Origin of the sequence: Amycolatopsis sp. VC5-11, from assembly GCF_037034185.1 — a bacterium.
Taxonomy (GTDB): Bacteria; Actinomycetota; Actinomycetes; order Mycobacteriales; family Pseudonocardiaceae; genus Amycolatopsis; species Amycolatopsis nivea.
Window position 1 is genome coordinate 1 of the sequence record NZ_JBAGKF010000026.1, and the last position, 56,537, is coordinate 56,537.

The window sequence follows — 56,537 nt, forward strand, 5'->3', positions numbered from 1 at the left end:
AGCTGAGGCCAGCGGCACCCCGGGGTCCGGCCTGGCGACAGGCCGGACCCCGTTTTTTCGCTTGACCTGGAGTGCACTGGAGGTGTGAGAGTGGAACCCATGGACGTCGACGCTTACCTCGCTCGCCTGGACCTGCCGGTGCCTCCGGCGGCTGACCTGGCCGCGCTGCGCCTGCTGCAGGAGCGGCACCTGATGCACGTCCCGTTCGAGAACCTCAGCGTGCACCTCGGGGAACCCATCGAACTCACCGAAGAAGCACTCTTCGACAAGCTCGTGCGCCACCATCGGGGCGGATTCTGCTACGAGCTGAACGGTCTTTTCGCCGCCCTGCTGCGAGAGCTGGGCTTCGCCGCGACGCTGCACGCGGCTCGCGTTTTCAACGACGCCGGGGTGCCCGGACCGCCGCTCGACCACGCCGCCATCCTCGTCCAACTCGGCGAGGAGCAGTACCTGGTGGACGTCGGCTTCGGCAAGTTCAGCCGGCAGCCGCTCGCGCTGTCCGCGGTCGAGCCGCAGAGCGATCCAGAGGGCGAATACCTCCTCCTGGACGCTCCGTACGGCGACGTGGACGTCCTGCGCGACGGCAAGCCCGAGTACCGCCTCGAGCGCCGCCCACGGCAACTGTCGGACTTCGCGCCGATGGCGTGGTGGCAGTCGACGTCGCCGCAGTCGCACTTCACGCAGACCCTCACGTGCTCGCGCCCGACCGCCCAGGGCCGCGTGACGCTGTCCGGCGACCGGCTGATCGAGACGGTCGACGGCGTGCGCCACGAGGTGCTGCTGCCGAACGACGATGCCGTGCGGGTGGCCTACCACGTGTACTTCGGCCTGCGGCTGCGCCGGCTCCCGATGCGGCCCGGCGAGCATCCGCTGGAGACCCCGACCCCGCACCCGTCCTGACGCTCACCCCGTGAACGGCCTTGCCCTCGCGGGGAAGAGCCCTGACCATGAACAGAGCCCCGCGTCCCGGGGTTCCCAGGTCGCGGGGCTCTGTCCGTTCCCGAACTGACTGCCGCTCCCACCACGAAGCGGACATGTATGAGGTTAGCCTAACCTCACCAATAGAGGCAAGCCCGTCCCTGCGGAGACCTCAGTCTCACCCTCCCGAGTGACGACTTTCGGCGGTCTCCGCTGTCTCCGGACAGCCATTTCCGCAGGTCAGACCCGTTCCCGCGACAGGATCCGCAAGCCGTTGCCGAGCCGCCGGGGCATCCGGACTCCGCCGCGCCGGATCAGCACCACCGCGCACACCACCGCCGCGATCGCCGAAATCGCGCCGCCGATGTAGAACGGCGACCGGCCGCCGAACGCGTCGGCCATCCAGCCGGTCATCGGCCCGCCGATCGGGTTGCCGCCGATCAGCACCAGCACGTAGATGCCCATCACGCGGCCGCGCATCTCCGGCGACACCGACGTCTGCACCAGCGCGTTCGCCGTGTTCAGGAAGGTGATCGTGGCGAACCCGAGCGGGATCAGCCCGATCCCGAACGCCAGGTACGTCGGCATGAACGCGGTGACGAACTCGAACACCCCGAGCAGCGCCGCCGACACCAGCATCAGCCGCACCCGGGGACGGCTCTTCACCCCGCGCCGGGCCGACGCCAGCGCGCCGGTGAAGGTGCCGACCGCGACGAGCGTCGACAACAGGCCGTACCCGTCGGCTTGGGTGTGGAAGACGTTCGCGGCGACGATCGGCAGCGACGTGAAGTAGGTGATGCCGAACGTGCTGACGAAGAACATCAGCACCATGACGGTCACCAGGTCCGGCCGTCCGCGCACGTAGCGCAGGCCCTCCACGAGCTGGCCCTTGGCGCGCGGGATCGCCGGGCCGCGGAACAGCTTCGCCGGGTTCATCAGCGCGACGCCGGTGATCACCGCGAGCGTGCTCGCCGCGTTCGCGATGAACAGCCAGCCGGTGCCGACCCAGGTGATCGCGAACCCGGCGATGGCCGGTCCGACGATGCGGGCCATGTTGAAGATCGACGAGTTGAGCGCGACCGCGTTCGCCACCTGGTCCCGGCCGACCATCTCGGCGACGAACGACTGCCGCGTCGGCACCTCGATCGCCGAGGTCGTCCCGAGCATCACGCACAGCAGGTAGACGTGCCAGAGCTGGGCGACGCCGGTCAGGTCGAGCACGCCGAGCAGCACGGCCTGCAGGCAGTTCGCCGCCTGGATGAGCATCAGCAGCTTGCGCTTGTCGACCCGGTCGGCGAGCACGCCCGCCCACAGCGACAGCAGCACGGTCGGGATGAACTGCAGCGCGACCGCGACGCCGAGCGCCACCGGGTCGTTGCCCGACAGCGTGAACACCAGCCAGTCCTGGGCGATGCGCTGCATCCAGGTACCGATGTTCGAGATGACCTGGCCGCTGAAGAAGAGCCGGTAGTTCCGCACGCGCAGCGACGAGAACATCGTGCGGCGGGTCTTGGCTTCCGGGGATTCCGCGGCGGAAGACGATTTCCCGGCCGGGACGGAAGAGGGGTCGGGTGGAGCGGAACTGGACGGCGGCGGTGCCGTGTCCCGGGTAGCAGTGGATTGGGCCGGACATCCTGTTTCGCTACCCGTGGTGGTCACCTGTGCTAGTTCCCCGCCATCCTGTCGATGATCTCCGCGGCTCGGGAGAGCACTTCGAGCTCTTCCTCGCCGAGCTCGGCCAGTTGCCGGTCCAGCCACGCCTCCCGCACCGAGATGGCCTTGCGCACGAACGTGAGCCCGTCGTCGGACAGCTCGACGATGGCCTGGCGGCCGTCAGTCGGGTGCGGCCTGCGCTCGACGAACCCCATCTCCTCGAGCGCGGCGATGACCCTCGTCATCGAGGGCGGCTGGACGCCTTCCTTCGCGGCGAGCTGACCGGGGGTCAGCGGGCCGCACTTGTGCAGGGTGGACAACGCCGCGATCTGCGTGAGCGACACGTCGTCAGCCACCCGCTGTGCCCGGAGACGGCGATTGAGCCGCACCACCGCGAGACGCAAGCGGCTCGCCAGGGAACGCTCGTGCGGGTCGCCGGACATATAGTTAGCATACCTCACGACCTGCGCCCGGTATCTACGCCGGTCAGCTGAGTGCGGCTTGGATCGGCCCGACGGCGAAGTAGGCCACGAACGCCACCGCGATCACCCACATCAGCGGATGCACCTTGCGGGCCTTGCCGGTGACCGCCTGGATCACGACGTAGCTGACGAATCCAGCGCCGATGCCGTTGGCGATCGAGTACGTGAACGGCATGACGACGATGGTCAGGAACGCGGGCAGCGCGATCTTGAAATCGGTGAAGTCGATGTCGCGGACCTGCGCCATCATCAGCGCCCCGACCACGACCAGCGCCGGAGCCGCCGCCTCGACCGGCACGACCTGGTACAGCGGGGTCAAGAACATCGCGGCGATGAACAGCAAACCGGTCACGACGTTCGCCAGACCAGTCCGCGCGCCCTCCGCGATACCGGACGCGGATTCCACGAACACCGTGTTCGAACTGGCCGAACCGAACCCGCCGGCCGCGCCCGCGAGGCCCTCGACGAACAGCGCCTTGCCGACATTCGGCAGCTGCCCGTCCTTGCCGACCAGCCCGGCTTCCTTGCCGAGGCCGGTCATCGTGCCCATGGCGTCGAAGAAGTCCGCGAGCACGAGGGTGAAGACGAGCAGCACCACGGTGATGATCGGCAGCCGAGTCCACGCGCCGAACGACACATCGCCGACCAGCGACAGGTCCGGAAGGCCGATGACCTTGCTCGGCAGCGCCGGGTAGCCGAGGTTCCAGCCCTTCGGGTCGGTGCCGTTCGACGGTCCGGCCTTCACGATCGCCTCGACCACGATCGCGAGGACCGTCGAGCCGAGCACGCCGATCAGGATCGCGCCCTTGACCTTCTTGGCGACGAGCACCGCGGTGAGCAGCAGGCCGACGACGAACACCGCGGTCGGCCACGAGGCGATGGAACCGCCGATGCCGAGCCCGACCGGCACCGTGGTGTGCGCGTCGTCCGGCAGCCTGCGCACGAACCCGGCGTCGACCAGCCCGATCAGGCAGATGAACAACCCGATGCCGACCGCGATCGCGGATTTGAGCGCGGGCGGCACCGCGCGGAACACCGCGGTGCGGAAGCCGGTGAGCACGAGCAGGACGATGATCACGCCCTCGATGACCACCAGGCCCATCGCCTCCGGCCAGCTCATCTGCGGCGCGATGGTGACCGCGAGCAGGCTGTTGATGCCGAGCCCGGTCGCGATGCCGAACGGATAGTTCGCGACGAGCCCCATCAGGATCGTCAGTACGCCCGCGACCAGCGCGGTCACCGCCGCGACCTGCGGCACCGGGAGGATGTGCCCGAGCACGTCCTTGTGCGCGGACGGGGTGTCGGCCGCGAAACTGCCGATGATCAACGGGTTGAGGACCACGATGTAGGCCATCGTCACGAACGTGACCACGCCGCCGCGGATCTCCCGCCCGGTGCTCGACCCGCGTTCGCTGATCCGGAAGAAGCGGTCCAGTGTGGACCCCGCCCGCTCGCGCTGCTCCGCCATTTCCCCGCCTGTCTCGCTGTTTCCGTCCGGGTAAACTCTGGCCCGTGGAAGAACCGACCAGCGCCCCGGACACTCCGGCCGCCCTGCGGCACACGCCGGACCTGCCGAAGCGGCTCACCGACCTGACGCCGGTGGTGATCGTAGGTACTGCGCTCTGGCTTGTCGCGCTCGTGGTGCTTTTCTTCACCAGCGAGGGCGTGTGGGTGCAGACGTGCCTCGCCGGGATCGCGCTCGGGTTCATCGGGTTCGGGATTATTTTCTGGCAACGCGCGGCGGCTCGGCGCGGGTCCAAATCGGCGCAGCGGCTTTAGGGCTCGTCAGTTCAGCATGGTGCGCGGCGCGGGATCTTCCAGCAGCGCCGTGATGCGATAACGCTCGCCCCACCGATCACTCGCCCACGCGAACGCGCGCGCCAGCCCCTCGGACGTGTCCGCCGCGTGCAGTCGACCGCCACCGTGAGCGGACCGTGCCACAGCGTCCTCCGTCCGGCGACGCGAAGCTGGTCCGCGGCGCAGCGGCTTTAGGGCTCGTCAGTTCAGCATGGTCCGCGGCGCCGGGTCTTCCAGCAGCGCCATGATGCGATAACGCTCGCCCCACCGATCACTCGCCCACGCGAACGCGCGCGCCAAACCCTCGGACGTGTCCGCCGCGTGCAGTCGGTCGTCTGACCACCACGGCACCTCCGCCGAAGCACCCTCGATCGCCACCGTGAGCGGGTCGTGCAGCAGCACCCCGCCGTCCGGCAGCGTGATGCCGAGTTGGTCCGCGGCGAGCGCGAGGGCGGGCAGGTCGGCCCACGCGACGTACTCGCCGGTGCTCTCGACCTCGGCTTTCAGGCTGCTCGCGACGGGGACGTCGAGGAGTTCCGCCAGTCGCTCCGGGTCAGTGGGCGCGACGAGGATCTTCGCCGGGTCTAGGGCAGCCGCGACCCATGGCACGTCCAGCACCACGGCTTCCTCGACGACGCTCCCGTCCGCCGCGCGGACTCGAGCGGGGGCGTCGACGTCGGAGATGTCGATCGGTGCGGCCACCAACGCCGCGTGTGCGCGGGCGACCAGTCCCGGGGTCGGCGTCCGTTGCGGGTCGCCGAGTCGTTCGAGCAGGTCGGTGACGTCCTCCGCGGTCTCCAGGTCCAGTCCGGTCCGGACGCCGACGGCGCGGAGCAGGTCGTCGCTCAACTCGAGGTCGGCGACCGGGTCGTACAGGCCCGCCAGTGCGGTCGCCGAAGCGAGCCGCCACGCGCCGGGGGCTTCGCCGGCCAGCAGGGCGTACCGCGCAAGCCACCAGCCCGCGTGGCCGTCCGGGCTGTGCAGTGCCTGCCACGTTTCCGGACGGGACGCGATCAGGCGGAGCGCGTCCGGCCAGGCGTCGTCCGCGACGAGGTCGAGGTCGCGAATGGACACGACCGTCGTCGGCGGCTGCTCGAACGAATCCCACCACTGCTCTTCGTCCGGCAGGTGGTGGTCGGGTTCGTGCGGATCCTCGTCCAGCACGACCGCGAACGAGTCGAGCACCTTCGCCGCGACGAGGGTTCCCGTCGGCCAGTCTTCGGCGAATTCCTCGTCCAGCACGGAAAGCGCGCCGCCGGGCTCGAACACCTCGGGGTCGATGACGTCCAGCAACGGCGACGTCGGCAGCACCAGTTCGTCCGCGCGCCGCCAGCCGTCCTCCGCGGGCAGTGCCAGCGCGCCGATCCACTCCGGAGCCTGATCGCCGCAATCGGTGACCAGCCGGAGCACCGCGCCCGCGAGGTTCATTCCGTCCAAACCGGACTGAACGTCGGCGACACTGTGCTCGACCGCGTACTGCAGCTGTTCCGCTTCGAGCAGCTGCCGCGCGTCCGCGTGCTTGGCTCCCAACAGTTCCAGCAACTGATGCGCCGCACCTGGATGCACGAGCCGGAGGCCGGGGACGTCCACATCGGACAGAAGTTCGCGGAGTTCGCTGCTGCCGTCGACGAGCAGCGCACCCTTGACGCCCGGCAATGTCCGCCCGTCCGACAGCGGGACCGGCAGTCCGTCGAGCTGATTCGCACTGAGCGCGTGGCTCTCGACCGCGACCGCCAGCTCCGCGTACAGCTTCTGCCACCAACCGGGTTCGCGCTCGATGCCAGTCAGCACTTCGAGGACGTCGCCGATGCCGAGGATGTGCGCGGAGACCGGCTTGAGCAGCCGGGGATTCGCTTGCACCAAGCCCGGAATGACGTCGGCCAGCAGCGGAGCCAGCCCGTCGACGTCGAGCACCCGCGCCTGCTGTCCGGAGACTTCCTGACCGTCCACTGTGGCCAGCCAGGGTTCCTGCGCAAGCGAGGTGTAAACCAGGTCTTTCAGCTGTGAGTCCACAGTGGACAGCGGGAATCCCGCGGCGGGGACCAAGGTCTGCCGATGTTCCGCTTTGACTGCCCGGACCAGTTCGACGTATTCACTCGCCGCCCTCTCCAGCGCGCGAGTGAGCTCCGCGCCGGGAAGCACCCGGCGGCGAGACGGCTCCAGCGGCACTTCGGCAATCAACCGGGCCGGGAGCGAAAGGCCTTCGTCGGTCGGCGTCGGCGCGTGCAGCACATCGTCTTCGAGCGGCTGCGGGACGCCGTCGGCGTCGACCGGAACGGCCCACACTCCGTGCTTCAACCATCGCCGTTGCCCGGTCGGCGAAGTGATCTCGACGGTCTCGTCGCCGCTTCGAGTCCACTTGCGACCGTCCACTTCGGCCTCGGCGAGCCACGGCAGGGCCAGCAGGAGGTCTTCGATCTCGTTCGCCAGACCGTCGAGCAGGCCTTGCCCGGATTCCTTCAGCGGCAACCGCACTTCGGTGGCGAACCCGGGAGGTGGCTGCTCCGTGACGGGAAACGGCAGCCGCAGCACCGGAACGTCGCCGTCCCGGCCGGATTCCTCCCGGGTGCGCTGCGCGGAAAACGCGACCCCGCCCGAGGTCGAAACGACCCGGGGCTCGTCGGTGACGGTCAGCACGGCCGCGAATCCGACCCCGAACCGGCCGACGGTCCCTTCCTTGGCCGACGCCCGCAACGACGCGAGCGATTCGACCCCTCGGGTGTCCAGCGGCGCGCCGGTGTTGGCGAACCGCAGTTCACCGTCCACAACGGACACCCGGATCCGCCCCGGTTCGCCCGCGATTTGCGCGGCGTCGGCGGCGTTCTGCGCGAGTTCGACGAACAACCGGTCGCGGTAAGCGCCGACGCGCAGGTCGCGTTCCGAGTTGGTGTCCTCGGTGAAGCGGGTGGGCGAATCGCGCCAGGCGCTCAGCGCCGCTTCCCGCAGCCGGACTGTCCCGAAAGGATCAGCCGCTCCCCCAGCGACTTCGTTCACCGGAGGACATCGCTCCCGTCGGAGTCGTCCTCGTCCGAAGTCGCATCAGAAGCGTCCGGAGCAATAGCCTCGACGACCACTTCGGCAGCAGTGCCCGCCGCCGAAGCCTCGACGACGACCGGCTCCTCCGCCGCAGACTCCTCAGCCGCGTCCGAAGCCGACTCGGCAGCCACCTCGACGGCAGCTTCCTCGACCGCCACCTCCGCGGCCGCCTCCGGCTCCACCGCCGCGACCTCAGCGGTCTCCTCGGCTGCCGCGGCCGCCGCTTCTTCCACCACCGCCGGGTCCGCGGCGACGCTCGGTTCCGGAGCCGGCTCCGGAGCGGGCGTGAAGTCGATCAGCGAATCGTCGTAAACCAGCTCCGCGACCGGGACCGAGGACGTCACCTCGACCCGCACCTCGGAGTGCGCGCCGCATCCGTAAGCCACGTCCACGACGTGCCCGTCCGCGGGCGCGATGTCGTTCGTGCACGCCCCGAAGGCACCGCGCAGCGACCCCGCCAGCGGCACGAAGAACCCACAGGTCCCGCAGGTCGCGGGCGCGCTACGGGCCATGTCCGAACGCGGGCCGAACTCGCCGCCGTGCCAGCGGGCGGCCGCGTCGAGCCTGCCGTAGCGCGAAAGCACGTGCACCCGGCCGAGGCCGACCTCGTGCGCCGCTTCCTCGACGGCCGGGTCGTCCGACTGGAGGTACGCGGGCGAGAGGCGCGGGTCGTCCTTGTCCGCGGGGAACAGGTCGCCGACGCCGAGGTCCCCGGCGCGCACCCGCTGCTCCCACGGCACCCACGCGGGCGCGACCAGGGCCTCCGGGCCCGGCTGCAGCACCAGTTCGCTCACCGTGACCGGCTCGTCCGGCCCGGCCACCGCGACGGTGACCGACCAGCGCCAGCCGCGGTATCCGGGCACCGAGGCTTCGAAGAGGTGGCTCGCGGAGACCGCGTCCTCGCGTTCCACTCCGACGTGCTCGCCGACCTGGTCAGCGGGTGCTTCCGCCAGCACGGCCTCCCGCGCGGCCTCGACAGCGTCCGCGAGCTTCCGGTGGAGAGAGCCGTCGTCCAGGGTCAACAGCAGCGTCATACCCCCAATTGTGCCGCACGCATCCGCGCCGCCCGTGCCAGGCTGTTCCTCGTGCGAACCCGGATCGTCTGGCCCCTGGTGGCCGCCGCCCTGCTCGGCGGATGCGCGGGCACCCAAGCCGCGCCCGCCCAGCCCGAACAGCTCACCGTCCAGGTGCTCGGAACGCTGCCGCACGACTCGACCGCCTTCACCGAAGGACTCGAGTACTCCGGCACGACGCTGTACGAGAGCCGCGGGCTCGAAGGCAAGTCCGCGCTCACCGCGGGACCGGCAGGCGGAACACCAGCCAAACAGGTGACGGTGCCGTCGCCGCTGTTCGCCGAGGGCATCACCGTGCTCGGACCCAAGCTGTGGCAGCTGACCTGGCGCGACGGGATCGCGATCGAACGCGACTCCCAGACGCTCGCCGAACTGCGGCGCGTGCACTACGACGGCGAGGGCTGGGGACTGTGCCACCAGCCCAGCGGGCGGCTGGTGATGAGCAACGGGTCGTCGATGCTCACCTTCCGCGACCCGCAAACGTTTGCGGTCACCGGTTCCGTCGACGTCGGCCAGGACCAGCTGAACGAACTGGAGTGCGTCGGCGACACCGTTTACGCGAACGTCTGGCAGACCGGGACCATTCTGCGCATCGACGCGAATACCGGACGGATCACCGCGAAGATCGACGCCGGCAAGCTCCGCACGCCGTCCCGGCCCGGCGAGGACGTGCTGAACGGCATCGCCGCGATCCCGGGCACGGACGAATTCCTGCTGACCGGAAAGCTGTGGCCGACGTCGTTCCGCGTGAAGTTCGTCCCGGAAAATCAGCGAACCGGCACGTGAGCGGGCGGTACGTGACCTCGATGAGGCAGGATTGAACCGTGGCCCTCTTCAGCTCGCGCTCCGGTTCCGACAGCCCCCTCGGCGGGCAGTCGGGCAAAGGCCGTGGGAAGAAGAAGCGCCGCTGGACTCCCGAGCCCGGCGCGGCGCAGGCCCGCTCGTGGCGCGACACCCCGCCGACCCGGGTCGATCAGGCCGTTGACCAGCGCGTTCGCCAGGCTCCGCCGGAGTACGCGCCGGAGCCGCCGCGGGCGCGTCCGGAGCGCATCCAGCCCGAACCTCCGCGCGCGCGTCCAGCCGAACCGCGGCCCGAGCACGTCGATCAGCGCCCTCCCCGCGGTTATCCCGGACGGCCGGAGCCGCGCAGCGCGTTCTACGACGACGCGCCGCCGTTCCCGCCGAACGCCGAGGAAGCGCCCACCGGCGCCGTCCCGATGGGACACCGTCCGCCGCCGCCCCCGCGCGGCGCCCGGCCGTACCCGCCGCGCGACCACCGCACCGAGCCCGTCCACCCGCGGCCGTACGACGACCGTCCCGGCAGCGCCGGCTACGAGCACTACGACACCGGCGGCTACGCGGGCGAGCCACGCGTCGAAGACGAGCAGGACGAGGCCTTCAACACCACCGCCGTCCCCGGCGCCGGGTCGGTCCCGAAGCTGCCGAAGAAGCTCACCGTCACGCGGGTCGCCGCGCTGCGCAGCCGTCAGCTGAGCGGTCAGGCGATCGGCGCGTTCCAGCGCGCCACCAAGGCAGACGGCGCGGACAAGTCCGGTCTCACCTCGTTGATGTACGCGGTGATGCTGAACTACGCGAGCGACGCGGCGATGGCGATCGCGCTGGCCAACACGCTGTTCTTCGCCGCGACCAGCGGCGAGAGCAAGGGCAAGGTCGCGCTGTACCTGCTGATCACGATCGCGCCGTTCGCGCTCGTCGCGCCGGTGATCGGCCCGGCGCTGGACCGGATCCAGCGCGGCCGCCGGCTCGCGATGTGCGTCTCGTCGATCGGCCAGGGCCTGATGGCCGTGGTGATGGCGCTGCACTTCGACGACTGGCTGCTGTACCCGGCGGCGCTCGGGATGATGGTGCTGTCGAAGTCGTTCACCGTGCTGAAGGCGGCGGTCACGCCGCGCGTGGTGCCGCCGGAGATCACGCTGTCGAAGACCAACGCGCGGATCACCGTCTTCGGCCTGATCGCGGGCGGCGTGTTCGGCGCGCTGGCCAGCGGGGTGAGCAGCCTCTCCAACTCCTCGGGCGCACTGTGGTTCACCGCGGTGATCTGCGTGGCCGCGGCCGTGCAGTCGATGCGGATCCCGTCGTGGGTCGAGGTGACCGAGGGCGAGGTCCCGACGTCGCTGTCCGCGCGGCCGGAGCCGAAGCAGAAGCGGCAGCGCCAGCCGATGGGACGGCACATCGTCGTTGCCTTGTGGGGCAACGGTTCCGTCCGCGTGCTGACCGGCTTCCTGATGATGTTCGCCGCCTTCGCGGTGAAGGCGCAGACCGAACACGCCGGGCACAGCCCGTTCGTCCAGTTGCTGTTGCTGGGCATCATCGGCGCGGCGGCGGGCGTCGGCGGATTCGTCGGCAACGCACTGGGTTCGCGGCTGCACTTCGGTTCGGCGGACCAGGTGATCGTTGCCTGCGTGGCGGCGTGTGTCGTGACGACGCTGATCGCGACGCTGCTGCCCGGCCTCGCCACGGCGGCGATCGTCGGCCTCATCGGCGCGACCGCCAGCGCGCTGGCGAAGATCAGCCTCGACGCGGTGATCCAGGAGGACCTGCCGGAGCAGTCGCGCGCCTCGGCGTTCGGGCGTTCCGAGACGGTGCTGCAGCTGTCGTGGTGCATGGGCGGCGCGGTCGGACTGCTGCTGCCGCCGACGTACTGGATCGGCTTCCTGGTCGTCACGCTCCTGCTGGCGGTCGGCCTGACGCAGACGTTCCTGGTGCAGCGCGGCGGTTCGCTGCTGCCCGGCCTCGGCGGAAATCGCCCATTGCGCCCGGAGCCGACCGGCAGCTTCCCCGCCCAGGGGCCCGCGCGAGGCCGCCGGTAATCTCGGGCCATGCGACGTTCCCGGGTGGTGGCCGTGCTCGCGGCCGGTGGTTTCGCGGTGGCCGGCTGTTCCGCGCCGGGCCCGGCCGAGGTGACTTTCTACGCCGACGGGCACACGATCAACGTCGCCCCGATCGGCAACTGCGACATCAAGTCCGGCGTCTGCGCGGCCAACCCCGGCGCGACCGGCAAGCTCAAGGTGCGGCCGGGCCGCTCGGTGCAGATCTCGGTGCCGAAGGAGATCGCCGAGACGCCGTGGAAGGTCACCGTGCAGTACGTGAACGGCAAGGGCGAGCCCCAGCCGCTCAAGGAGGACATCATCACCTCCCGCGACCGCTACGCCTACACCGCGACGCCGCCCGCGAAGGACGACCAGATCGTGGTGGTCGAGATCGCGCAGGCGTCGGTGATCAGCCGCACCGGCGACCCGAACGACGCGGAAGCCGTCACGACGGCGCTGTGGTCGCTGCAGGTCCAGCCTGCCTGAATCGCCTTAAAGCCGTGAAGGGCTCCGCGCGGGGAGATTCCCGCACGGAGCCCTTCACTGTTTTCAAGCGGTGGCGTGACTGATCACGGGTCGAGGTCGCGCGCGACCGCCCGCATGATCTCCGCGATCTGCTTGGTGTTCTTGCGATCCGGGTACCGGTTGCGCCGCAGGTCCGGCTGGACCTTCAGCTCCAGCAGCTTGATCATGTCCTCGACGAGGCCGTGCAGCTCCTCCGCGGGTCGGCGGCGCGCCTCGGCGACCGACGGCGGCGGGTCCAGCAACCGGACGGAGAGCGCCTGCGGTCCGCGCCTGCCGTCGGCCACGCCGAACTCGAGCCGCTGCCCGGCTTTCAGGCCCTCCACGCCGTGGGGCAGCGCGGCCTTGCGGATGTAGACGTCCGCACCGCCGTCTTGCGTGACGAAGCCGAACCCCTTCTCCGCGTCGTACCACTTGACCTTGCCGGTCGGCACTTCCCTCACCAGTCCTTCTGCTGTGCAGGTCACGACGAACGCGCCCCGAGCGATCTCGAGGCGCGCGTCCGATAAGCGTATCTCGCCACAGGCGCTGGGGAGAAGCGGATAGTCCCGTTACTCTCACCCCATGGAGAACGCAGCGAAACAGACCGGCAAACCGATCCTCATGCGGCTCGGCATCGGCCTGTTCGCCATCGGCATGCTCGCCGTGGCGACAGTGTTCGTGCTGTTCGCCGCCGGACTCGAGAACCTGCCGGTGTGGCTCAGCGCGGCCGCCGGCGTGATCACCCCGCTCGGCCTCCTGCTCGGGCTGATCGCCCTGATCCAGGAAGCCCGCGCCGGAAAGCACGGCTGACCAGCGGTTACACCGCGGTCTCCACGAACGTCCCGGCGAACCACCCGGGGAACTCGACCAGCGAGTCGAGCACCACGTCCGCGCCCTCGGCGGCCAATTCCTCGCGGCTGCACGGCCCGGTCGCCACGGCCACGGACATCGCGTTGGCCGCTCGCGCGCCCCGCACGTCGCCGAGGTGATCGCCGACGTACGCCCGTGCCTCGTGTTCCAGCAGGGCCGCCGCCTTCTGCGTGGACCACAGCTCGCCCACCAGCGCGTCGACCTTCATGCCCAGCGCGTCGAGGTGCATCTGCGCGTTGGGGCCGTACTTCCCGGTGACCACGACGGTCCGCCCGCCTGCCGCCCGGACCGCCTCCAGCGCCTCGGCCGCGCCGGGCAGCGCGACCGTGCTCGGCACGACCGTCTCCGGGTACAGGTCGCGGAACTGCCAGATCAGCTCGGGAATCCGGTCCTCGGGCGCGCCGAAATCGCGCAGCGCCTGATCGAGCGGCGGCCCGAGGTTCGAGGCGAACGCCTCCCCGTCGAACGCCAGCCCGGACTTCTTGCCCAGCGCGTTCATCGCCGCGACCATGCCCGGCCGCGGGTCGATCAATGTCATGTCGAGGTCGAACCCCACCGTGATGCCCACGTCCCACACGGTAGCTGTCCGGACCGACAGTTCCGGACAGTCCGCTGTACACGTGCACCATCCAGGTAAAGGTTCTTGACACAGATTCAGTCTGTGTCAAGCTGGCGGTGTGACCAGCTTCACCGAGCGGACCAAGGCGACGCTTCGCGAAACGCTGCTCGACGCGGCCGCGGACCTGCTCCCCGATCGCGGCCACCAGGGCCTCCGGATGGCCGACGTGGCCGCGAAAGCCGGGGTCAGCAGGCAGACGGTCTACAACGAGTTCGGCAGCAAGGCGGCGCTCACGCAGGCCGTCGCGCTGCGCGTCGCGGCGGAGTTCCTCGACGGCATCCGCTGCCGGTTCGAGGACGCCGAGAGTTTGCTCACGGGCATCCGCGGCGCGGTCGTCTACACGATCGAACACGCCAGGGAGAACCGGCTGATCGCGGCGGCGCTCGGCACCGAGGCGGGCGAGGATCTGCTCCCCCTGCTGACCTCGCGCGGCGAACCGATCCTCACCGCGTCGGCCGAACTCGCGGCGCAGCAGTACCTCGCGCTCGAACCCCGGCTCACCCAGGAAGCCGCCGCGCTGCTCGCCGAAACGGTGGTCCGGCTGTCGCTCAGCCACCTGGTGCTGCCGACGCATTCCGCGTCCGAGGCCGCCGAGTCGGTCCTCGCGGTGATCGCCCCCGCCATCGACCAATTCGTCCACAATGGAGTGAAACGAGAGGGCCAGTCATGACCGAGACGCTTCCGGAGCTGCGCAGCGGATTCTCGTCCCTGCGCAAGGGCGGGCTGAACTGGGACTCGTTCCCGTTGCGGCTGTTCGTCAAGGGCAACAAGAAGTTCTGGAACCCGGCGGACCTCGATTTCAGCAGGGAACGCGAGGGCTGGGAAAGCCTGACGCCCGAGCAGCAGCGCTCGACCACCTACCTCGTCGCGCAGTTCATCGCGGGCGAGGAGGCGGTGACCGAGGACATCCAGCCGTTCATGCGCGCGATGTCGTCGACCGGCCGGTTCGGCGACGAGATGTACCTGACGCAGTTCTGTTTCGAGGAGGCCAAGCACGTCGAGGTTTTCCGGCGCTGGATGGACGCCGTCGGGCTGGACGACGACCTGCATTCCTACGTCGCGGAAAACCCGCACTACCGCAAGCTTTTCTACGAGGAACTGCCGCAGTCGCTGCGCGCGCTGGAGGACGATCCCAGTCCGCTCAACCAGATCCGCGCGAGCGTGACGTACAACCACGTGATCGAAGGCAGCCTCGCGCTCACCGGGTACTACTCGTGGCAGCTGATCTGCACGCAGAACCAGATCCTGCCGGGAATGCAGGAACTGGTGCGCCGCATCGGCGACGACGAACGCCGCCACATGGCGTGGGGCACGTTCACCTGCCGCAGGCACGTCGCCGCGGACGACACGATGTGGGACGCCGTGCAGGAACGCATGGGCGAACTGCTGCCGCACGCGCTCGGCATGATCCAGTGGGTACAGGACCAATTCGAGGAAGTCCCGTTCGACAACGACCCCGAGGAATTGATCCAGTACGCCGCCGACCGCGCCCAGCGCCGCCTCGGCGCGATCGAATCCGCGCGGGGCACGCCGGTCGAGCAAATCGACCTCGACTACTCGCCCGAGCAGCTCGAGGACACCTTCGGCGAGGAGGACGAGAAAGCCCTCGCCGAAGCCGCCGCGGCCGCTTCCGCCTGACGCGAACCGGCGGCCGTCCACATCGGACGGCCGCCGGTTTCAGCTCACGCGTGCTTCTGCGACGCCGCCTGCTCCAAGCCCAGCAGAGTCACCGACTGCTGGCGCATTTCGACCTTGCGCACCTTCCCGGTCACCGTCATCGGGAATTCCTCGACCACGTGGATGTAGCGCGGGATCTTGTAATGCGCCAGCTTGCCCTGGCAGAACTCGCGCACCGCTTCCGTGGTCAGCGGCTGCGCGCCCTCGCGCATCCGGATCCAGGCCATCAATTCCTCGCCGTACTTGACGTCCGGCACGCCGATCACCTGCGCGTCCAGCACGTCCGGATGCGTGTAGAGGAATTCCTCGATCTCGCGCGGATAGATGTTCTCGCCGCCGCGGATCACCATGTCCTTGATCCGGCCGGTGATGTTGATGTACCCCTCGTCGTCCATGATCGCGAGGTCGCCGGTGTGCATCCAGCGCGCGGCGTCGATCGCCTCGGCGGTCTTTTCCGGTTCCTCCCAATAGCCGAGCATCACCGAATAGCCGCGGGTGCACAATTCGCCAGGCGTGCCGCGCGGCACGGTCAGCCCGGTTTCCGGATCGACCACTTTGGACTCCAGATGCGGGCCGACCCGGCCGACCGTCGACACCCGGCGCTCCACCGAATCGTCCGCGCGGGTCTGCGTGGACACCGGCGACGTCTCGGTCATGCCGTAGCAAATGGACACCTCGGTCATCCCCATCCGGTCGATGACCTGCTTCATCACCTCGACCGGGCACGGCGATCCGGCCATGATGCCGGTGCGCAGCGAGCCGAGGTCGAACGTCTCGAACTCGGGGTGGTTGAGCTCGGCGATGAACATCGTCGGCACGCCGTACAGCGACGTGCAGCGTTCGGCGGCGACCGCGGCGAGCGTGGCCTTCGGGTCGAACGCCGGGGCCGGGATGACCATGCACGAACCGTGGCTGGTGCACGCGAGGTTGCCCATCACCATGCCGAAGCAGTGGTAGAAGGGCACCGGGATGCAGACCCGGTCCTCCTCGGTGTAATTGCACAGCTCGCCGACGAAATAGCCGTTGTTGAGGATGTTGTGGTGGCTGAGGGTCGCGCCCTTGGGGAAACCGGTGGTGCCGCTCGTGTACTGGATGTTGATCGGGTCGTCCGCGGACAGTCCCGCCTGCAACTGCGCCAGCCGTTCCGCGTCGCCGCCGCGCCCGGACTCCATCAGGTCGGTCCACGACGAGGTGCCGAGCAGCACGACCGCTTCCAGTCCGGGACAGTTCGGCCGCACCTCCTCGATCATCGCCCCGTAGTCGGACGTCTTGAACTTGTCCGCGGCAACGAGCATCCGGATGCCCGCCTGGTTGAGCACGTACTGCAGTTCGTGCGAGCGGTAGGCCGGGTTGATGTTGACCAGGATCGCGCCGATCTTCGCCGTCGCGTACTGGAGGAACGTCCATTCCGCCCGGTTCGGCGACCAGATGCCGACGCGGTCGCCCTTGCCGATGCCCGACGCCAGCAGCCCGTGCGCGAGGGTGTCGACCTCGGCGGCGAGTTCGCGGTAGGTCCAGCGGGCGCCTGCCTCGCGGTCGACGAGCGCGTCCCGGTCGCCGAACGCGGCCACCGTGCGGTCGAAATTGTCCCCGATCGTGTCGCCGAGCAGGGGGACGCTGGAGGTCCCGGAGGCGTAACTCGGCAGTGCAGGCGCGTCAGGCATCGGTGCCTCCCGTGGCGGTCTTCGTCGACGAGCCCGAGTCTAAGCTCGATTTCGGACCTTTCCGCCACCCTAGTTATGGGGTGCGCTCGCACGAGCGGCTGATGGTCGTGCGCGTTCCGCTACCCTCGGTGCGGGTTGTTTCGTGCACGAGGGGACTGGGACGTTGCCAGAGGAATTCTCCCTGGGCTGGACCGAGACCGACGTGGCGGTGCGGCGCACCGGGCTGCCCGCGTCGTGGCATCCGTTCGAGATCCGCAGCGCGGGCGCGACGATGACCGAGCACAACCGGCTGGCCGAGGAGGCGTGGACCGCGCTGCGCGGCCGGGGGCTGGCCGACGCGGAGAAACTCGACCGCGATGTCGAAGCGACTCTGCGCGCGTGGACGAGGCCGGACGTGCTGATCATCGTGCGCGCGGCCGAACTGCCGTCCGGGACCGTGCTGTACCGGGCGTGCATCGGCGAGGGCCTCGGCGTGTTCTCGGAGCAGGTCGACGACGGGCTTCGCTTCCAGCAGGTCCGGCCGGAGCGGCTGGTGGATCTGGTGTTGAGCATGTTCCCGCCCTATCCGGCGCTGCCCGTCTCCCCGGTCGCGATCACCCAGGGCCCGCCGCCGAAACGCAACGCCGCGGCGCCCGCGCCGTCGCGCCAGGATCGCGACGCGCTGGCCGGGTACTCGCAGTGGCCGCTGCACCGGCACGGAACCGTGGAACTTTCGCTGCGGCCAGGACAAGGCACGCTCCGCCCGGTCTCGACCGCGACGTTCGTGGACACCGACGGCGGGCGGTACCTGACGTTCTCGGAACCGTTGCCCGACGGCGGGTTCCGGCTGCATTTCACCCCGTCGACGGGCACGCACCTGCGGACGTGGCTGCTGGAGACGATCGAAGAGGGCGTGCGCTGAGAATTCAGGGCTAATCCCCGATGCCCTGCCCCCGTGCGACAGGGCAAGATCGGCTTCATGCAATTCCACCTAGTCGACGCCTTCACCGACCAGGCGTTCGCCGGCAATCCGGCGGGCGTCGTCGTGCTCGAGCAACCCGCGGACGCCGAGTGGATGCAACAGGTCGCGGCGGAGATGAAGCACTCCGAGACCGCGTTCGTGGTCGCCGCCGGCGAGGGAGCGAAATCCCTGCGCTGGTTCACCCCGACCGACGAGGTCTCGCTCTGCGGGCACGCCACCATCGCGGTCACGCATGTCCTTGGCGGACACCAGGTTTACGACACCCTCAGCGGCAGGCTCACCTGCACCAAGGCCGACGGCTGGATCGAGATGGACTTCCCCGCCGACCCGCCCGTCGAGACCGGCGAAGACCTCTCCCACATCCTCGACCTGCCGGCTAAGTTCACCGGACGGGCGCGCGAGAACCTCTTCGCGGAGCTCGAAAGCGTCGAAGCGGTCCGCCAGGCACAGCCGGACCTCGACGCCCTGCGCGCCACCTGGACCGGACGGCTGATCATCACCGCGGCGGGCGACGACTTCGTCAGCCGGTTCTTCGGCCCCGGCGTAGGCGTCGACGAGGACCCGGTCACCGGTTCCGCGCACTGCTCGCTGGCCCCGTACTGGACGCGGAAACTGGGCAAGAACGCCCTCGTCGGTCACCAGATCTCCGCCCGCGGCGGAACCGTGCGCACCGAAGTCCGCGACGACCGCGTGCTGCTGCGCGGCCAGGCCGTCACCGTAGTGAGCGGGGAGTTGTACGTCTGATGCGACTGATCCTCAACGTGATCTGGCTCGTCCTCGCCGGTTTCTGGATGGCGCTGGGCTACCTGTTCGCCGGAGTCGTCTGCTGCGTCCTGATCGTCACGATCCCGTTCGGCATCGCGTCGTTCCGGATCGCGAACTACGCGCTGTGGCCCTTCGGCCGCACAGTCGTCGACCGCCGCGAAGCCGGAGTCGGCTCGTTCGTCGGCAACGTGATCTGGTTCCTGGTCGCCGGACTGTGGCTCAGCATCGGCCACCTGATCACCGGGGCCCTGCAGTGCCTGACGATCATCGGCATCCCGCTGGGCCTGGCGAACTTCAAGATGATCCCGATCTCGCTGATGCCGCTGGGCAAGGAGATCGTCGACTCCTGAGGTCCGTCCTCGTTTGACCTGCCGCGCGGCGAACCGGCCAGTTCGGTTCGCCTCGCGGCCTCTTCGCAGGTCATACCGAAAAATAATTTTGTCTTGACAACTCAAACCATCGGCAGCAAGCTGTGCCGCATGACAAGCGCACGCAAGCTGATCCTCGGTTTCTACGTCTCGCTCGACGGCAAGAGCGCCGACGCCGACAACGGCATCCGGGACGTCATGATGTCCATCGACGACCCCGAGCAGGAGAAATACTTCGTCGACCAGCTGTGGGAGGCCGGAGTCTTCCTGATGGGCCGCAACACTTACGAAGCCATGGCGGGCTTCTGGCCCACCTCGGACCACCCCTCGGCCAAGGCGATGAACGCGATCCCCAAGGTCGTGTTCTCGAGAACGCTCACCAGCGCGGACTGGGCCGAGACCCGGATCGCCAGCGGCGACCTCGCGGAGGAGATCGCCCAGCTCAAGGCCGAACCCGGCAAGGATCTCGTCGCCGCCGGCGGCACCGAATTCCTGCACTCGCTGATCAAGCTCGGCGTCGTGGACGAGTACCGGCTCTGGGTGCTCCCCGCCGTCACCGGCAAGGGCGCGGCGCTGTTCCCGGAACTCGGCGAAGCCCGGCGGTTGCGGCTGGTGAAGAGCACCGCCTTCCCGTCCGGAATCCTCGAACTGCGGTACGCGGCCAGCTAGTCCTCAGGCTCGAAGGGCAGCTTCACCACGAGGCACGGGCCGCCGACGAACAGGCCGCCGTCGATGCCCAGCGCTTTCCCTCCGGCGTAGAGGTACGGGCCTTCGATCTGCGTCGGGTGGATGCCGAGCTGGTCGGCGATCACGCTGTGCCCGTGCACGATCCGCGAGCCGCCCAGTGCGTTGAGCAGCCGGTCGGCGTTCTCCTCGCCGTCCGGGCCGCGGAAGGCGTACCGGGTGGTCATCCGCCGCCACACGTCCCACCAGGCCTCGATGTTGCTGCCGGAGAGGATGTCGTGCGCGGTGGCGTTGATCGAGTCGAGGTCCTCGCCCCAGTCGAGGTACTCGAGGGTGTCCGAGTGCAGCAGCAGGTGGTCCTCGTCGACCGCGACGAGCGGGCGTTCGGTGAGCCACTCGATGTGCTCGGGAGTGAGCCGGTCCTGGTCCGACAGCAGGCCGCCGTTGATCTCCCAGCTGCGCGCGAAACTGCGCGGCCCGAAGTCGGACGGCACCGGGCGGTCGCCGAAGTGGTACATCCCGAGCAGCAGGATCTCGTGGTTGCCGAGCAGCATCTGCACCGAGCCGCCCGCCTCCGCCGCCTGCTCCTGCAGCTCGCGCACGAGGTCGATCACCCCGACGCCGTCCGGGCCGCGGTCGGTGAAGTCGCCGAGGAACCACAAGCGGTCGTCGACGCCGGCCCACTTGCCGTCGCTGTCGACCAGGCCCTCGGCGCGCAGTGCGTCAACCAGGGCGTCCCGGTGCCCGTGGACGTCGCCCACCACATAGACGCTCATCGTTCGACGATATGCCCTGATCCCGGGCGGTGGGCGGTCAGCCTTCGCCGAACGGGTCGAGCGTTCGCCCGATCAGGTCGGCGACCGAGCCGATCACCTTCGTCGGCCGGTACGGGTAGTTCTCCACCGATTCCTCGTTCGAGATGCCGGTGAGCACCAGAATGGTCTGCAGTCCGGCCTCGATCCCGGAGTGCACGTCGGTGTCCATCCGGTCGCCGATCATGAGCGTCGACTCCGAATGCGCGCCCAGCCGGCGCAGCGCGGACCGCATCATCAGCGGGTTCGGCTTGCCGACGTAGTACGGCGAGCGGCCGGTGGCCCGTTCGATCAGCGCGGCGACGGACCCGGTGGCAGGCATCGAGCCCTCGACGCTCGGGCCGGTCGCGTCCGGGTTGGTCGCGATGAACTTCGCGCCGCCCTCGATCAGCCGGATCGCGCGGGTGATCGCGCTGAAGCTGTACGTGCGGGTCTCGCCGAGCACGACGTAGTCCGGGTCGCGTTCGGTCAGCACGTAGCCGACCTCGTGCAGCGCCGTGGTGAGCCCGGCCTCGCCGATCACGAACGCCGAGCCGTTCGGCCGCTGCGACGCGAGGAACTTCGCGGTCGCCAGCGCCGAGGTCCAGATCGACTCCTCGGGGATGTCCAGACCGGTGCGCAGCAGCCGCGCCCGCAAGTCGCGCGGGGTGTAGATCGAGTTATTGGTGAGCACCAAAAAGTCGATATCGTTGTTCCGCAGTTCGTCGAGGAACTCGTCCGCCCCCGGGACGAGGTGTTCCTCCCTGACCAGCACACCGTCCATGTCGGAGAGATACGTCCACCGGCCTTCGCTCATGCGCGAAAACCTATCACGCGCGCGAGACGCCTGCGGCATACGACGAAAACGGCTACAGTGGAAATTGCCGGTAACGCGAGGGGAGTCGCGGGACCGGTTACCGAGGGGGTTCGGGGGAATCTTTTCCGTAAGCTCCGGCGTATTCGCCGTGGCGCAATTCTTCCTGCCCCTTGATTTGAAGGGGGAACAACCTGATGACAGAAATTGTCGACCGGCCCGCCGCCGCGGCCCCGATCACCGGGCCGAACTGGGGGCTCACCAAGTTCCTTGACCCGCTGCCGGTTCCGCCGGTGCTGCGGCCGCCGTGGCGGGGACAGGACATGATCACCATTCCGATGGTGGCGAAGCGGCAACGGCTGCACTCGCAATTGCCGCCGAGTACATTGTGGACTTATGCCGGACATTTCCCGGGACCGACAATCGAAGTGCGCAGCGGCAAACAACTGCGGATTTCGTGGTCGAACGAAATAGAAGGCGAGTTCCCGTTGGTCGCCGTGCAAGGACCGGTGGGCGACGCACCGACCACCCGCCCCGGCCGCGAGCTCGACCGGCCCGGCTACTCGATCGTCGACGGCGTCGCGGACCTGCCCGCCTGGACCGTGGTTCACCTGCACGGCGCGCGCACCAACGCGAGCAACGACGGATGGGCGCACAACGCCGGCCTCCGGGGCACTTCGCAGCTCGCCGAGTACCAGAACCGGCAGCAGGCCATGCCGCTCTGGTACCACGACCACGCCATGGCGATCACCCGGTTCAACGTCCACACCGGTCTGGCGGGCCTGTACCTGATCCGCGACGACGAGGAGGACGAGCTCGACCTGCCCGGCGGCGATCGCGAACTGCCGCTGATCCTGACCGACCGCAACCTCGACACCGACCCGGCGACCGGAGCGCTCACCGGGCAATTGCTGTACAAGTTCCCGTACGTGCCGAACGGGCCGATGATCCCGTTCTCCGGTCCGTTCACGCTGGTCAACGGCGTGATCTGGCCGCACCTCGACGTCAGCGCACGGTGGTACCGCTTCCGGCTGCTCAACGCGGCCAACGAACGGTTCTTCACGCTGAACCTGGTCGACGAGAACAACGTGCCGCGGAACGACGCCGTCCGCCTGATCGGCACCGACGGCGGGTTGCTGCCCGCTCCCGCGCCGCTGCCGTCCGGCGGGCTGACCGTCGCGCCGGCCGAACGGTTCGACGTGCTGATCGACTTCAGCCGGTTCCAGGGGCAGAAACTCAAGCTGCGCAACGCCGATCCCAACCTCGGCGGGGTCGAACCGGACGTCATGGAGTTCCGGGTGGAAAGCCGCGCGCGGCACGATTCGTTCGAGCTGCCCGAAAAGCTCTCGTCGTCGTACGTCCGGATCAAGCACGGTTCGACGCTGCCGGAGGACCACGACCACGTCTGGGTCGCGCTGCTGCTCAACGCGAGCGGGCATCCGGAGATGTGGGACCTCGAACAGGTCGACGCCGATCCGGGCGGCAAGGGCATCATCCAGATCAACGACCCGGCGGGCGGGCTGAAGACGTTCCGGATGATCGGGCGGCTCTTCGACGACACCACCGGCATCTTCATCGACCACGGAAAATGGGCGGTGTGGAACATCGTGCACGTCGCGAACGGCGGGCCCGCACATCCGTTCCACATCCACCTGACCGAATTCCAGGCGCTCTTCCGCCGCAGCTTCACCACGACCTTCGACCCGGCCGCCGAGCGCACTTCCCGGCCGATCGACGGGTTCGCGGAAGTCCCGCTGGAAAAGTACGAGGAGGGGTGGAAGGACACGATCATCGTGAACCCCGGGCAGTGGGTGAGCGTCGCCGGCCAGTTCAGCGGTGGCACCGGCGAGTTCATGTACCACTGCCACATCCTCGACCACGAGGACGAGGGCATGATGCGGCCGTTCGTCGTCCACCCGCCCGAGGTGGCGAAGTTCCACGTCCATCCCGGCGGCGGCCACCACCACGGCGGCTGAGCGGGATCGCTTGCGCCCCAATGCCGCATTGGGTGCATCTGACGCATCCAATGCGGCGTTCGGTGCATCCCACGCACCCAATGTGGCATTCGGTGCATCCCACGCACCCAATGTGGCATTCGGTGCATCCCACGCACCCAATGTGGCATTCGGTGCATCCCACGCACCCAATGTGGCATTCGGTGCATCCCACGCACCCAATGTGGCATTCGGTGCATCCCACGCACCCAATGTGGCATTGGGGTTTCTCAATAGCGGGCACAGCGGCCGCGGTGCACGAAGTTGCCCTTGGCCGATGGGGGCGGTGCGCCAAGGCGAACGTCCGTGAGGGGAACCCTCACGGAATCAGATTCCGTCAGGGTTCCCCTCACAGACATCAGCGGGAGCGAAGAACCGAAACCACGCGGGGGAAGCGAGGCTCAGGAAGCCGCAGCCGGGTGTACCGCCACAGTCGCGGCCTTCACCGACAGCGCCACCGCCGAACCGGGTTCCAGCGCCAGTTCGGCCACCGCCGCCGGGGTGAGGTCGGCGGTCAGGCCGTGTGCCCAGCCACTGCCCTCGGTACGGACTCGGATCACCGGTCCGTGCGGTTCCAGGGCCGCCACGACGGCGTCGGTCGTGTTGCGTGGGCTGCCGTGGTGGTCGCCGTCGTGCGGGTAGACCGCGACCGCGTTCGGTGCGAACACCGCGACCGCCGCCTCGCCCACCACGGTGTCCGGCGTCAGCAAACCCGTCACCACTTCGCCGGACGGCGTGCGCAATCCGTCGTCCACCGCCACTCCGGACACGAGGTTCAGCCCGGCGATCCGCGCGGTGAACGGCGTCCGCGGCGCGGCCAGCACCTCGCGCGTCGGGCCGCGTTCCACGATCCGGCCGCCGTTCATCACCGCCACGTGGTCGGCAAGAGCCAACGCGTCCAGCGGGTCGTGCGTGACCAGGACGGTCGTCGGGCCGTCGCGCAACACCCGGCGCAGCAAGCCGCGGATCGCCGGGGCCGAGTCCACGTCGAGCGCGGCGAACGGTTCGTCCAGCAACAGCAGGTCCGGCGCGGAAGCCAGCGCCCGCGCGATCGCCACCCGCTGCTGCTGCCCGCCGGACAGCTGGCTCGGCCGCCGGTTCGCGAACTCCGCCGCGTCCACTTCGGCCAGCCATCGCGAGGCGATCGCCCGTGCCTCCGCCCGGCTGGCACCGGTCGAGCGCGGCGAGAACGCGACGTTGTCCATTGCGGACAGATGCGGGAACAACAGCGCGTCTTGGGACAGCAGGCCGATCCGCCGTTCGTGCGGCGGCAAGTCGACGCCGTTCCCGGCCAGCCGCCGGTCGGCGAGCGTGACGTCCGCCGAGGTCACCGGCAGCAGACCGGCGAGGCTGCCGAGCACAGTGGACTTCCCGGAACCGTTGGGCCCGAGCAGCGCGAGCACGGAGCCGCCGGGCACGGTGAACTCGACGTCGAGCGAGAACTCGCCGCGGGTCAGCGCCAGCTTCGCCGACAGGGTCACCGCAGCCCGCCTTCCCACGACCGCGGCCGCGCGAGCGCGATGACCAGGATCGCGACCACGATGAGCAGCAGCGCGAGCGCGACCGCGCTGTCGATGTCCACTTCGGCCTGCGTGTAGACCTCGAGCGGCAGCGTCCGGGTCACGCCTTCCAGGCTGCCCGCGAACGTGATGGTCGCGCCGAACTCGCCCAGCGCGCGAGCGAAGCTCAGCACGACGCCGGAGCCCAGCGCGGGCAGCAGCAACGGCAGCGTCACCCGGCGGAACACCGTCCACGGGCGCGCGCCCAGCGTCGAGGCGACCTGCTCGTAGCGGTCGCCGGAGCCGCGCAGCGCGCCTTCCAGGCTGACGACGAGGAACGGCATCGCCACGAACGTCTGCGCGATGACGACCGCGGCCGTCGTGAACGGCACCTGCTCGCCGGTCAGCCAGTTGATCAGGATGCCGAGGAAACCCTTGCGGCCCAGCAGGTACAGCAGGGCAAGGCCGCCGACCACCGGCGGCAGCACGAGCGGAAGCAGCACCACCGAACGCAGCATCCGCACGCCCGGCACCCGGGAGCGGGCCAGCACGATCGCCAGCGGAACGCCGAGCACCACACAGGCCACTGTGGACAGTGCGGCGGTCGTCAGCGACAGCCGGAGCGCGTTCAGCGACGACGACGTGACCAGCAGCGACGGCAGCCGGGTCAGATCGGACCGCACGAGCAGGCCGACGACCGGCAGCACCACGAGCGCGAGCGCGACGACGGCGGGGAACCAGAGGATCAGCGGAACCCGGGCGTGCGGCGGCCGGGTCTCGGCCGCCGCGCCCGCCTTACTTGCCAGGGCCAAAGCCGATCTTGGCCAGTTCGGCCTTGCCCTGCTCCCCGAGGACGAAGTCGGTGAACTGCTTCGCCAGCGCCGCCTGCGGAGCGTTCTTGACGGCCGCGATCGGGTACTGGTTCACCGCGCCCGAGGACTCCGGGAAGTCGACCTTGTCCACTTTGCCCGCCGCCGAGGTCGCGTCGGTGACGTACACCAGCCCGGCGTCGGCGTCGCCCGACTGGACCTTGGCCAGCACCTGCTTGACGTTCGTCTCCTCGCTCACCGGCTTGAGCGTGGTCTTGGTGGCCTGTTCGACCTTCTGCGTGGCCGAACCGCACGGCACCTGCTGCGCGCACACGACCACGTTCAGGCCCGGCTTGGTCAGGTCGGCGAAGGTCTTGATGCCCTTCGGGTTGCCCTTGGCCACGGCGATCGCGAGCTTGTTGGTGGCGAAGACCGTCGGCTGGCCGTCGATCACGCCGTCCTGCACGGCCTTGTCCATGTTCTTCTGGTCGGCCGAGGCGAACACGTCGGCCTTGGCCCCGTTGTCCAGCTTCTGCACGAGCGCGGACGAACCCTCGTAGTCGAAGACGACCTTGACGCCCGGGTGCGCGGCCTCGAACTGCTTGCCGAGCACGTTGAAGGATTCGGTGAGCGAGGCCGCGGCGAACACCGTCAGCGTGCCGCCTCCCGGAGCGGGCGCGGACGCGGAGCCCGCACCCGGGTTCGAGCTGGGCTGGTCGCCGGAGCTGCAGGCACTGGCGAACAACGCGATCGCCGCCGCGGCGACGAGGGCGAGCTTCTTCATCGGGATCCTTCCGGGGTTTCCACCACGACGGTGGTCGCCTTGACCACGGCGACCGCGAGCACGCCCGGGCGCAGCCCGAGTTCGCGGACCGCCTCGGTGCTCATCAGTGACACCACTCGGTGCGCCCCGCATTGCAGTTCGACCTGCGCCATCACCTTGTCGGCGACGACCTCGGTGACGAGTCCGACGAAGCGGTTGCGGGCGGAGCGGCCGACCGCCGACGGGTCGTCCGGTTCGCTGGCTTGGGCCCGGGCGAACCCGGCGAGCTGAGCGCCGTCGACGACCTTGCGGCCGGCGGCGTCGTCCGTCGCGGTCAACTGACCCGCCCGAACCCACCGGCGGACGGTGTCGTCGCTTACGCCGAGCAGCCGAGCGGCCTCGGACAACCGAAATTGCGGCATGGCCGGAACATTATCCCCGCAGATGCGGAAAAGCTATGCGGGATGCGCATTTTCGCGTAACGCTTCGAGCATTGCGAACTGATAACGCCCGAGGACTTTCCGTTCTGCGGAAGTGAACTCCGCGAGCACCCCGGCAAGACGCCGCGCGACCCGCGCGGAGATCGCGTCGAGGCGTTCGCGGCCCGCCTCGGTGATCGTCACGAGCACCTTCCGGCGGTCGGTCCGGTCGCGTTCGCGGAGCACCAGACCGGACTTCTCCAGCCGGTCGAGCACGCCGGTCACCGCACCCGTCGACAGGCCGGTGAGCTGCCCGATTCGGCCCGGGGTAAGGGAATCGGCGGTCTGCCCGGCGAGTTCGAGAGCCTGCAGTTCGGTCGCCGAGAGGCCCTCGAGGGCGGCGTCGCGGGCGTGCCGGAGGACGACGTGCGTGCGCAGCTGAGCCGCCAGCGCGGCGAAGTGAGTCAGCTCACTATTCGTCTCAGCGGTGCTCACCGAGTGCCTCCACATCGGAACCGAGGGTGGTTTTCCAGCTTTTCGCAAGCCTGCCTTTTCAGGCCGCGCAAGCTATCCTGAGCGTAATGACAGCAGTACATCTCGGGTTTCCTCGCGTCCCCGGCAACCGAGGCCCGTCCGGCACGCCCCGGCCCGAGCACCCCGGTCTCGTCGATTCCTTCGGCCGCGTGGCGACCGACCTGCGGGTCTCCCTCACCGACCGGTGCAATCTGCGCTGCACGTACTGCATGCCGGCCGAGGGCCTCGACTGGATGCCGAGCGAGCAGGTGCTCTCCGACGACGAACTGGTCCGGCTCATGCGGATCGCGGTCGAGATGCTCGGCGTCACCGACATCCGGCTGACCGGCGGCGAACCGCTGCTGCGCCCGGGACTGGAAGGCATCATCGAGCGGATCACCGCGCTCGAGCCCCGTCCCCGGGTGTCCATGACCACCAACGGGATCGGGCTGGCCAAACGCGCCCCCGGCCTCGTCGCGGCCGGGCTCGACCGGATCAACGTGTCGCTGGACACCATCGACCGCGAGCGCTTCGCCGAACTGACCCGCCGCGACCGGCTGCCGCACGTGCTGGCCGGCCTCGCCGCCGCCCGCGACGCCGGGCTGTCGCCGGTCAAGATCAACTCCGTGCTGATGCGCGGGTACAACGAGCACGAGGCGGTCCCGCTGCTGCGGTTCGCCCTCGAAGAGGGCTACCACCTGCGGTTCATCGAGCAGATGCCGCTGGACGCGCAGCACGGCTGGAACCGCCGAGACATGATCACCGCCGAGGAGATCCTCGCGATGCTCGGCGAGGCCTTCACCCTGTCCCCGTTCCCGGCCCCGCGCGGCGGCGCGCCCGCCGAGCGCTGGCTGGTCGACGGCGGACCGGGCGACGTGGGCGTGATCGCGTCCGTGACCAGGCCGTTCTGCTCCGCCTGCGAGCGCACCCGGCTGACCGCCGACGGCGCCGTCCGCTCCTGCCTCTTCTCGAACGACGAGACCGACCTGCGCGCCCTCGTGCGCGCGGGCGCGCGCGATGAGGAGGTGGCGGACGCGTGGCGCGACACGATGTGGCGCAAGCTCGCGGGCCACGAGATCAACGAGGCCGGCTTCGCGCAGCCGATCCGGCCGATGAGCGCGATCGGCGGTTGAGCCCATGACCTCTCCCACGGCGCCTTCTTCCCCGGTGACGGTCGTCGTCCGGTACTTCGCCTCGGCGCGGGCCGCGGCGGGCACCGAGGAGGAAAAGGTGGAGCTGGCGGCGGGCGCGACGGTGGCGGACGCCGTCCAGGCGCTGCGCGAGCTGCACCCCGGGCAACTTTCCCGCGTTCTCGACGCGGCGAGCTTCCTGGTCAACGAGGTGGCGGTCCGCGATCGCGGCCGCGCGCTCGGTGACGGCTCCTACCTGGACGTCCTCCCGCCGTTCGCCGGCGGATGACCGACCGGAAAGGCCCCGTTCACGCGGCTGAGCGCCGCGTGCACGGCCGGAGCGGCGGTTTCCGGCCGATTGGTCCGGACCACGGCGAATGGCGGCACTGGCGCACTGAGCGGTCGGCACGCTTTATCCCTACTCTCCGAAGCGTTTCGCTCACGGCGTATTTCCGCAGCTCAAAGAACCACTCGGCGGGCAGTGGCCGACCGTTGACGAGTGGTTTAGAGTGCCCTCCCTTATCTGCCGCGAATGGCCCCTTGACGCGTTATCGACGTGACCCAAGCCTCACGATCCGTGAAATATCTCGGCAAGAAAACGGGCAGATAACGACGCTCTGAACAGCGGAAACAGGCGGATCGAGACAGGTTGCGTGCCGTTACTGTGACGTAGGTCACACCCCGAATGATTTCCGATCACGCCGCGAATTACGTACCGTCGCTTTTCGGTTGGCCCCGACCGACCAAGCAACACCGGGAATCCGTAGCGCCCAGCTCTGTCCAACGGATCCCCGGACCCATACCCCGAGCGAAAGCATTTCCGGACAGAGACGAGGGGACGAAGACGGCGCGTCGTGCGACGTCCGCGTCAGCCGCCCGGCAACGGACGGACGGGCTCCCAACCCGACCCGCAGCATCGAGCTCGTAGGCGCAGGAATCGAGAAGTTTTCAGATGTCTTACCGAGGCAAGCACCGCAAGATGTCCGCCGCCACCCGCACCATTGCCCGTGTCGCAGTCGCGGGTATCGCGGTCGGCGCCCCCCTCGCGATCGCCGCGACCCCCGCGTCGGCGACCAACTGGGACGCCATCGCGCAGTGCGAGAGCGGCGGCAACTGGAGCACCAACACCGGAAACGGCTACTACGGTGGCCTCCAGTTCACCCAGAGCACCTGGAAGGCCTACGGCGGCACCGGCAGCCCGCAGGGCGCGTCGCGTGAGCAGCAGATCGCCGTCGCCGAGCGCGTCATGCAGGGCCAGGGCCCCGGCGCGTGGCCGGTGTGCAGCAAGAAGGCCGGCAGCTCGGCCTCCGCGCACAAGGCGACCCCGAAGAAGAGCACCGCCAAGAAGGCGACCCCGAAGAGCGTTGCCCCGAAGAAGGTCACCCAGCCGGTGGCCGCGCTGGTGGCGAACTCCAACCCGAACGGCGACTACACCGTCAAGGCTGGCGACACGCTCTCGAAGATCGCCAAGGAGCACAACATCCAGGGCGGCTACCAGAAGCTGCAGGACCTGAACAAGCAGTACGTGTCGAACGCGAACTTCATCGTGGTCGGCCAGAAGCTCGCCACCAAGTGAACCCTGGCCTCCTCGTGAGGCTGGTTCCGGCGCAGCATCTGCTGTGACAGAACGCCCGAAGGGCCCCACCGCGTCAATCCCCTGGCGGTGGGGCCCTTCGTCGTGTCCGGGCTCGTGAGTGGCGACGCCGGTGAGAACCGGCATCGCCGCGCACGAGGTGGTCAGGGAGAGTTGACCCATTCGTCGGTGCCGTCGGTGAAGTGCTGGTGCTTCCACACCGGAAGCCGCGCCTTGACCTCATCGACCAGCTCCGCGCACGCCGTGAACGCCTGACCGCGGTGCTCGGCGGCGACCGCGCAGGCAAGCGCGACGTCGCCGATCGCCAACGCCCCGACCCGATGGCTCACCGCCACCGCCCGCACGCCCTTCCAGCGCGCTGCCAGGTCGTTGACCACCTCGACGAGGACGTCACGGGCCGTCGGGTGGCCTTCGTAGGTCAGATCGCGCACGCCCTTGCCGCCGTCGTGGTCGCGGACCACGCCGGAGAACGTGACCACGGCGCCCGCCGCGTCGTCCTCCACCAGTTGCGCGTGTTCCTCGACCGACAGCGGCTGGTCGCTCACGTCCGCGCGCAGAATCCGGACCGCCGGACCGGACGGCGCCGCCTCGCGCGGGTGGTCGCCACCGGCGAGCTGGTCCACCGCGTGGTCGAGAATGTCCGTCAGGACCCGCAGACCGTCCTTCACGCCGCCGCTCGACCCCGGAAGGTTCACCACGAGGGTCCGGCCCGCGACTCCGGCCACGCCGCGCGAGAGCACCGCGGTGGGCACCTTCGGCAGCCCGGCCGCGCGGATCGCGTCCGCGACGCCGGGCAGTTCGTAATCCAGCGCCGCGCGGGTGACGTCCGGGGTCCGGTCGGTCGGCGAGATGCCGGTGCCGCCGGTCGTGAGGATCACCTGGACGCCGTCGGACACCGCGGCCCGCAGCGCGCCGCCCACCGGGTCGCCGTCCTCGACGACGACCGGCGGCGGCACGTCGTAGCCCCGCTCGGCCAGCCAGGCGACGAGCACCGGGCCGGTCTTGTCCTCGTAGACGCCTCGCGCGGCGCGGTTCGACGCGACGATGACGCGCGCGGTCTTGGTCATGGCCGCTCCCAGGTCCCGGTCTTGCCGCCGTCCTTGCGGATCAGCCGCACGTTGTCGAGCGTCGCGGCCGGGTCGACAGCCTTGATCATGTCGTGCAGGGTCAGCCCGGCGACCGCGACGGCGGTGAGCGCCTCCATCTCGACCCCGGTGACGTCCTTGGTCTTGGCCGTCGCGCTGATGTGCACGGCGGTCTCGGCCAGTTCGAACTCCACCTTGACCCCGGACAGCGCGATCTGATGGCACAACGGGATCAGCTCGGGCACCCGCTTGGCGCCCATGATCCCGGCGATCCGCGCGGTCGCCAGCGCGTCGCCCTTGGGAAGGCCGTTGGCCGAAAGCAGGCCGACGACCTCCGCCGTGGTGTGGACGGTCCCGCCGGCCAGCGCGGTGCGCGCGGACGCGGTCTTGCCGGAAACGTCGACCATCCGGGCGGCCCCGGACTCGTCGACGTGGCTGAGTTCACTCACGCCCGCGAGGCTACTGCCCGCGTTCCGCCCGCACCGCGTTGCGCACCGCTTCCGCGACCGCGGGAGCCACCGCGCTGTCGAACACGCTCGGCACGATGAACGACGCGTTGAGCTTGCCGTTGTCCACCACGTCGGCGATCGCGTCGGAGGCGGCCAGCAGCATGTTGTCGTCGATGTTGTGCGCGGCGGCGTCGAGCAGGCCGCGGAAGACGCCAGGGAACGCCAGGACGTTGTTGATCTGGTTCGGGAAGTCGCTGCGGCCGGTGGCGACGACCGCGGCGTGCTTCTGCGCCTCCAGCGGGTCGATCTCCGGGTCCGGGTTGGCCAGCGCGAAGACGACGGCGTCGTCGTTCATCGTGGCGACCTGCTCCGCGCCGAAGAGGTTCGGGGCCGAGACGCCGATGAAGACATCCGCGCCGACCAGCGCGTCGTGCAGGGTGCCGGACTTGCCGTCCTTGTTGGTGTGCTCGGCGATCCAGGTCAGGTTGTCGTCGAGGTTGCCGCGGTCGGGATAGACGATGCCGTCGATGTCGGCGGCCACGATGTCGCCCGGGTTCTTGCGCAGCAGCAGGCGGATGATCGCCGAGCCTGCCGCGCCGACGCCGCTGACCACGATCTTGCAGTCCTCGATGTTCTTCCCGACCACGCGCAGCGCGTTGCGCAGCGCGGCGACCACGACGATCGCGGTGCCGTGCTGGTCGTCGTGGAAGACCGGGATGTCCAGCTGCTCGCGCAGCCGCTTCTCGATCTCGAAGCAGCGCGGCGCGGCGATGTCCTCGAGGTTGATGCCCGCGTACACCGGCGCGAGCGCCTTCGCGATCATGATGATCTCTTCGGTGTCCTGGGTGTCCAGGCAGACCGGCCACGCGTCGACGCCGGCGAACTTCTTGAACAGCGCCGCCTTGCCCTCCATCACCGGCAGCGCGGCGGCCGGGCCGATGTTGCCGAGGCCGAGCACGGCGGAACCGTCGGTGAGCACCGCGACGGTGTTGCGCTTGATGGTCAGCCGGCGCGCGTCCTCGGGGTTCGCGGCGATCGCCTGGCACACGCGGGCGACGCCCGGGGTGTAGGCGCGGGAGAGGTCGTCACGGTTGCGGAGCGCGACCTTGGGGCTGACCTCGATCTTGCCGCCGAGGTGGATCAGGAACGTCCGGTCCGAGACCTTGCGCACCTGGACGCCGGGCAGCGAGTCGAGCGCCTGCGTGATGTCCTGCGCGTGGTTTTCCGAGAGCGCGTTGGCGCTGATGTCGACGACGATCGAGTCCGCGTGCGATTCGACGACGTCGAACGCCGTCAGCACGCCGCCGACGCGGCCGACCGCGGTGGTGAGATCACCCGCGGCCGTTGACGAGGCCGGGGCCTCGACCCGGACGGTGATCGAATACCCGGGACCGGGAACCGGCATGACACGTACTCCCCGCAGGTGGTGTGGGTTCGGACGGCTCGAATCTAGTCCGGTGACCCGCGCCACCACACCCCAACCGGGTGACTGACCAGTAACTTCAGGTTCGGGGGCGCCACCAGCGCGGCGCTCCCGAACGCGGTCCGCAGGTCAGCGGTTGATCTCGGTCTCCGGGTGCACGTACGGCACCTGCTCGAGCGGGAAGGCCAGGTCGCCGAACGGCGAAAGCGCTCCCTGCCGGTCCGAGGACAGCTCGGTGACCGGGTGCTCGCCCGGCTCGCCCGGCCACGTCGGGTCGATGCCCTTGCTCTGCTTGTCGCCCTTCGCCACTGCTTCCTCCGAGGCCCTCGTCCGGCAAACTCGCACACAGTCTGCCCGAACACCGGTCGTGCGCGCGCACCCGCCCGGTATCCTGGGTGTCTATGCCCGCGACCTCTCTGGCGGACTGGCTGCGTGCGGAGTCCGACGACGCACTCGCCGAACTGCTGCGCACGCGTCGCGATCTGTCCACCCCTCCTCCGTCCGACACCACCGTGCTCGCCACCCGCGCGGGCACCCCGGGGTCGGTCGCCCGCGCCTGCGAAGACCTCGACACGTTCACCCTCGCGGTGATCGACGCGCTGTTGGTCGCCGGTGCCGACGTCGAGCCGGCGCAGGTGTCCGCGGTCACGGCGCTCGTCGGCCGCGATGTGAGCGAACCGCTCGCCCGGCTGCGCGCCCGGGCGCTCGTCTGGGGCGCCGACGAGGAGTTGCGAGTGCCGCCCGCGGCCCGCGACGCTCTCGGTCCGTTCCCGGCCGGGCTCGGCGCACCGTCGCCCGCGCTGGCCGCCACCGACATCGACGCGCGGCTCGCGGAGGTCGGCGACGACGAGCGGGCCGTGCTCACCGCGCTGGCCGCCGGGCCGCCGATCGGCCGCACCCGCGACGCGAGCTTCGACGTCGGACTGTCCGACGCGGCCACGCCGGTGCAGAAGCTCCTCGCGCGCGGCCTGCTGCTGCGCCGGGACGACCAGACCGTCGAACTGCCCCGCGAACTCGGCCTGCTGCTGCGCGGCGGGCACGCGTTCGAACCGGACACGCTCGTCGAGCCGGAGCTGCCCGTCCATCCACATCGGACGGACACAGTGGACGAAACCGCGGCTGGCGAAGCGATGGAGTTGTTGCGGCAGACCGAGTCTCTGCTTCGGATGTGGTCGGATTCGCCGCCGCCGGTGCTCAAGGCGGGCGGGCTCGGCGTACGGGAACTGAAGAAGATCGCGAAGGATCTCGAAGTCGACGAGACCCGCGCGACGTTGCTCGTGGAGCTGGTCGTCGGCGCGGGACTTGTTGCGGACAGCGAAAACACCGCCCCCGAATACGTGCCCACCATGCTCACCGACAGCTGGCTCGCGTCGCCTTCGGTACAGCGGTGGATGACGCTCGCGCAGGCGTGGCTAGAACTTCCCCGATTGCCCGGGCTCGCCGGTGGCCGCGACGCGAAGGACAAGCCGATCGCACCGCTGTCCGAAGAGCTGCGACGGCCGCTCGCACCGGTTTCGCGGCACCGCGTGCTTACCGCGCTGGCTGAGCTGAATCCGGGCGCAGGTGTGAAAAGTGTCGACGAGCTAGTCGCGGTGCTGGCTTGGCGCGCACCTCGGCGAGGTGGCCGGCTGCGCGACGAAACCGTCCGCTGGACCATGGCCGAAGCGACCGCACTGGGCCTGGTTGGTCTCGGTGCCCTCACCACCGCTACCCGGCTGCTGCTGGAGGACGACCGCTCCGGCGCGGTCGAGGCGATGCACGACGCGCTGCCCGCACCAGTCGACCACATCTTGGTGCAGGCCGACCTGACGGTTGTCGCGCCAGGCCCGCTGGAACCGGAACTGGCGGCGGACATGGCCGCGGTCGCGGACGTCGAATCCGCTGGCCACGCAACGGTTTACCGCGTCACCGAGCCGTCGGTGCGGCGCGCGCTCGACACCGGACGGACCGCCGACGAACTGCACGCGATGTTCCGCAACAAGTCGGCGACCCCGGTGCCGCAAGGCCTCACATACCTGATCGACGACGTCGCCCGCCGCCACGGCCGCTTGCGCGGCGGCACCGCAGGGTCGTTCCTACGCTGCGACGACGAGGCGCTGCTCGCCGAAGTCCTCGCGAATCCGGTGGCCGCGGAGTACGACCTGCGACTGATCGCGCCGACGGTGCTGATCAGCTCCGCCCCGCTGGCCGAGGTACTGGAAGCCTTGCGCGGCGCGGGTTTCGCCCCCGCGGCGGAGGGCCCGGACGGTCGGGTGGTCGACCTGCGCCCCACCGGACGCCGCCTGCCCGCCCGCGCCCGCGCGGCCCGTGCCCGGCCGGGCGAACAAGCGGTGCTGACCGACGAACAGGCGACGCGGATCGTGTCGAATCTCCGCGCAGGAGACCAAGCTTCGGCCCGCCGCCGCGGTTCGACGGTGCGCGCACCTGGCGGCGGCGGTGCGGACACGACGGCGACGCTCGACCTGCTGTCCCGCGCGACGCTCGAACAACGCGAGGTGTGGATCGGCTTCGTCGACTCCCGCGGCACGGCGAGCCAGCGCGTAGTGCGCCCGCTGCGGGTCGGCGGCGGGGTGCTGGAGGGTGCGAACCATGAGCGGTATCCGTTGCACCGCATCACTTCCGCTGCCCTGGTCGAGGACTGAGATCGCACGACCGAAAGGTACGTGAGGGTTCCCCTCACGTACATCTCCATCTCGCGCACCCGTCAGCGCCGCACCCGCGGCGATGGCATTGGGTGCGTTGCGAGCCAGCGGGTTCCGTTGAGCGCGGTGGTAGGGGCATGGCCGGAGCAGCCAAAGCGGCGTTCGGTGCATCCCACGCACCCAATGTGGCGTTCGGTGCATCCCACGCACCCAATGCCACATTGGGGCGGTTTCGGCCGGGGCAGTCCGGACGCGAGCGAGCAGGGCAAGGCGGGCTTGGCAAGGCAGGGTCGGGCAAGGCGGACAAGGCAAGGCAAGGCAAAGCGGGGCCGGGCAAGGCAGGGCAAGGCGGGGCCGGGTCAGGCGGGCCAAGGCAAGGCGGGGCAGGGTCAGGGGGGGGCGGGTGAGGCGGAGCGGAGACAGCGCGGCGTTGGCGCGCCAGCACAGCACGAGCGCGCCACCACAGCATGAGCGGAGACAATGGCGCCGTGAGCGCGGTCAGAGGTTGCGCAGCCCCTGCAGCACCCGCTCCATGAACTCCCTCGACGAACGGTCGCCCAGCACCAGGTCGGTCTGGTGCAGCATGACCAGCCCGATGTCCGCCATGTCCCCTACCAGGACCTTCACCACGCCGAGCGGCAGGTGCAGGTGCGCGGCGATCTCCGCGACCGACCGGGTGTCCAGGCACAGATCGCAGATCCGCCGGTGCTCGATCGAGCGCACTCCGCGGTAGCGGCGGCCCTCGTCGCTGGTGGAGACCAGGGCCTCCAGCGCCAGGTTGTGGTCTGAGTGCGTACGTCCGCGGGTCCGCGCGTACGGCCGCACCCGCGACTTCGTCGGCTGTACGGGCGGCTCGGGCTGCGCGGGCTCCTCTTCGGACCAGAACCGGTCCAATTCGGACACTCCGGAAGCCGGTCCGGGGTCGGAGTACCGCTCCTCCGCCGGGGGCTCTTCGGCCAGCGCGTGCCTGCTGCGGGTGGCCTGCTCGACGTGCTGGCGCTGGTACGCCGAACCTTCCGGGACCACGCGGTCGTCCGGGCCGGGCGAACCGGCGTACTCGTCGAACGAGTACGGGTCGTGCGCCGCGGGACGGCTCGGCGGGGGCGGCGGCGGTTCTTCCCAGCGCTGCTGCTGGGGCTCTTCCCACCGGTGGTTCGGCCGCGGCTCTTCCCAGTAACCGGATTCGCCGTCCTCGACCCATTCGTAGCCGTCGTCCCAGCTCTCCTCCTGCACCGGAGCCGACACCGGAGCCTGCACCGGAGCGGGCGGCGGGGCCACTGCCTGCTGAACCGGGCGCGGCGCGACCGGCGCGGGAGCCGGGCGAGGCGCGGGCTCCGGACGCCGGGCAGGTGGCTGGGCATGCCGCGAAGCAGGCGGCGGAGGCGTGGCCCGAGGCTGCCGATGCGGCAGCCGGAGGCTCAGCGAACTCATGTCGTACCGGCTCGGCGAGTCGAACGACTCCCGTTCCGTGCCTTTGTGGAGGGCGTCCCAGGCGCCCGTGTCCTGGTCTCCGAAACCCGAGATCTTCATCGGCTACCCCAGCACCCCGCCGCCCTGCAGCTGCGCGCGCAGTTCCGGCGTGATCTGCTCGCCGACCCGCTCGACCAGCAGGGTCATCTCGTACGCGACTGTCCCGATGTCACACGTCGGCGCGGCGAGCACGGCCAGACAGGACCCGTCCGAGACCGACATCAGGAACAGGTACCCGCGTTCCATCTCGACCACGGTCTGGTTCACGCCGCCCGCCTCGAAGCACCGCGCCGCGCCGTGGGTCAGGCTGATCAGCCCGGACGCCACCGCCGAGAGCTGCTCGGCGCGTTCCTGCGGCAAGCCCTCCGAAGGCGCGAGCATCAGTCCGTCCGCCGACACCAGCACCGCGTGCGCCGCACCCGGGACCCGGCGCACGAAATCCGAGATCAGCCAGCTGAACGTGCCCTGGTCCGCTGGCCGGTCGGAATCGGTCACTGCCCCTCCAAGCTCCTCGAACGCTGCCGGACGCCCGTTCGCCGCCCTCGGGCCATCCTCGCCCGGCCGCGGTGAAGTCGTCGTTCCAGCGTATTCACGCACCCGGTCGTGTCGAGCGTGTGCCCGGGCACGGTACGTGTCTGCCGGATGTAACGTCGCGCGAACGCATGCACAACCACGCATTCGCGGGTCACTCGGTGGTGGCGGCGGCCACCGTGCGCAGCGGGATGTCCGTGCAGGTCACCGCCGGTCCGACGCCCCGATCAGGGGCGGCCGGCCTCGGCCGCGAGCGGGACAGGACTACTCAGCTGCCCCGCTCGGAGGCACCACTCCCCGAAGCGGGTGAAGCCCGTGGAGTTCACTCCAACGGCCGCACCCGAGCCGGGGTGTAACGGGAATCTGGGAGTCGGCGCAAGCCTCCTTCGCAGACGGCGGCGGGGACCGCGAACGGGACTAGCCCGCCCGTAAAGCCGTGTCGTGCGCGATCGCGTGCTGCACGACCGAGATCAGCACCTGCTTCGCCGAATCCCGCTCGCGCGCGTCGCACGCCATGATCGGGACCGACGGCGAGATGGTGAGCGCGTGCCGCACGTCCTCGATCTGGTGGTGCAGCAGCCGGTCGAAGCAGTTGATCGCCACGACGTAGGGCAGCTTCCGGTTCTCGAAGAAGTCGATCGACGGGAACGCGTCCGCGAGCCTGCGCGTGTCCACCAGCACGACCGCGCCGATCGCGCCGACGGCGAGGTCGTCCCACATGAACCAGAACCGGTGCTGGCCCGGCGTGCCGAACACGTACAGCACCAGGTCGGAGTCGAGCGAGATCCGGCCGAAGTCCATGGCCACCGTGGTGGTCGACTTGTTCGGCGTGGCCGACACGTCGTCGTGGCCCACGCTGGCCTCGGTCATCATGGCCTCGGTGGTCAGCGGGTCGATCTCGGAGATCGCCCCGACCAGAGTCGTCTTGCCCGAACCGAACCCACCCGCGACCACGATCTTGGCCGACGAGGTCGGACCCGTCTGCGGTGTGTTCGCGTCGGAGTCAAATTCTCCGAAGCCCACTGAGCACCCTTTCCATGAACTCGATACTGGGGCGGTCGCCCGAATTCGTGCTGCTGCTCGTGTGCACGAGCACCAGGCCGAGGCCCGCCACGTCACCAATCAGCACCCGCACCACGCCGAGCGGAAGCCGCAGGAGCGCGGCCACCTCGGCGACCGACCGGGTGTCGAGGCACAGGTCGCAGATCGACCGGTGCTCCGGCACGCGGACGCGGTCAAGCACCCTGCCCTGTTCGCTCGTCGACACCAGCGCCTCGATCGCGAGGTCGTAGGTCGGCTTCGTGCGTCCGCGGGTGCGGAAGTAAGGCCGGACCAGCCCGGAGGTCTCCACCTCGGCGGGCTCGTCCACGTATTCGCCCGCCGCCTGCATCGGCAGCGCGGCGGCCAATCCGTTCGACGGGAAGCTCGAGGGTCCCGGCGACCCGTCGCGTTCGGCGCTGAACGCGGCGAACTCGGCCGAGTCGTACAGCGGTCCGCTCGCCCCGCCGAACAGCTCCGAACCGGGTCCGCCGAGCAGCCGCTCGCGGTACCCGGGCACCGCGGTGATGCCCGGCTGCTGCCCGGCGTTGGAATCGGTCAGCCAGTTCGGCGGTTCGCGCACCGGCTCGGAATCCGCGGCTTGGACGTCCCTCGAACGCCATTCGCGGTCGACCCGGTCCCGGAAGGACTTCCAGTCCTCCCGGCTCTGGTCCCGATCGCCCCAGCCCCCGGTGTGCTCGTCACCGAGCCGGCCGTCGCCGCGCAAGCGCCCGTCGTCCACGGTTTACTCCTGTAGTCCTAGGTCCGCCTAGCGACGGACCGCAGCGCCCTGCAGTTGTGCCCGCATCTCCGGTGTCAGCTGCTGGCCGACCCGTTCGACCAGCAGAGTCATCTCGTACACCACCAAGCCGATGTCGCTTTCCGGCGAACCCAGCACCGCGAGGCACGAGCCGTCGGACACCGACATCAGGAAGAGAAATCCGTTCGCCATCTCGACCACGGTCTGCGCGACCGGGCCGCCCTCGAACACCTTCGCCGCACCGCGCGCGAGGCTGGTCAGCCCCGAGGCGACGGCCGCCAGCTGGTCCGCCCGGTCCTTCGGCAGCCCGCGCGAAGACGCGAGCAGCAGACCGTCGGCCGAGACGACCACCGCGTGCGCCGCACCGGGCACCCGGTGGACGAAGTCCGTGATCAGCCACGCGAAGCTGCTCGCCGCGCTGCCGCCGGCCTGCCTGCCGTTCGGCTGCACCGAGCCGCCTCCCGGCTGCACTCCCGCCCGTGTCACTCTCGCTCCTCACTGCTGTCGCTCACATACCCGGCCCCGGTGACGCGAACCCCGTCGTCGTCGAGCCGGGCGTCCGGCGGCCGCTCCTTCAGTGCGTGCCTTCCGGACTTGTACCCACGCTGGAAGCTTGCCATCCGGCTGCGGGCAGCCGTCGCCGAGCGGGTGATCGCACCCGTTCCGGGCATTCCGGTGGTCGCGTCCGTGAACGAGTTCTGCTGCGCCGGTTCCGGCGCGTTGCCGATCGAGCCGGGGACCAGGTACGCGTTGGGCACGCGTTTGGGCAGCCCGGCGGGCGTGATCTCCTCGTTCTTGGATTCGAGCAGCGACTGCGCCGCCTGCCATCCCTCGTCGGAGACGCTGTGCCAGCTGTCGTCCTCCGGCTCGTCGGAACCGGGGTAGAGCGGCGTCGACTCGAGCGGTTCGCTCGCCTGCTGCCGCACCGGCTCGGCCGGAGTCTCGTCCCGCTCCCGCGGCTCGGCGGCGGGAGTCTCGGCGGCTTCCGGCTCCGGCTCCGACGCGGCGGACTGCGCCGTTCCGGTGCCGGGCTCGCTGTCCTCGCCCTCGCTGAACCAGCGCGACAGCACCGACTGGTAGATCGGCAGCCGCCGGGTCGGCACGTCGTCCTCGAGCGCGGCGGAACCGTCCGGCTCGGCGGGCGGCTGCTCCTTCGGCGCTTCCGGAGCGACGTACTTCGGCTCCCGCTTCGGCAGCACCAGCGGCGGGAATTCGGTCTGCGCCAGGCTCGCGCCCTCGCCGTACGACTCGCGAGTGAGCGGCGCGAGGTCTTCCGCGGTCGGCCACGCCGGGGCTTCCGAGGCGGGCGTCGCCGGGCTGAGGAACGGACCGGCCGCGCGGTTGCCCGCGACGAGGTCGTCGAGGCTGATCGGCTGGTCGAGCGGGACCAGTCCGCCGTTGTCGGACGCCGCACCGGAGCCGGTCGAGCCCATTGCCTCGGTCAGCTCGGCGGCCGCGGGCGGCGGCGAGAGCGGAAGCGGGTTCGACGGTTCCGGCTCGCGGTTCAGCGGCGGGAGGCTCGGGTGCGAGACCTCGTTGCGGTTCGGCGGCGGCGGGGTGTTCCGCATCGCCGGCGGAACCGTCCGGACCTGGGTGAGCAGCTCGACCGGGACCACGACGCGGGCGATCACGCCGCCCTCGATGTCCTCGTTCTCGCGCAGCCGCACCTCGATGCCGTGCCGCTGGGCCAGCCGCGCGACCACGTACAGACCCATCCGCCGAGTCACCGACACGTCCAGGTCCGGCGGGTCGGCGAGGCGCTCGTTGACCTCGGCGAGGCGCTCCTCGCTCATCCCGACGCCGTGGTCGGTGACCTGGATCGCCAGCGCCTTCTTGCGCGTGATGACCGCGCGGACGGTGATCTTGGTTTCCGGTTCGGAGAAGTAGGTCGCGTTGTCGAGCAGTTCCGCGAGCACGTGCACGAGGTCGTGGATCGCGAGGCCCTGCACCGCGACCTCGGGCACGATGCCGATCTCGATGCGGGCGTACTGCTCGATCTCCGAAACCGCCGCGCCGATCACGTCGGCCGCCGGCACCGGCTTGGGCACCGACTTCGCGAGGCCCGCGCCCGAAAGCACCAGCAGCGATTCGCCGTTCCGGCGCAACCGGGTCGCCAGGTGGTCGAGCTCGAACAGGCTCGCGAGATGGTCCGGGTCCTGCTCGTCGGCCTCGAGCCGGTCGATGACGCCGAGCTGGCGTTCCACCAGCCGCTGCGACCGCCGGGAGAGGTTCACGAAGATGCCGTTGACGTTCTCGCGCAGCAGTGCCTGTTCGGCGGCCATCTTGACCGCCTGCTCGTGGACCACGTCGAACGAGCGCGCCACTTCGCCGATCTCGTCGCGGGTGAGGACCGGAACCGGGTCGACCGCCTTCTTCGAGGCGTTGACCGGGTCCGGGTCGTCCAGGATCGCCTGCACGGTTTCCGGCAGCCGGGTGTAGGCGACGTCCAGCGCGGTCTTCCGCAGCACCCGCAGCGGGCGCAGCATCAGCCGGGCGATGACGAGCATCAGCATCAGCGCGGCGACCAGCGCGGCGAGGACGATGACCCCGCCGACCCACGCCGAACGCACCGCGTTGCTGGCCAGTTCGTCGGCCTGGGCGCGCAGCTGGGTCAGCAGGTTGACCTCGACCGCGCGCAGTTTGTCGGCGGCGACGGTGGAGTCCTGGCCGAGCTTGGTGCCGTCGAGGTTGAGCGGCTGGCTCTGCTGGGCGAAGGAGAACGCCTGTGTCTGCAAACGCCGACGCTCGTCGACCTCGGGTCCGGAGTAGGTGTCGTTGTAGAGCTGGACCTGGTCGCCGGTGGCGTTGGCGAGGAACGCGGTGATCGACGCGTCGCCGCTGGCCTCGGCGGCCCGGGTCTCGTCGATCAGGTTGCCGGGGAAGCCGTCGCGGAACGCGGCGATCTGCAGCGCGGAGTCGCCGCGGAGGATGAACTCCTTCGCCTCGCTGATCGACTGCGTGCTCGTGCCGAGGCGGAGCAGGTCGCGGTTGGTGGTCGCGGTGGAGACCTCGCGGCCGAGCTGGATCAGCGAGTCGAGCACCGAAGAGTAGGTGTCGAGGACCGCGCGGTCGGAGTAAGCCGAGGTGGTCATCGCCGCGCGCAGCGGGCGCAGCGCGTCGAGGCGCTGGAGGCCGTGCGCGTAGCGGTCGCTGGCCGCCTGGTCGTCGTTGTCGAGGTTGACCGCGGCGTTGCGCAGGTCGTCGACGTCGCGGTCGACCTTCGCCATCTGCGCGTCGAGGCCGGTCTGGCGCAGCGGGTCCGCCGACGAGATCCGGACCACCGCCAGCGCGCGCTCGCGCTGCAGGTCGTGCACGACCGCGGTGACCTTCTCGGCGAAGGCGACCTGGTTGGCGGTGTGGTTGAGGTCGACCGCCGACCGCACGTCGTCGACCACGCGCAGCACGCCGAGCACCAGCGCGGTGATCGTGGGGATGAGGAGAATGAGCGCGAGCTTCGACCGCAATCGCCAGTTGCCGAGCGCGAGCCAGGACCGCTGCTGCGCGGTCCCCGCGTTCTCCTGAGCGGAGGCCTCCCCTGCCCCCGCGGTGTCTTCGTTCGGCACCGCCGCACCACCGTCCGGGCCCGAGGGGCCCGTTGATTCCGAACCTGCCGTGCTCGTGGCCACTACGCGCACGCTCCCGGCAGGTAATCCGCCACCTGAGTGGTCTGGACCGCGTCCCGGACTGTTACACCCTTTCGAGTGAAAAGATCAACTTCGCGGTGCGGCTGCCCGTCGCCTCGGGCGCGGAATCGGTTCAGGTCTGACATGACGTTCGGTCCCCGCACGTGGTCGATCTCTTAGTCCGTTCGGCCGAGGCCACCCCCCACCGGCTCGTCGCCGGAGTACGCGGAGAGCCCTTTTCCCAAGTCCGGGCTCTCACTACATCGGTGGTCCACACCTCACATTGCCGGAGCAGAGGGTAGCGAACGCCTGGCCCATTTGTAACCCTCCAGAAGTTGCCCGGAGAGCACCCAGGCAGCGGATCAAGGCCCATCGGGCACCCACGGGTCGTTCACATACCCCGACATACCAGCGGATTCGATCACCTGATCGAGTGACCAGCACCACTTCTGAATCGTATATGAACACCCATTGTGAGTGATCGTCCTGGTTCTCTACAGTAGCCGCGTGACTCCGGACAATGAGCCACCTTCCCCCCGCGTCCATGCCAGACGCGGGCCCATGTGCTAGGAGCGACCTTGTTTGATGAAGCGGTGAGCAGCCGGCGCGACTACGGCAGGCGCGGGTTCCTGTCGCTCGCTATGGCGGGCGGCGTTGCCTTGACTGCCAGCGGATGCGGCCTGCTGGGCGGATCGGACGATTCGGGCAGCGCGAAGGGCGGCTCCGGGGTCGAAAAGGCCAAGATCAAGGTCTCGATCATGCCGACGATCGACGTGGTGCCTTTCCACCTCGCGGTCCAGAACGGCTACTTCAAGAACGAGGGACTCGAGGTCGAAGCCGTCGACGCCGCCAGCGGTGACGCGTCGCTGCAGAAGCTGCAGGCGGGCGAGGTCGACATCGCCTACGCGAGCTACACGCCGTTCTTCATCGCCAAGAGCAAGGGCGCCGCGGACATCAAGCTCGTCGCCGACGCCTCCTCGGCGGGCCCGAAGAGCACCGAAGTCGTGGCGATGCCGAACAGCAACATCAAGAACGTGCACGACCTGGCGGGCAAGCGGATCGGGATCACCGCCACCAACACGATTTGCGACACGCTGACCAAGTCGGTCATGCGCGACAACGGCGTGAGCTTCACCGACGTGAAGTGGGTTTCGCTGCGGTTCCCGGACATCGGCCCCGCGGTCAAGCGCGGCGACATCGACGCGGGCTTCCTGACCGAGCCGTTCATCACGCAGTCGGCGAAGGTCAACGGGACGGTCGAGGTCATCGACACCGCTTCCGGCGGCACCAAGGACTTCCCGACCGCGGGCTACGGCTCGCTCGGCAAGTTCACCGACGCGAACCCGAAGACGGTCGCCGCGTTCCAGCGCGCGATGCTGCGCGCCACCAAGGAATCGGCCGACCGTTCCAAGATCGAGCCGCTGATGATCCAGTTCTCGAAGGTGGACGAGGCGACCGCGAAGATCACGAACCTGCTGACCTTCCAGTCCACTTTGGACGCCCGGCGCATCCAGCGGGTGCCGGACCTGCTGCAGCAGTTCGGTTCCATCCAGTCGAAGATCGACGTGCAGTCGATGATCGTCCCGCAGGCGAACGCGTCCTGACGTGCGCCTCGTCCGGAACCTGACCGGCCTGCTCGGCTTCCTCCTGATCTGGGAGGCCGTCGTGCGGGCCGGTCTGATCGACCAGAACGACCTTCCCCCGCCGACCGTGGTGTTCGCCCGGATCGGCGAACTGTTCGGCGACGTCGAATTCGTCCGCGACGTGGTCGCCTCCGTGCTCGCGTGGCTGATCGCGCTGCTCATCTCGATCGCCATCGCGGTCCCGGCCGGCCTGCTGCTCGGCAGCGTCCGCTGGCTGCGCGACGCGACCAAGGCGATCGTCGAATTCCTGCGGCCGATTCCTTCCGTGGCACTGATTCCGCTGGTGCTGATCGTCGTCGGCGGCGGCCCGGAAGCGAAGATCACCCTCGCCGTGTACGCGGCGGTGTGGCCGATTCTCTTCAACACCATTTACGCGCTGGCCGAGATCGACCCGCTGCTGCTGGAAACCGCGCGCACGTACGGAACTCCGCGTTCGCGGGTGCTGACCTCGGTCGCACTGCCGCACGCCGCGCCGTTCGTGTTCACCGGGATCCGGTTGTCCGCGGCGATTTCGCTGATCCTGGTGATCAGCACGGAATTCCTGGCCGGGGCGAAACTCGGCATCGGGCAGTTCGTGCTCGAAGCCAGTTCCGGACCGGGCCGGATGGACCTGGTGCTCGCCGGGACCGTGGTCGCCGGGCTGCTCGGCTTCCTCGTGAACGAGGGCCTGGAACGGCTGGGCAACCGGCTGTTCCGCTGGAGCAACGCTGTCGAAGGAGCCGCCGCGTGAGTGTGGTCGAAAAACCCTCCACCGTCACGCGCCGGATGAGCCGCGGGCTCAGCGGGTTCGCCCGCAAGTGGCTGCTGTTCGCGATTCTGGTGGTGCTGTGGGAGATCGCGGCGCAGCTGAGCGAAAACGTGTTCTTCCCGCCGCCGTCGAAGATCGCCGCCGCGGCCGCGAAACTGTGGTTCTCCGGCCCGGCCTCGCACCTGTTCCTCGGCGAGCCGGTGTTCGACCACATCCTGCCGAGCCTCGGCAGGCTGCTCGGCGGCTGGCTGCTGGCGGTGGTGATCGGCGTCGTGCTCGGCACCGCGCTGGGCCGCTCGCGCACCGGGATGGATTACGTGGGACCGCTTTTCGCGTTCTTCCGCGCCATTCCGCCGCCCGCGCTCGTGCCGGTGTTCATCATCCTGTTCGGCATCGGGCCGGGCATGCAGACCGCGACGATCATCTTCAGCTCGCTGTGGCCGGTGCTGATGAACACAGTGGACGGGGTCCGCTCGGTCGACAAGGTCAAGGTCGAGACGGCTCGCGCGTTCCGGACGCCGAAGCGGTACTGGATCGGGCTGGTCGTGCTGCCCTCGGCGCTGCCGAAGATCTTCGCCGGGCTTCGGGTGTCGCTTTCGATCGCGCTGATCCTGATGGCGATCTCCGAACTGGTGGGGGCGCTCAACGGCATCGGCTACGCGCTGCTCGCCGCCCAGCGTTCGTACGACTTCGACCAGATGTGGGCGTGGATCGTGCTGCTGGGCATCCTCGGGTACGGGTTCAACGCCGCGCTGCTCGGCATCGAACGCCGGGTGCTCGGCTGGCAGCCCGGCCGGAACTAGGAAGGTTTCCCGTTATGTCGACCATGCTCGAGGTCTCCGGCCTCAGCCACCGCTACGGCAGCGGCGAGTCCGCGCACGTCGCGGTCAACGAACTGTCGTTCACGGTGGAGACCGGGCAGCTGGCGTGCATCGTCGGCCCGTCCGGCTGCGGCAAGTCCACCCTGCTGCGCGCGATCGCCGGCCTGATCCCGCCGAGCGCGGGCACGGTGAGCCTGCACGGCGACCGCGTCACCTCGGTGCCGGACGATCTCGCCGTGGTGTTCCAGGACTACAGCCGCTCCCTGTTCCCGTGGCTGTCGGTCGCGAAGAACGTGGAATTCCCGCTGCGCTGGAGCAAACTCGACAAGGCGACCCGGCGTGCCCGGGCCGCCGAAGCGCTCGAGGCGGTCGGACTTTCGGCCGCGGTGAACAAGTACCCGTGGCAGCTTTCGGGCGGCATGCAGCAGCGGGTGTCGATCGCCCGCGCGCTGGCGAGCCGTCCGGCGCTGCTGCTGATGGACGAGCCGTTCGCGTCGGTGGACGCGCAGACGCGGTTCGAGCTGGAAGACCTGCTGCGCCGGGTCCAGGTCGAACAGGGCACGACGGTGTTGCTGGTGACGCACGACATCGACGAGAGCGTGTACCTCGGCGACCGGGTGCTGGTGCTGTCGAAGTCGCCGGCGCGGATCGTGGCGGATCTCAAGGTGGACCTGCCCGCTCAGCGGGACCAGATCACGACGCGGGAATCGGCGGAATTCGTTTCGCTGCGCGGTGAAGTGGCCCGGCTGCTGCACGGTCCGGCCGTGCAGGCGGCGGCCGACCTGGCGGAGCAGGAGGCGGCGGAGGCCGCTGCTTCCGAGGCTGCCGTCGTTCCGGAGAAGAAGTAGTCACAGCTTCGGGAACCACACCGAGACGTCGGCAAGCGCGTCGAGGGTTCCGGGATCTACGTGTCCGGCAACGGTTTCCGTCTCGGCGACCACCATCGCCCGACCATCCACTCTGGACTGGAAGTGGTGGCCGGAGAACTTCACGCCGTCGAGGCCGAGCAGGGCAGCGCCAAGGGGTTTGACGTCCCCGCTGCCCTGCACCTCTTCGATCTTCTCGCAGCCCTCGGCGTCGCTCTTCTTCGGAAACCCCACGCGGGCAACGGAAATCACCGCGGCGTTGCCGTGACCGTCGCCGACGGCGAAGAGGTTGCGGTCCAATGAGGTGCAGCGGTGCTCCGCGAGGTAATCCCGGACGCGGTCGGTGGAGTTCAGCAGGCAGTCGATCTCGTGTTTCGCGGCCTGCTTGAGCTGTTTGAGCTTGAACCGGCTGAAGGTTTCGTCCTTGCGGCCGCGCTTCGCGGACTTCTTGCCCTCGGCTTTGCGCGTCTCGAGACTGCGGCCGGGCAGGGAATCCGCGACGTCCCCGGCGAGGTTTCCCGGCAGCGCCTCCGCGGCGGCCCCGGATCCCACGCTCGCGGAACCGCCGATCCCGGCCGCCGTGCCGCCTCCGACAGCGGCGACGACCGCCACTCCGGCCACGAACACCTTCGCCCCGCCGCCCTCGTTGATCGGGACTACTCGCCCGTCCTTGAGCGTGCGGAATTTCTGCTTCGCCACTCGCTGTCCCTCCCCTGGACACCAAGACCGAAGCGATCAAGATAGCCGCTGAGCAGCGAGAACTCACCCGGTTCCGGCCGGGTTCACCCGTTCAGCCCTTGGCGCGGGAATCCGGTCCGGTCTCGTCCGGGCCGATCTCCGGCAGCGTCCGCACGCCCAGCACGTTCGCCCCGACCAGTTTGCGGGTCGCCAGGTTGCCCATCGGCATGAACGTGCTCGCCTGCACGTCCCGCCACATGCGCTCGAACGGCAGCGCCTTCGTGTAGGACATGCCGCCCAGCGCGTCGACCAGCCGCTGCATCACCTGGACCGCGTTGTTCGCCGCCGTGTACTTCACGATCGCGCTGCGGGCGACGCCGTCCTGGATGTCCCCGGTGAACAGGCGGCGGCTCGTCACCTCGTCGGCCTGGCGGTAGATCAGCGCGCGGGAGCTTTCCAGCAGGATCTGGCATTCGCCGATCACGTCCTGCAGCACCGGGTCCTCGGCCTTGCCGCGCTGGACCAGCGTCCGCACGGTCCAGTCGAGCGCGCCGGCCGCGATTCCGGTGTAGACCGCCGAGAACGCGGGCATCGCCCACGCCCAGACGGTTTCCAGCACCCGCGAGTCGAGGTGTTTCACCGGCAGCGAGTGCACCACCGCGGCGTCCTCGACGAACACCTTGTCCAGTTCGACGTCGTTGCTTTGGGTGCCGCGCATGCCCATGGTGTTCCACGTCTGGTGGATCGTGACGCCCGGCGCGTCCAGCGCGATCTGGCACAGCAGCAGCCGCGGGCCGCCGTCGGCGTCCTCGTAGCGGGCGGTGGTGGAGCAGTGCGTGGCGACCGCCGAGTTGGTCGCGAAGCTCTTGCGGCCGGACAGTTCGAAGCCGCCTTCGACGCGGACCGCGCGGGTCTTCGCGTCCGTCATGTCGTTGCGCAGGCCCGTTTCGCTGGTGATCGACGCCCAGACCAGTTCGCCGTCCACCGCTTTGCGCAGCAGTTCCGCCAGCCGGGGCGCCTTCGTGCGCCGCCAGACGCTCGCCCACTGTCCCAGCGGGGACAGGTGCATCGTGAACGCCAGCGCGGTCGCGCCGTCGCCCATCGCGAGCCGTTCCAGCACCGGCAGGATTTCCGGCAGCCCGGCCCCCGAACCGCCGAGTTCCTCCGGGACGGACAGCCGGAGGAAGCCCGCTTCCCGCAGGTCGTCGTAGTTCCGGTGCGGGAACGTGTTTTCCCGGTCGTGCTCGGCCGCGCGCTCGGCGAAAATGTCCGCGAGCTTGGCGGCACGGTCGACGAGGGCCTGCTGCTTCGAGGTCAGGAGAGGCTGCACCCGGCCATCAAAACAGCGTCCCGGATCTTGGTCAATCAGCCAGACGTCGTGAGTGGCGATTCCGGTTAGAACCGGAATCGCCACTCACGAGCCCCGTGCTCAGCCGATCAGTTTGGACAGTCCGGAGCCGTTGAACGAGCCCCAGCCGGTCGTCTGGTCATAGCCCGTGCCTGCGGAGAAGCCGGTGGTGCCGTTGAAGGTGTTGTTGCCGGTGGTCACGTCGTGGAAACCGGAACCGTACGAGGAACCGTTGCCGATGCTGTAGAACTTCGCGTTCAGGTTGCCGAGGCCGCCCTTGTGGACCTCGTTCTGCAGCGCCGCGAAGCCCGCCCACAGCGGAGCCGCGCCCGAGGTGCCCCACACGTTCCCGGTCTGTCCGCCGGAGATGATCGTGTACGCCGAACCCTGCGCGGCGTCCCCGGCGACGTCCGGGACCTTGCGCTTGGTCGTGCTCTGCTTGGACTGCCACGACGGCGCGGCGAAGATCGTCGAGATGCCGCCGCCGCCCGCTCCGCCGGAAGCACCGTCGTTCCACGTCGTCTCGCTGCTGTAGCCGTTCGACGAGTTCACCGTCAGCTGCGTGCCGCCGACGCCGGAGACGTTCGGGCTCGAGGCTGGGAAGTCCACCGCCTGGGCCTTGCTGCCGGTCTGGCGGGCACAGTCGGTGGTGCCGTCGTCGCCCGCGGCGGCGAAGTAGCTGATGCCCTCGGCGGTGCCGGTCGCGAGCGCCTTGTCGACGCTGTTGGCCGCGGCCGAGCCTTCCGCCGCCTCGCAGGAGCCCCACGAGATCGAGACGACGCTGACCTTCTTGTCCGACGCGATCTTCTGGTACATCGCCAGCTCGCCCGCGTTGGAGTTCGGGGCCTCGTACACGTAGTCGTTCGCCGGGGCGGCGAGCGCGTGCACGACCTCGATGTCCAGGTCGACCTCGGTCTGGCCGTCGCCGGGGCTCGAGTCGTAGTTGGCTCCGTTGACCGAAACCGTGCTGACCGAACCGCCCTTGAGGCCGTACTTGGTGTCGTACGCGGTGATGTCGGACTTCTTGTAGCCGTCGAACTCCACGAAACCGACATTCACGCCCGCGCCGGTGGCGGACATGCCGCTGGTGCCGTACGCGGTTTTGAGGATGCTCGGCGTCACCGGCTTGACCGTGCGCGGCGCCTGCGTCGGCTTCGCGTGGTGCTTCACCGCGTGATTGTCGAGGCCGACGACCGAATCGACCACCGAGGACACCGAAGCGGGCAATTCCGGCGCGGAGTCGTTGGCGTAGAACTTCCGGCCGGTGACGGTGTCGGTGTAATTGCCGATGCGCGTATGGAAGGCGGATTCCAGCTGTCCGGCAGTTGCCGAGAAGGTGATCGCCTGGCGGTTTCCGGAAACCTCAATACCCTGCGCACCGCTGCGCTTGAGGAAATTCACCGCCTGATCGGCTTCGGCTTGCGTTGGGCCGAATGCAGCAGTGAATTGCTCCGGAGAGAGGAATCGGTGGTACTGCGGCGAGGCCGGGTCCTGCACGTCGGCGAGGAAGCGGGCCAGCGCCTGCTGGTTGTGCAGTTTCAGGGACAGGGCGGCGGGAATCTGCTGCTCAGCGGCGACGTCACCGGACCGCGCGCTGGCGGCGAGCGGTGCGGCGTTGCCGGAAAGGGCGACCAGCGGATCGGCGTTCGCGACGCCGGCCACGGACAGGCACAGCAACGCCGGCAGCGGAACCGCGGCGGCGACGAGCTTGCGCAAGCGCATGAGAATTCCTCTCGAGAGGCGGGGACCGGGCCGGCTAAATCGCGGTACCGACCCGTATCCCCGACCCTAAAAAACCGCTCGAAACAAAGAAACCTACTTTTGGCTGACCTTAACGCGGTTGGTTTGTTTTCCACTTGCACGATTTATGACTGATTCCCGCCGCGATGTCCCGCCGCATCCGGAAACCATCGGACGTCGGAATGCGGAAGCCCCGGACAATCCGGACCCCTTGCGCACACACGCGCGCTGTGCTCGTCAAGCAAAAAAGGGAACCTTGCCGGAATTGGAATTCCCGGCGAGGTTCCCTTCCGCAGTGGAGCGGAGCGTCAGCCTTTGACGAGTTCGGCCCACTCGCGCACGGCGGCCGCGTCCACCGGAGCGTCCCAACCGGACGGACGCACCGCGCCGCCGACGTGGAATCCGCGCACGCCGCCGGCGCGCAGCAAATGCACCTGCTGCGCCCGCAAGCCGCCGCCGACCAACAGCGCCGGACCGTCAGTGCGCCGCGCCAGTTGCTGCAGCACCGACAGTCCACTCGCGACACCGTTCGCGTGGCCCGCCGCCAGCACGGTGTCGCAGCCGAGCTCGGCCAGCACGTCGTACGCGGCGATCGGGTTGCGCGAGCGGTCGATGGCGCGGTGGAACGTCCACGGCCGCCCGTCGATCTCCTTCAGCAACGCGCGGCACGCGTCGGCGTCGACCTCGCCCTCCTCGGTCAGGAACCCGAACACGAACTCCTGCGCACCCGCGGACACCAGCCGGGCCGCCGAAGCGCACAGCTCGTCGATGGCGCGCGCGTCGAAAGTGTTCTCCGCGCGCAGCATCACGCGCACCGGCAAATCAGTGGCCGCGAGCACCTCGCGCACCGTCGCCTCGCTCGGGGTGAGCCCGTCGCTGGCCATGTCGGAGACGAGTTCGAGCCGGTCCGCTCCGCCCTCCTGCGCCCGCTCCGCGTCCTGCGCGCCCAGCGCGATCACTTCCAGCAGGGCGGTGTTCGAACTCATGCCTCATCCGTTTCGATCCAGTGGCGGGGTGTCTTCCCCCCTGGCGTGCCTGCCGCGCCGGAAGCCGCCTTGCAGGCTCGTCATCCGGGCGCGCACCGCGTCGGGGGAAAGCGAGAGTATCGGCCGCGGCTCCGGCTCCGCGGCGGGGCCGCCCGCCACGTCGGCGACCCGCAGGAACGGCCAGGTGTCCTCGGCGCCGTCCTCTTGTTCCAGGTGCTCCGGCGACGGCCACTCCGGTTGTTCGGCGTGCGCGGGCGCCGGCCATTCGGGGGCCGCCTCGTCCGGGTCTTCCGTCGGGAACTCCGGCGGCTCCTCGTAGGCGTGCTCTGGCTCGGGTTCGAAGGCGGGCACCTCCGGCATCGGCGCGACCACCCGCGGCTCCGGCGCGACCGGCTCCTCCGGCGGCGCCGAGAGGTCGAACCAGCGCGACAGCACGTCGCGATAAGCAGGCATCCGGTCCGTCGGCGCGTCGATCTCCAGATGCGACCGCGACGCCGGGCCGGGCCACGACGGAGCCTCCTCGACCACCGGCGCGCGCCGCAGCGGACCGGCGTCGTCGAGGGTCGGCGCGACCAGCTCGGCGGGCTCCTCCGGCTCGTCGGCCGGGGCCAGCGGCGCGAGCGGGGCCAGCAGTTCCGGCTCGGGCGCGGGTTCCGGTTCGACCGGCGCGGGCGGCTGCGGCAGCGGCGGGGCCTCGGTGATCAACGCGGCCGGGACGACGACCGTCGCGGTGAGCCCGCGTCCCTCGGCCGGGCTCAGCCGCACCGCGATGGCGTGCCGTTCGGCCAGCGTGGCGACCACGAACAGGCCCATCCGGCGCGACACCTCGACGTCGACCTCCGGCGGATGCGCCAGCCGCGCGTTGGTGCGGTCGATCTCCGCCTGCGGCATGCCCGCGCCGCGGTCGGTGATCTCGATCCGCCACGCGCCGTCGGCCGTCCGCGCGCTCTCCACGGTGACCGCCGTCTGCGGCCCGGAGTACCGGGTGGCGTTCTCCAGCAGCTCGGACACCACGTGCACCAGGTCGTTGACCGCGTCGCCGCGCACCGCGAGCGCGGGGGCCGGGCCGATCTCGATCCGCTGGTAATCCTCCACTTCGGACAGTGCGGCCCCGATGATCTCGTCGGCCACCACCGGTCCGGTGTCCTCGCGCACCAGGTCGGTGCCGGACAGCACCAGCAGGTTCTCGCTGTTGCGCCGCATCCGGGTGGCGAGGTGGTCGAGTTCGAACAGCCCGCCGAGGGTCTCCGGGTCCTGTTCGCCCGCCTCCATCCGGTCGAGCACGGACAGCTGCCGCTCCACCAGGTCCTGGCTGCGCTGCGACAGGTTGACGAACATCGCGTTCACGTTCTCGCGCAGCATCGCCTGCTCGGCGGCCAGCCGGACCGCCTCGCCGTGCACCGCGTCGAACGCGCGCGCGACCTGCCCGACTTCCTCGCGGGTGAAGATGGGCACCGGCGCGACCGCCGCCCGGTGCCGCAGGTTCTCCGGAGCCGGGTCGGGCTCGGTGAGCAGCCGCTGCACCGCCTCGGGCAGCCGGTGGTCGGCGACCTCCAGCGCGGTGCGGCGCAGGATCCGCAACGGCCGCAGCAGCGAGCGCGCGATCACCACCGACAGGACACCGGCGACCAACAGGACGCCGATGACGATTCCGCCGTCCCAGATCGTCGAGGCGCGGGCGCTGGCGGCCCGCGCGTCCGTTTTCTCCTGAAGCTGGACGAGCAGCGCCTGCTGCACCTGGTGGGCGAGATTGACCGTGTACGTCGACGCGGTGTCCCACTGGTCCGCGTCCAGACCGGACAGCGGCTGGTTGTTCTCCGTGCGCGTGAGCGCCGACTCGACCATGTCGTTGCCGATGTCGACGACGATGCCGATCACCGTGTCCGAGTACATCCGCTGCTCGTCCGGAGTCGCGAAGGTGCGGTAGTCGCTGCGCGCGGCGGCCAGTTCGGCTTCCGCGCCGAGCAGCGCGCGCGTCCGGTCCCGGTTGAGCGTGCCCTGCGCGATCGCCTCGGACATGATCGCGCGCTTGACCGACATCTGATCCTTGATCCGCGCGAGCGCGTTCCCGGCGAGCCGCAGCCGGGCCAGGTCGGGTTCGGTGACGTCGGCCGCGGCGGTGTCGCTGATGTCGAGCAGGCCGGAGATCAGCTCGCTGTAGGAACGGAGCACCGCGTCCGCCGGATACGCGGAGTGTTCAGCCGAATACCGAAGGCCGCCCAGCACTCGCAGCCGGTCGTCGCTCTGCTGCAGATCGCCCGCCGCGGATTCGTCGAGCCGCGATTTGCTGTCGGCGAGCGACCGCTCGAACGCGCCGATCGCCAGGTCGACGCGGGTGCGCTGGCCCACGAGGACGTCGGTGGCCCCCTTGCGGTCGCCCGCGACGAACCGCACCGTGACGTCGCGTTCGCGCTGCAACTGGTGCACGACCTCGGCGACCGTCGAGTCGATCCGGCAGCGAGCGGCGAACTCGGCGAGCTGGCGGGCGTCGCGCAGGTCGCTGTTGACCCGGAGGCCGACCAGCACGACCACGGCGAGCGCCGGGATCAGCAGGACGACGAAGAGCTTGGTGCGCAGCCGCCAGTTCCGCAGCCGCCACCCGCCGCCGACCGGGCGCGAGGCAGCCGGATCCGTCGCGTCACCCGAACGGGGACGGTCGTCGCGACGGGTCACCTGTGCTTCCTTTTCCACCGCGGGGACCTCTGCCCACGGACGTCATCGGGCTCCAGCCGGAAACTACCGCTCGGTAGTTGCCGGCGAAAAGATCGGGAAGCCACCCTGGCGGGGGCACGGCCCTGCGGGCGATCGTATGGGCAGCGGCCCATACGATCCAGCACGAGGCAGAGATTCTCCCGGCAGGGGATGGCGAGTGAAAGCGACCGGTCTGAGGTTTGCGCTGGTGGCGACGTTGTTCGCACTCAGCGGCTGCTCCGTGTTCGGATCCAGTGACACCGGACAAGCGCAACCGCCGGAACGCGTGACGCTGCGGGTCGGCGTCGCGAGCCCGATCGACACCGCCCCGCTGCGGATCGCCGTCGCCGCGGGAAAGTTCCGCCAGGCCGGGCTGAACGTCCAACTGGTGGAACTCGGCGACAGCGACGGCGTCGAGAAACTGAAGTCCGGACAGATAGATGTGACGTTCGGCAGCGACGTGTCGCTGTTCCGCGCCGCCGGGTCCGGCACCGCGCTGCAATTGCAGGGCGAGGCGTACACCTTCGGCCGCACGACTATCGCGCTCGTCACATTGCCCGGTTCCGACTACTCCGAACCGACCGCGAAGAAGTCGCCGAAGATCGCCGTCGACTCGCCCGACGACATCGGCGCGCTCACCGCGCGGGCGGTCCTCGGCACGGCAGGCGTCGACAAGTCGAAGATCGAGTTCGTGACCCGGCCGTTCGGGCAGATGCCCGCCGCGCTGCAGTCCGGCGACGCGGACGCGGCACTGATGGTCGAGCCGTACATCACCCGCGCGGAGAAGGAACTGGGCGCGCAGGTCCTCGCCGACGGTTCGACCGGCGCGACGCTGGACTTCCCGGCGTCGGGCTACGCCGCGACCGGCCAGTTCGCCGCCTCGAACCCGCGCACGCTGACCGCGTTCCGCAACGTCCTCACCCAGGCCCAGCTCGCCGCGTCCGACTCGGCGAAGGTGCGCGACGCGCTGCCCTCGTTCTCCGACATCGACCAGACCACCGCCGCGCTGATCTCGCTCGGCAGCTACCCGACCACGCTGTCGGCGACCCGGCTGCAGCGCGTAGCCGACCTGATGCACAGCTCCGGGCAGTTGGCGAACCGGCTCGACGTGGCGGCGATGCTCCCGAACGCCTTGTGAGGCGCTAGATGCTCGCCCCGGTCGGCTGCAGGCAAATCGTCCGCACCGGCGGTCCCGCGTACACCAGCGACAAGTCCTTCTCGCCGCAGCTCGACGCCGACTTCGCGCCGTCGTGCACGACCGCCCGCGCTTCCGCCTTGGGGTCGTCGCAGGCGACCTTGCCGACCTTCGACTCGTCCGAAACGTCGCGGACGCACTCGCCGGACGCGACGTTCAACGCGAGGCACAGCGTCTGGGTCGGCCTGCTGGTGGTGCTGCGCGCCGACGAGTACAGCTCGAACGGCACGTAGTCCTCGCCGCGGCAGGACGACCGGCCCTTCGAGACCGTGTCGACGCGGTAGGTGGCGGCCCGGTCGGAGCAGTCCGCCCCGGTATAGGTCTGCGTCCTCGAGCCCAGCGAAGTGAGGTAAAGGCAGCTGCCCGCGACCGGCGGTCCCGCCGAGCGCACGACCGCGGCGAACCCGAACGCGCCGAGCGTGCCGAGCCCGAGCGCCACGACGACGAGTGCGGCGAAGAGCCCCTTCTGCTTGCCCGACACCCGCTTCGGGCCGCCCTGGACCGGCTGCTGCGGGAGCGGCTGGTACGGGTTCGCGGCCGGCGGCATGCCGAACGGTGGTGTGGTCACTGGG

At 69.6% G+C, this 56,537-nt stretch carries 54 protein-coding genes; 22 read left to right on the forward strand and 32 right to left on the reverse strand.

The features are described 5' to 3' along the window. Window positions 1-99 precede the first annotated feature (99 nt). Window positions 100-900, forward strand: coding sequence for an arylamine N-acetyltransferase family protein (locus WA670_RS41395; protein ID WP_238604075.1), 801 nt, complete (start codon window positions 100-102; stop codon window positions 898-900). A 258-nt stretch (window positions 901-1,158) separates the two neighbouring features. Here the strand turns inward: WA670_RS41395 and WA670_RS41400 are convergent, their stop codons facing one another. From WA670_RS41400 to WA670_RS41410, 3 genes are all read right to left on the reverse strand, one after another. Beyond that, window positions 1,159-2,415, reverse strand: coding sequence for an MFS transporter (locus WA670_RS41400; protein WP_134734260.1), 1,257 nt, complete (start codon window positions 2,413-2,415; stop codon window positions 1,159-1,161). Window positions 2,416-2,582: 167 nt separating this feature from the next. Beyond that, window positions 2,583-3,014: a MarR family winged helix-turn-helix transcriptional regulator gene (locus WA670_RS41405; protein WP_037807762.1), complete on the reverse strand. Its 432-nt coding sequence runs from the start codon at window positions 3,012-3,014 to the stop codon at window positions 2,583-2,585. Between the two features lie 43 nt (window positions 3,015-3,057). Continuing rightward, complete coding sequence (locus tag WA670_RS41410; RefSeq protein ID WP_037807765.1) at window positions 3,058-4,521, reverse strand: NCS2 family permease; 1,464 nt, start codon at window positions 4,519-4,521, stop codon at window positions 3,058-3,060. Between the two features lie 83 nt (window positions 4,522-4,604). Here WA670_RS41410 and WA670_RS41415 point away from each other — a divergent pair, with 83 nt between their 5' ends. Continuing rightward, complete coding sequence (locus tag WA670_RS41415) at window positions 4,605-4,832, forward strand: DUF2530 domain-containing protein (RefSeq protein WP_037809264.1); 228 nt, start codon at window positions 4,605-4,607, stop codon at window positions 4,830-4,832. A 6-nt stretch (window positions 4,833-4,838) separates the two neighbouring features. Here the strand turns inward: WA670_RS41415 and WA670_RS41420 are convergent, their stop codons facing one another. From WA670_RS41420 to WA670_RS41430, 3 genes are read right to left on the reverse strand one after another with little or no spacing between them, the layout of a single operon-like run. After that, entirely contained in the window at window positions 4,839-4,994 is a 156-nt protein-coding gene (locus WA670_RS41420) for a hypothetical protein (protein WP_158714410.1), read from the reverse strand. A 57-nt stretch (window positions 4,995-5,051) separates the two neighbouring features. After that, the gene (locus tag WA670_RS41425; RefSeq protein WP_336161598.1) at window positions 5,052-7,844 is read right to left on the reverse strand and encodes a sacsin N-terminal ATP-binding-like domain-containing protein; all 2,793 of its coding nucleotides are present in this window, start codon (window positions 7,842-7,844) and stop codon (window positions 5,052-5,054) included. Continuing rightward, complete coding sequence (locus tag WA670_RS41430) at window positions 7,841-8,920, reverse strand: DUF3027 domain-containing protein (protein WP_336161600.1); 1,080 nt, start codon at window positions 8,918-8,920, stop codon at window positions 7,841-7,843. The genes WA670_RS41425 and WA670_RS41430 overlap by 4 nt, the downstream gene beginning before the upstream one ends. Before the next feature lie 51 nt (window positions 8,921-8,971). Here WA670_RS41430 and WA670_RS41435 point away from each other — a divergent pair, with 51 nt between their 5' ends. Genes WA670_RS41435 through WA670_RS41445 form a run of 3 tightly spaced genes read left to right on the forward strand, consistent with a single transcriptional unit; the run spans window position 8,972 to window position 12,276 of the window. Then, complete coding sequence (locus tag WA670_RS41435) at window positions 8,972-9,745, forward strand: glutaminyl-peptide cyclotransferase (protein WP_336161602.1); 774 nt, start codon at window positions 8,972-8,974, stop codon at window positions 9,743-9,745. Window positions 9,746-9,783: 38 nt separating this feature from the next. Next, window positions 9,784-11,790 carry an MFS transporter gene (locus WA670_RS41440; protein WP_134734263.1) on the forward strand — a complete coding sequence of 669 codons (2,007 nt, stop codon included), beginning with the start codon at window positions 9,784-9,786 and terminating at the stop codon, window positions 11,788-11,790. Window positions 11,791-11,799: 9 nt separating this feature from the next. Beyond that, window positions 11,800-12,276 (forward strand): DUF2771 family protein, encoded by a 477-nt coding sequence (locus WA670_RS41445; RefSeq protein WP_037807782.1) that lies wholly within the window; start codon window positions 11,800-11,802, stop codon window positions 12,274-12,276. Window positions 12,277-12,359: 83 nt separating this feature from the next. Here WA670_RS41445 and WA670_RS41450 read toward each other — a convergent pair whose 3' ends face one another. Continuing rightward, on the reverse strand, window positions 12,360-12,746 hold the full coding sequence (locus WA670_RS41450; protein WP_037718500.1) for a cold-shock protein: 387 nt from the start codon (window positions 12,744-12,746) through the stop codon (window positions 12,360-12,362). Window positions 12,747-12,876: 130 nt separating this feature from the next. On the opposite strand from WA670_RS41450, the gene WA670_RS41455 reads away from it, so the two are divergent. Then, window positions 12,877-13,104, forward strand: a complete 228-nt coding sequence (locus WA670_RS41455) for a hypothetical protein (protein WP_037807785.1) — start codon at window positions 12,877-12,879, stop codon at window positions 13,102-13,104. 7 nt (window positions 13,105-13,111) lie between these two features. On the opposite strand, the gene WA670_RS41460 is transcribed toward WA670_RS41455, so the two are convergent. Then, on the reverse strand, window positions 13,112-13,732 hold the full coding sequence (locus tag WA670_RS41460) for an HAD family hydrolase (protein ID WP_134734264.1): 621 nt from the start codon (window positions 13,730-13,732) through the stop codon (window positions 13,112-13,114). Between the two features lie 109 nt (window positions 13,733-13,841). Between WA670_RS41460 and WA670_RS41465 the strand changes: the two genes are divergently transcribed. Together WA670_RS41465 and WA670_RS41470 are read left to right on the forward strand one after the other, a co-directional pair. Continuing rightward, window positions 13,842-14,453: a TetR/AcrR family transcriptional regulator gene (locus WA670_RS41465; RefSeq protein WP_037807788.1), complete on the forward strand. Its 612-nt coding sequence runs from the start codon at window positions 13,842-13,844 to the stop codon at window positions 14,451-14,453. Beyond that, the gene (locus WA670_RS41470) at window positions 14,450-15,421 is read left to right on the forward strand and encodes a R2-like ligand-binding oxidase (RefSeq protein ID WP_336161604.1); all 972 of its coding nucleotides are present in this window, start codon (window positions 14,450-14,452) and stop codon (window positions 15,419-15,421) included. Before WA670_RS41465 ends, WA670_RS41470 begins: the two co-directional genes overlap by 4 nt. 44 nt (window positions 15,422-15,465) lie before the next feature. Here the strand turns inward: WA670_RS41470 and WA670_RS41475 are convergent, their stop codons facing one another. Continuing rightward, the gene (locus WA670_RS41475) at window positions 15,466-17,124 is read right to left on the reverse strand and encodes an AMP-binding protein (RefSeq protein WP_037807793.1); all 1,659 of its coding nucleotides are present in this window, start codon (window positions 17,122-17,124) and stop codon (window positions 15,466-15,468) included. 142 nt (window positions 17,125-17,266) lie between these two features. Between WA670_RS41475 and WA670_RS41480 the strand changes: the two genes are divergently transcribed. From WA670_RS41480 to WA670_RS41495, 4 genes are all read left to right on the forward strand, one after another. Continuing rightward, the gene (locus WA670_RS41480) at window positions 17,267-18,025 is read left to right on the forward strand and encodes an ESX secretion-associated protein EspG (RefSeq protein WP_336161606.1); all 759 of its coding nucleotides are present in this window, start codon (window positions 17,267-17,269) and stop codon (window positions 18,023-18,025) included. Window positions 18,026-18,082: 57 nt separating this feature from the next. Further along, a complete protein-coding gene (locus tag WA670_RS41485) occupies window positions 18,083-18,829 on the forward strand; it encodes a PhzF family phenazine biosynthesis protein (RefSeq protein ID WP_336161608.1) in 747 nt (248 codons plus the stop codon). Continuing rightward, window positions 18,829-19,200, forward strand: coding sequence for a YccF domain-containing protein (locus WA670_RS41490; protein WP_043827307.1), 372 nt, complete (start codon window positions 18,829-18,831; stop codon window positions 19,198-19,200). Before WA670_RS41485 ends, WA670_RS41490 begins: the two co-directional genes overlap by 1 nt. A gap of 129 nt (window positions 19,201-19,329) precedes the next feature. Continuing rightward, the gene (locus WA670_RS41495) at window positions 19,330-19,887 is read left to right on the forward strand and encodes a dihydrofolate reductase family protein (protein WP_336161610.1); all 558 of its coding nucleotides are present in this window, start codon (window positions 19,330-19,332) and stop codon (window positions 19,885-19,887) included. On the opposite strand, the gene WA670_RS41500 is transcribed toward WA670_RS41495, so the two are convergent. Both WA670_RS41500 and WA670_RS41505 read right to left on the reverse strand, forming a co-directional pair. After that, the gene (locus WA670_RS41500) at window positions 19,884-20,678 is read right to left on the reverse strand and encodes a metallophosphoesterase (protein ID WP_037807802.1); all 795 of its coding nucleotides are present in this window, start codon (window positions 20,676-20,678) and stop codon (window positions 19,884-19,886) included. The genes WA670_RS41495 and WA670_RS41500 overlap by 4 nt on opposite strands. 37 nt (window positions 20,679-20,715) lie before the next feature. Further along, a complete protein-coding gene (locus tag WA670_RS41505; RefSeq protein WP_043827306.1) occupies window positions 20,716-21,510 on the reverse strand; it encodes an HAD-IIA family hydrolase in 795 nt (264 codons plus the stop codon). 194 nt (window positions 21,511-21,704) lie between these two features. On the opposite strand from WA670_RS41505, the gene WA670_RS41510 reads away from it, so the two are divergent. Further along, window positions 21,705-23,483: a multicopper oxidase domain-containing protein gene (locus tag WA670_RS41510; RefSeq protein WP_336161613.1), complete on the forward strand. Its 1,779-nt coding sequence runs from the start codon at window positions 21,705-21,707 to the stop codon at window positions 23,481-23,483. A 419-nt stretch (window positions 23,484-23,902) separates the two neighbouring features. On the opposite strand, the gene WA670_RS41515 is transcribed toward WA670_RS41510, so the two are convergent. From WA670_RS41515 to WA670_RS41535, 5 genes are read right to left on the reverse strand one after another with little or no spacing between them, the layout of a single operon-like run. Continuing rightward, complete coding sequence (locus tag WA670_RS41515; RefSeq protein ID WP_336161615.1) at window positions 23,903-24,982, reverse strand: sulfate/molybdate ABC transporter ATP-binding protein; 1,080 nt, start codon at window positions 24,980-24,982, stop codon at window positions 23,903-23,905. Continuing rightward, complete coding sequence (locus tag WA670_RS41520) at window positions 24,979-25,746, reverse strand: ABC transporter permease (RefSeq protein WP_037809276.1); 768 nt, start codon at window positions 25,744-25,746, stop codon at window positions 24,979-24,981. Before WA670_RS41520 ends, WA670_RS41515 begins: the two co-directional genes overlap by 4 nt. A 49-nt stretch (window positions 25,747-25,795) precedes the next feature. Continuing rightward, a complete protein-coding gene (gene modA, locus WA670_RS41525) occupies window positions 25,796-26,593 on the reverse strand; it encodes a molybdate ABC transporter substrate-binding protein (protein WP_336161616.1) in 798 nt (265 codons plus the stop codon). Continuing rightward, a complete protein-coding gene (locus tag WA670_RS41530; protein WP_009083933.1) occupies window positions 26,590-26,994 on the reverse strand; it encodes a TOBE domain-containing protein in 405 nt (134 codons plus the stop codon). The genes modA and WA670_RS41530 overlap by 4 nt, the downstream gene beginning before the upstream one ends. A 33-nt stretch (window positions 26,995-27,027) precedes the next feature. Continuing rightward, a complete protein-coding gene (locus WA670_RS41535; RefSeq protein ID WP_238604064.1) occupies window positions 27,028-27,486 on the reverse strand; it encodes a MarR family transcriptional regulator in 459 nt (152 codons plus the stop codon). Between the two features lie 86 nt (window positions 27,487-27,572). Between WA670_RS41535 and moaA the strand changes: the two genes are divergently transcribed. The 3 genes from moaA (at window position 27,573) to WA670_RS41550 (ending at window position 30,210) form a co-directional block, all read left to right on the forward strand. Next, entirely contained in the window at window positions 27,573-28,637 is a 1,065-nt protein-coding gene (moaA, locus tag WA670_RS41540; protein WP_043827302.1) for a GTP 3',8-cyclase MoaA, read from the forward strand. A 4-nt stretch (window positions 28,638-28,641) separates the two neighbouring features. Then, a complete protein-coding gene (locus WA670_RS41545; protein ID WP_043827301.1) occupies window positions 28,642-28,923 on the forward strand; it encodes a MoaD/ThiS family protein in 282 nt (93 codons plus the stop codon). A 663-nt stretch (window positions 28,924-29,586) separates the two neighbouring features. Next, window positions 29,587-30,210, forward strand: a complete 624-nt coding sequence (locus tag WA670_RS41550; RefSeq protein WP_037807815.1) for a LysM peptidoglycan-binding domain-containing protein — start codon at window positions 29,587-29,589, stop codon at window positions 30,208-30,210. A gap of 161 nt (window positions 30,211-30,371) precedes the next feature. Here WA670_RS41550 and WA670_RS41555 read toward each other — a convergent pair whose 3' ends face one another. The 4 genes from WA670_RS41555 to WA670_RS41570 all read right to left on the reverse strand — a co-directional run bounded on the left by WA670_RS41555 (window position 30,372) and on the right by WA670_RS41570 (window position 33,494). Continuing rightward, window positions 30,372-31,295 carry a molybdenum cofactor biosynthesis protein MoaE gene (locus WA670_RS41555; RefSeq protein ID WP_336161617.1) on the reverse strand — a complete coding sequence of 308 codons (924 nt, stop codon included), beginning with the start codon at window positions 31,293-31,295 and terminating at the stop codon, window positions 30,372-30,374. Continuing rightward, on the reverse strand, window positions 31,292-31,762 hold the full coding sequence (gene moaC, locus WA670_RS41560) for a cyclic pyranopterin monophosphate synthase MoaC (RefSeq protein ID WP_037807821.1): 471 nt from the start codon (window positions 31,760-31,762) through the stop codon (window positions 31,292-31,294). The genes WA670_RS41555 and moaC overlap by 4 nt, the downstream gene beginning before the upstream one ends. 10 nt (window positions 31,763-31,772) lie before the next feature. Further along, on the reverse strand, window positions 31,773-33,167 hold the full coding sequence (locus WA670_RS41565) for an NAD-dependent malic enzyme (RefSeq protein ID WP_037807825.1): 1,395 nt from the start codon (window positions 33,165-33,167) through the stop codon (window positions 31,773-31,775). A 147-nt stretch (window positions 33,168-33,314) separates the two neighbouring features. Continuing rightward, window positions 33,315-33,494, reverse strand: a complete 180-nt coding sequence (locus tag WA670_RS41570) for a hypothetical protein (protein WP_037807827.1) — start codon at window positions 33,492-33,494, stop codon at window positions 33,315-33,317. A 92-nt stretch (window positions 33,495-33,586) separates the two neighbouring features. Here WA670_RS41570 and WA670_RS41575 point away from each other — a divergent pair, with 92 nt between their 5' ends. Further along, complete coding sequence (locus tag WA670_RS41575) at window positions 33,587-35,827, forward strand: helicase-associated domain-containing protein (RefSeq protein ID WP_336161621.1); 2,241 nt, start codon at window positions 33,587-33,589, stop codon at window positions 35,825-35,827. A gap of 498 nt (window positions 35,828-36,325) precedes the next feature. On the opposite strand, the gene WA670_RS41580 is transcribed toward WA670_RS41575, so the two are convergent. The 6 genes from WA670_RS41580 to WA670_RS41605 form a co-directional block, all read right to left on the reverse strand. Then, on the reverse strand, window positions 36,326-37,357 hold the full coding sequence (locus tag WA670_RS41580; RefSeq protein ID WP_336161623.1) for a DUF742 domain-containing protein: 1,032 nt from the start codon (window positions 37,355-37,357) through the stop codon (window positions 36,326-36,328). Window positions 37,358-37,360: 3 nt separating this feature from the next. Next, complete coding sequence (locus WA670_RS41585; RefSeq protein WP_336161625.1) at window positions 37,361-37,792, reverse strand: roadblock/LC7 domain-containing protein; 432 nt, start codon at window positions 37,790-37,792, stop codon at window positions 37,361-37,363. Window positions 37,793-38,245: 453 nt separating this feature from the next. Continuing rightward, window positions 38,246-38,851 carry a GTP-binding protein gene (locus WA670_RS41590; RefSeq protein WP_037807836.1) on the reverse strand — a complete coding sequence of 202 codons (606 nt, stop codon included), beginning with the start codon at window positions 38,849-38,851 and terminating at the stop codon, window positions 38,246-38,248. After that, the gene (locus tag WA670_RS41595) at window positions 38,832-39,608 is read right to left on the reverse strand and encodes a DUF742 domain-containing protein (RefSeq protein WP_037807839.1); all 777 of its coding nucleotides are present in this window, start codon (window positions 39,606-39,608) and stop codon (window positions 38,832-38,834) included. The genes WA670_RS41590 and WA670_RS41595 overlap by 20 nt, the downstream gene beginning before the upstream one ends. Before the next feature lie 27 nt (window positions 39,609-39,635). After that, window positions 39,636-40,112, reverse strand: coding sequence for a roadblock/LC7 domain-containing protein (locus WA670_RS41600; protein WP_369871052.1), 477 nt, complete (start codon window positions 40,110-40,112; stop codon window positions 39,636-39,638). After that, window positions 40,109-43,189: a sensor histidine kinase gene (locus tag WA670_RS41605; RefSeq protein WP_336161628.1), complete on the reverse strand. Its 3,081-nt coding sequence runs from the start codon at window positions 43,187-43,189 to the stop codon at window positions 40,109-40,111. Before WA670_RS41605 ends, WA670_RS41600 begins: the two co-directional genes overlap by 4 nt. Window positions 43,190-43,890: 701 nt before the next feature. Here WA670_RS41605 and WA670_RS41610 point away from each other — a divergent pair. The 4 genes from WA670_RS41610 to WA670_RS41625 are packed head-to-tail and all read left to right on the forward strand — an operon-like array spanning window position 43,891 to window position 47,309. Further along, a complete protein-coding gene (locus WA670_RS41610; RefSeq protein ID WP_037809278.1) occupies window positions 43,891-44,853 on the forward strand; it encodes an ABC transporter substrate-binding protein in 963 nt (320 codons plus the stop codon). A 1-nt stretch (window position 44,854) separates the two neighbouring features. After that, the gene (locus tag WA670_RS41615) at window positions 44,855-45,622 is read left to right on the forward strand and encodes an ABC transporter permease (RefSeq protein WP_037807847.1); all 768 of its coding nucleotides are present in this window, start codon (window positions 44,855-44,857) and stop codon (window positions 45,620-45,622) included. Beyond that, window positions 45,619-46,443: an ABC transporter permease subunit gene (locus WA670_RS41620; protein WP_037807848.1), complete on the forward strand. Its 825-nt coding sequence runs from the start codon at window positions 45,619-45,621 to the stop codon at window positions 46,441-46,443. Before WA670_RS41615 ends, WA670_RS41620 begins: the two co-directional genes overlap by 4 nt. A 14-nt stretch (window positions 46,444-46,457) precedes the next feature. Beyond that, window positions 46,458-47,309 carry an ABC transporter ATP-binding protein gene (locus WA670_RS41625; protein WP_037807849.1) on the forward strand — a complete coding sequence of 284 codons (852 nt, stop codon included), beginning with the start codon at window positions 46,458-46,460 and terminating at the stop codon, window positions 47,307-47,309. On the opposite strand, the gene WA670_RS41630 is transcribed toward WA670_RS41625, so the two are convergent. The 5 genes from WA670_RS41630 to WA670_RS41650 all read right to left on the reverse strand — a co-directional run bounded on the left by WA670_RS41630 (window position 47,310) and on the right by WA670_RS41650 (window position 54,752). After that, window positions 47,310-48,026 carry a hypothetical protein gene (locus WA670_RS41630; RefSeq protein ID WP_336161630.1) on the reverse strand — a complete coding sequence of 239 codons (717 nt, stop codon included), beginning with the start codon at window positions 48,024-48,026 and terminating at the stop codon, window positions 47,310-47,312. It lies immediately after the preceding gene. Window positions 48,027-48,117: 91 nt separating this feature from the next. After that, entirely contained in the window at window positions 48,118-49,335 is a 1,218-nt protein-coding gene (locus WA670_RS41635) for an acyl-CoA dehydrogenase family protein (RefSeq protein WP_336161631.1), read from the reverse strand. Between the two features lie 99 nt (window positions 49,336-49,434). After that, the gene (locus WA670_RS41640) at window positions 49,435-51,075 is read right to left on the reverse strand and encodes a S53 family peptidase (RefSeq protein WP_043827290.1); all 1,641 of its coding nucleotides are present in this window, start codon (window positions 51,073-51,075) and stop codon (window positions 49,435-49,437) included. A gap of 326 nt (window positions 51,076-51,401) precedes the next feature. Then, the gene (locus WA670_RS41645) at window positions 51,402-52,079 is read right to left on the reverse strand and encodes a copper homeostasis protein CutC (RefSeq protein WP_336161634.1); all 678 of its coding nucleotides are present in this window, start codon (window positions 52,077-52,079) and stop codon (window positions 51,402-51,404) included. A gap of 3 nt (window positions 52,080-52,082) precedes the next feature. Further along, complete coding sequence (locus WA670_RS41650) at window positions 52,083-54,752, reverse strand: sensor histidine kinase (protein WP_336161637.1); 2,670 nt, start codon at window positions 54,750-54,752, stop codon at window positions 52,083-52,085. Between the two features lie 136 nt (window positions 54,753-54,888). On the opposite strand from WA670_RS41650, the gene WA670_RS41655 reads away from it, so the two are divergent. Further along, window positions 54,889-55,908, forward strand: coding sequence for an ABC transporter substrate-binding protein (locus WA670_RS41655; protein WP_336161639.1), 1,020 nt, complete (start codon window positions 54,889-54,891; stop codon window positions 55,906-55,908). 4 nt (window positions 55,909-55,912) lie between these two features. On the opposite strand, the gene WA670_RS41660 is transcribed toward WA670_RS41655, so the two are convergent. Beyond that, window positions 55,913-56,533 (reverse strand): LppU/SCO3897 family protein, encoded by a 621-nt coding sequence (locus tag WA670_RS41660; RefSeq protein ID WP_037807861.1) that lies wholly within the window; start codon window positions 56,531-56,533, stop codon window positions 55,913-55,915. Between the last annotated feature and the right edge of the window lie 4 nt (window positions 56,534-56,537).

What these genes read in the sequence shown, in the direction of transcription:
- WA670_RS41655 (WP_336161639.1), top strand. Translation starts at nt 54,889, where the DNA reads ATGGGCAGCGGCCCATACGATCCAGCACGAGGCAGAGATTCTCCCGGC.
- WA670_RS41490 (WP_043827307.1), top strand. Translation starts at nt 18,829, where the DNA reads ATGCGACTGATCCTCAACGTGATCTGGCTCGTCCTCGCCGGTTTCTGG.
- modA (WP_336161616.1), bottom strand. Translation starts at nt 26,593, where the DNA reads ATGAAGAAGCTCGCCCTCGTCGCCGCGGCGGCGATCGCGTTGTTCGCC.
- WA670_RS41550 (WP_037807815.1), top strand. Translation starts at nt 29,587, where the DNA reads ATGTCTTACCGAGGCAAGCACCGCAAGATGTCCGCCGCCACCCGCACC.
- WA670_RS41530 (WP_009083933.1), bottom strand. Translation starts at nt 26,994, where the DNA reads ATGCCGCAATTTCGGTTGTCCGAGGCCGCTCGGCTGCTCGGCGTAAGC.
- WA670_RS41545 (WP_043827301.1), top strand. Translation starts at nt 28,642, where the DNA reads ATGACCTCTCCCACGGCGCCTTCTTCCCCGGTGACGGTCGTCGTCCGG.
- WA670_RS41470 (WP_336161604.1), top strand. Translation starts at nt 14,450, where the DNA reads ATGACCGAGACGCTTCCGGAGCTGCGCAGCGGATTCTCGTCCCTGCGC.
- WA670_RS41500 (WP_037807802.1), bottom strand. Translation starts at nt 20,678, where the DNA reads ATGAGCGTCTATGTGGTGGGCGACGTCCACGGGCACCGGGACGCCCTG.
- WA670_RS41455 (WP_037807785.1), top strand. Translation starts at nt 12,877, where the DNA reads ATGGAGAACGCAGCGAAACAGACCGGCAAACCGATCCTCATGCGGCTC.
- WA670_RS41445 (WP_037807782.1), top strand. Translation starts at nt 11,800, where the DNA reads ATGCGACGTTCCCGGGTGGTGGCCGTGCTCGCGGCCGGTGGTTTCGCG.
- WA670_RS41485 (WP_336161608.1), top strand. Translation starts at nt 18,083, where the DNA reads ATGCAATTCCACCTAGTCGACGCCTTCACCGACCAGGCGTTCGCCGGC.
- WA670_RS41395 (WP_238604075.1), top strand. Translation starts at nt 100, where the DNA reads ATGGACGTCGACGCTTACCTCGCTCGCCTGGACCTGCCGGTGCCTCCG.
- WA670_RS41555 (WP_336161617.1), bottom strand. Translation starts at nt 31,295, where the DNA reads ATGACCAAGACCGCGCGCGTCATCGTCGCGTCGAACCGCGCCGCGCGA.
- WA670_RS41625 (WP_037807849.1), top strand. Translation starts at nt 46,458, where the DNA reads ATGTCGACCATGCTCGAGGTCTCCGGCCTCAGCCACCGCTACGGCAGC.
- WA670_RS41430 (WP_336161600.1), bottom strand. Translation starts at nt 8,920, where the DNA reads ATGACGCTGCTGTTGACCCTGGACGACGGCTCTCTCCACCGGAAGCTC.
- moaA (WP_043827302.1), top strand. Translation starts at nt 27,573, where the DNA reads ATGACAGCAGTACATCTCGGGTTTCCTCGCGTCCCCGGCAACCGAGGC.
- WA670_RS41475 (WP_037807793.1), bottom strand. Translation starts at nt 17,124, where the DNA reads ATGCCTGACGCGCCTGCACTGCCGAGTTACGCCTCCGGGACCTCCAGC.
- WA670_RS41640 (WP_043827290.1), bottom strand. Translation starts at nt 51,075, where the DNA reads ATGCGCTTGCGCAAGCTCGTCGCCGCCGCGGTTCCGCTGCCGGCGTTG.
- WA670_RS41565 (WP_037807825.1), bottom strand. Translation starts at nt 33,167, where the DNA reads ATGCCGGTTCCCGGTCCCGGGTATTCGATCACCGTCCGGGTCGAGGCC.
- WA670_RS41405 (WP_037807762.1), bottom strand. Translation starts at nt 3,014, where the DNA reads ATGTCCGGCGACCCGCACGAGCGTTCCCTGGCGAGCCGCTTGCGTCTC.
- WA670_RS41410 (WP_037807765.1), bottom strand. Translation starts at nt 4,521, where the DNA reads ATGGCGGAGCAGCGCGAGCGGGCGGGGTCCACACTGGACCGCTTCTTC.
- WA670_RS41505 (WP_043827306.1), bottom strand. Translation starts at nt 21,510, where the DNA reads ATGAGCGAAGGCCGGTGGACGTATCTCTCCGACATGGACGGTGTGCTG.
- WA670_RS41645 (WP_336161634.1), bottom strand. Translation starts at nt 52,079, where the DNA reads ATGAGTTCGAACACCGCCCTGCTGGAAGTGATCGCGCTGGGCGCGCAG.
- WA670_RS41495 (WP_336161610.1), top strand. Translation starts at nt 19,330, where the DNA reads ATGACAAGCGCACGCAAGCTGATCCTCGGTTTCTACGTCTCGCTCGAC.
- WA670_RS41575 (WP_336161621.1), top strand. Translation starts at nt 33,587, where the DNA reads ATGCCCGCGACCTCTCTGGCGGACTGGCTGCGTGCGGAGTCCGACGAC.
- WA670_RS41610 (WP_037809278.1), top strand. Translation starts at nt 43,891, where the DNA reads ATGGCGGGCGGCGTTGCCTTGACTGCCAGCGGATGCGGCCTGCTGGGC.
- WA670_RS41400 (WP_134734260.1), bottom strand. Translation starts at nt 2,415, where the DNA reads ATGTTCTCGTCGCTGCGCGTGCGGAACTACCGGCTCTTCTTCAGCGGC.
- WA670_RS41510 (WP_336161613.1), top strand. Translation starts at nt 21,705, where the DNA reads ATGACAGAAATTGTCGACCGGCCCGCCGCCGCGGCCCCGATCACCGGG.
- WA670_RS41580 (WP_336161623.1), bottom strand. Translation starts at nt 37,357, where the DNA reads ATGAAGATCTCGGGTTTCGGAGACCAGGACACGGGCGCCTGGGACGCC.